This is a genomic window from Paenibacillus algorifonticola (genome assembly GCF_000971975.1).
Classification (GTDB): domain Bacteria; phylum Bacillota; class Bacilli; order Paenibacillales; family Paenibacillaceae; genus Pristimantibacillus; species Pristimantibacillus algorifonticola.
Genome location: NZ_LAQO01000043.1, coordinates 1 through 57671 on the forward strand (window position 1 = coordinate 1; position 57671 = coordinate 57671).

Below are 57671 nucleotides of genomic sequence, written 5' to 3' on the forward strand. Positions count from 1 at the left end.
TGGAAGCGCAGCAATGCGTGCAGCTGACGAATACTAATCGGTCGAGGGCTTATCCTAACAACACGCTAACGTTTCAAACCTTGCCTTTCGCATCCAGTTTTCAGGGTAGCAATACCTTGATGATGATTGTTGGATCTTTTCGAAGCTAATTCGGGAAGTCATTCAATGAAAAATCCAGTTTGGTGGCGATGGCGGAGGGGAACCACGCGTTCCCATCCCGAACACGACCGTTAAGCCCTCCAGCGCCGATGGTACTTGGACCGCAGGGTCCTGGGAGAGTAGGACGTCGCCAAGCACGAGAAGCCTGCCGCAGTTTGCGGCAGGTTTTTTTTTTGTTTTACAATTAAATAAACTATATTACGCCAAAAGCCCTCTAAACGAAAGAGCTTTTGGTGTTTTTATATTTCATTCTCATGTTATAGTTGATTCGACTAACGGCCACAGCTCTGCTGCCGGCTCTCGTTAAGTCCTTGGTTTACAATTACACCATGGATGCTAAATGGATTTCTAAGCTTTATACACGATGCTGGCTGCTTCTAGGCTTGCATAGATTTAATTGTTCTATTCTTTGAGGTGATTTCTGTATATGGCAAATAGCTATTTTAATTTTTTGAATGGCAGGTTATCTAACGATTATTAGGGTTGGTCTTTAAATAAGGATGTTATATGAGGGAGGAGCATCATGGTTTAGAGCTTTTTAACCTATAATTTATGGGGATTATTGCAGCACAAATAATAATATTCTCCGAAAAACAAAGGCTGTTTTATGCACCAAATGAGCGGTTTTAATGGAAATAAATTTTTAAATAATAATAATAATTATTTAGATATTTTAAGAACTAATTGGACATATGAATTTTTATTGAGTGTGATAACTTCATATTTATAGCAGCTATCGCGGAGTGTAATCCTTTTATAATGTCAAGCTAGAGCTGAGGCAATAAAACAGTTTTTAAAATCTAATTTATATAAATATGTTTGATTTTGTAAAAAAGTATTATAGTATGAATTTGTGGGCACATCTCAATAGAAACTATATTTTAATCTGTTTTACAAAGACAATGATACTAATATTGACATGCTCAGCGCTCTATAAATTCGGATAGCATAGCGGGAGGTTATGAAGATGGAGCAGTCCAATAAGACGGAGTTTGATCAAGTTATCCTTATCCATTCATCACCTGAGCCACGAGTCCAAGCAGGAGCTGTTTCATACCGTGTTTGAGCTTCTAGAGGAGGATGGCAGCTTTATTAATGCTGACCAAGCGGTGGAAGCTTGCCTTGCTTTGATCTCGCTTATAAGGGCAAATGGGAGCAGCAGATTGGCATAGGAGAATTGACTGAGCAGGCCATACAGTCTGCGATTAAGCGCAGAAAGCTGGATCAGAACGCGACGGTTAACGATCAGCTTCAATGGCTGCACAATAGTGGCTTCGCAGCTGCTGATTGTGTCTATAAGCATCATGAGTTTGCTGTTTTTGCAGCTTTTAAACAGGTTCCTAATCATCTATAAAATTTGCTGAAGAAAGGAGAATGTTTAATGATCTATTTTTCGGGGCAGACTCCAATTGATTCATCCATTCATCAACTGGTGGTTTGATCAGCAGTGACATTATGGAGCAAACGGAGCAATGTTTTGTGAATTTGTTTCAAGTGCTGGAGGAGACGGGCTAAGCAAAGAGCATATTGTCAAAGTAAAGGTGTCTCTAACGGATATGAATGATTTTAAAGCAATGATTGCCTGCAAACGCTTAGTTTAAAAAGGGTGCAGGGGCAAAACTTGTAACCTCTTTTATTACAGATTTTTCATCTCTTTAAAATACGAAGCTGCCACATGTAAGCGTAATGCTTATATTTAGTGAGAAAATTCAGACAAAAAGCTTATTGCAAAACGGAAAATGCCAGCCTTGTGCCAGCCTTGACAGCCCATGACCCCTCTGCTAATATTGCAATAATATACGTGAAGACGGCTCAATTTAAGGGAGGAACATATTCGTGTGGGAATCAAAATTTGCCAAGGAAGGCCTAACATTTGATGATGTGCTGCTCGTTCCAAGGAAATCAGAAGTACTGCCAAGAGAATCGGATATTTCGACAAAACTTTCTGCTAACATCAAGCTGAATATTCCATTGATAAGCGCAGGGATGGACACGGTTACGGAAGCAGCTCTTGCTATTGCAATAGCGCGTGAGGGCGGAATCGGCATTATTCACAAGAATATGTCCATTGCACAACAAGCGGAAGAAGTAGATCGTGTGAAACGTTCGGAAAGTGGCGTTATTACGAATCCATTCTCGCTTACACCGGATCATCATGTGTATGATGCAGAAGAATTAATGGGTAAATATCGCATTTCGGGCGTACCGATTGTAGATGCCGACAAGAAGCTTGTTGGTATTTTGACGAATCGTGATCTCCGTTTTGTACATGATTATTCCATTAAAATCCATGAAGTCATGACACGTGATAATGTAGTAACTGCTCCAGTCGGTACGACGCTTACTGAGGCTGAAGTATTGCTGCAAAAGCACAAGATTGAGAAATTGCCATTGGTAGACGAGTCGAATACGCTCAAAGGCCTGATTACAATCAAGGACATTGAGAAGGCGATTCAATTCCCTAATGCTGCAAAAGATACTCATGGCCGCTTGCTTTGTGGAGCAGCTGTTGGTATTTCTAAAGATACAATGGATCGTACAGAAGCACTTGTACAAGCAGGCATCGATGTTCTCGTTGTAGACTCTGCACACGGCCATCATATCAACATCATTGAGGCAGTTCGCAAAATCCGCAAGCAATACCCAGAATTGACGATTATTGCAGGTAATGTAGCTACAGGCGAAGCTACACGCGATTTGATTGAAGCAGGCGCATCCGTCGTTAAAGTCGGCATTGGTCCAGGCTCGATCTGTACAACGCGTGTAATCGCAGGTATTGGCGTTCCGCAGATTACAGCGATTTATGACTGTGCTTCCGTTGCCCGTGAATACAATGTACCGGTTATCGCTGATGGCGGTATCAAATATTCCGGTGATATTACAAAAGCTATTGCAGCAGGCGCAAGTGCAATTATGATCGGCAGCTTGTTTGCAGGTACATCTGAAAGCCCTGGCGAAACTGAGATTTTCCAAGGCAGAAGTTTTAAAGTATATCGCGGTATGGGTTCCCTTGGCGCTATGAAAGAAGGTAGCAAGGACCGTTACTTCCAAGAAAATGAGAACAAGCTAGTTCCAGAAGGCATTGAAGGCCGCGTGCCATTCAAAGGTCCTTTGTCGGATACGGTTCATCAGCTGCTTGGCGGCTTGCGTTCCGGTATGGGCTATTGCGGAACTTCAAACCTGGAGCAACTGAAGAACGATACACAGTTCATCCGCATTTCAGGTGCAGGACTTCGTGAAAGCCATCCGCATGATGTGCAAATTACGAAGGAAGCGCCTAATTACTCACTTTAATATCCCGACTAATGAGCCAGAGACAGACCACAAGAAAGCGGAACTTCGCTTTTGTCGGGTCTGTCTTTTTTCAATCGCAGGCATTGAGTTGAGCCCACTATTTTACATGGTAATTATTGCTCCAGAGCAGTTTTAAGCGGTTTAAATGGCTCAAACAGGCTTCCTATAAGGGCTTAGCTGGTGAAAGAGGGCAGACCGCAGTAGAGGTTTAATTCCCCTGCTTGCATGTGATACAATTAACAACGACAAACTTTCGGATGAAAAGGGGAGAAGACGTTGAAGGCAAAGGTAAAGCCGATTAGACTGACATCGGTTGTCGCCGCTTTTATGGCGATGTGGTTGGTTATTCTGTCATTAGGGTCTGGAGCAGCAGCGGCTGCGGGTAAGGAAGATTGGGTCAAAAACTCTTTAGGCATGGAATTATCATCAGCCATTCTAATAGACGCAGATTCAGGACAAGTCATCTATGAAGTCAATGCGGATACGCCGCGTCCTCCTGCCAGCATGACGAAGCTCATGACGGAGTATATTGTACTTGAGGAAATTACGAATAAAAGATTGACTTGGGATCAGGTCGTTACCGTTAGTGAAGAAGCAGCGAGTACCCCTGCGGATGGCTCGCAAATTTATTTGGCACAAGGCGATCAGCACACGGTCAAGGACTTATATATTGCTATGGCAGTAGGCTCGGCGAATGACGCAACGATTGCTCTTGCTTCGCAAATTAGCGGCAGTGAGCAGGGCTTTGTTGCAAAGATGAACGAAACAGCGAAAGAGCTGGGGCTGACGACGGCTCATTTTACAAGTGCAACAGGTTTATTGGATACAACGGTGATTTCGGCTCGCGATATGGCGAAGCTGGCACAAACAATTTTGAAAAAACATCCAGATTTTCTGGATTATTCGAAAATTCAGGAATACAAATTTCGTGAGCGCGATACAGCGACCATGAAAAACTATAACTGGATGCTGGAAACGAACAAAAGCAACACGTATTTACGTGCATATGCCTATGAGGGCGTAGACGGTATGAAAACGGGCTATATTTCGGCAGCTGGCTATACGTTTACGGGTACAGTTAAACGAGGCGATACGCGTTATATTAGCGTCGTAATGAATACAAAGTCAAAAGAAGCCCGTTTCTTTGAAACAGCGAAGATGTACGACTATGCGTTCAACAATTTTGAGAAGAAATCGGTGCTTCCTGCGAAATCTGTAGTAGAAACGCTGGAATCGGTTAAAATTAAGAAGGGTGTCGAAAAGACCGTCCCTGCTGTTACCGAGTCCGACATCACCTTTACGGTGAAAAAAGGCGCTGAACCTAAGATTGAGCTGAAGGAAAGCAATATTTTGAAAGAGGAAGAATTGGTTGCCCCAATTACAGCTGGTCAGAAGCTAGGAACAGTCACATACGAGTATACGGATGGTGAAGGCAATAAAGTGGACAGAACGGTTAATTTGATTGCTTCGGAGGATGTGGAAAAAGGCGGCTGGCTGCGTCTGATGTTCCGTGCTATCGGTCAATTTTTCGTCGGACTGTTCAATGATATTGTGAATCTGTTTTAATCACATAAATACAGGGAAAACAATAGTTGTCGATTAAGGAGCGTTCCTGTAAAATTAGTGCCTAGAGCAAGTATCGATATTATATTGGGAGCTAAGCGCAAACCTTTCAGGATGAAGGGCGCGGCGTAAAACCTTGAGGAGGATTTTTCGAAAATGGAAACAGGAACTTCGCGTGTAAAACGTGGTATGGCTGAAATGCAAAAAGGCGGCGTCATCATGGATGTTATGAACGCCGAGCAAGCAAAAGTAGCAGAAGCGGCAGGTGCAACAGCTGTTATGGCGCTGGAGCGCGTTCCTTCCGATATCCGTGCAGCAGGCGGCGTTGCCCGTATGGCTGACCCAACAATCGTAGAAGAGGTTATGAAAGTCGTTTCGATCCCTGTTATGGCGAAAGCGCGTATCGGCCACTATGTTGAGGCTAAAGTGCTTGAATCGATGGGTGTTGACTATATTGACGAGAGCGAAGTTTTGACTCCGGCAGATGAAGTGTTCCACATTAGCAAAAACGAATTTACGATTCCTTTCGTATGTGGCGCTAAAGACCTTGGCGAAGCGCTTCGTCGTATTCAAGAAGGAGCAGCAATGCTTCGTACGAAAGGTGAGCCGGGAACAGGAAACATTGTTGAGGCTGTTCGCCACCTTCGTCTGATCAATGGCCAAATCCGTAAAATTCAAGGTTTGTCGAAGGACGAGCTGTATAATGAAGCGAAGGTTCTGGGCGTTGCTTATGACCTGCTTCTAGGCGTACATGAGAGCGGCAAGCTGCCAGTCGTTAACTTTGCAGCAGGCGGCGTAGCAACACCTTCTGACGCAGCACTGATGATGCACCTGGGCGCTGACGGCGTGTTCGTAGGATCGGGTATTTTCAAATCCGACAGCCCGGAGAAATTTGCTCGTGCTATCGTAGAAGCTACAACTCACTACCAAGACTACAAATTGATCGCAGAAGTATCCAAAAACTTGGGAGCGCCAATGAAGGGCATTGAAATTTCCAAGCTGGACGCTTCGCAGCGTATGCAAGATCGCGGAATTTAAGCAGCAAGCTTGGATAAGAAAGGCGTGTAGGCGATGAAAATTGGTGTACTCGCGCTTCAAGGCGCAGTTGCAGAGCATATACGCAGTTTGGAGGCGGCGGGCGCGGAAGCGGTCGCCGTTAAACAGACCTCGCAGCTTGATGAGCTGCAAGGTCTTGTTATTCCAGGCGGCGAAAGCACGACGATAGGCAAGCTGATTCGCAAATACGGCTTCTTAGAAGCGATTCAAGCTTTTTCTGAGCAATCCAAGCCGATTTTCGGCACTTGTGCGGGAATGATTTTGCTTGCTGAACGTATTGAAGGACAAGAGGATGCGCATCTGAAGCTCATGGATATGACGGTGGAGCGCAATGCTTTTGGAAGACAGCGGGAAAGCTTCGAAACCGATCTCGACATTAAAGGCATTGATGAGCAGGTTCGTGCGGTATTCATTCGTGCTCCTCTGATCAAGGAAGTTGGATCGCAGGTTGATGTGCTTTCGGAATACAAAGGCGAAATTGTCGCGGCTCGGCAGGGACATTTGCTGGCAGCATCATTTCATCCTGAGTTAACCGATGATTACCGTTTGCATGCCTATTTTGTCGATATGATTAAACAATTGGCAGTGAGCCGGTAGCAGAGAGGAGTCCACCCAAGCGTGATAGATGTAAAATGGTTGCGTAATGAATACGCAAAAGTAGAGCAAGGGCTGACAAATCGCGGTAAATCACTTGATTTAATCGCAGATTTCCCCGTTTTAGATACAAAGCGCCGGGACCTGCTGCAGGAAACGGATCAGCTGAAAAATCGCCGCAACACCGTATCGCAGGAAGTGGCGAAGCTGAAAAAAACTGGCGGCGACGCTGATGCGCTGATTATCGAAATGCGTGAAGTAGGCGATCGGATTAAGCAATTGGACGAAGAAGTTCGCGCGGTAGAGGTGCAAGTGGACGAGCTTATGCTTTCGATTCCGAATTTGCCGCATGAAAGCGTGCCGGTAGGGGCTTCTGAGGATGATAATGTAGAGCTTCGCCGGATTGGCGAGCAGCCAGCCTTTGATTTCGAGCCGAGAGCGCATTGGGATCTTGCCCAAGAGCTTGGCATTCTTGATTTCGAGCGTGCGGCTAAAGTGACGGGCTCCCGCTTTACGTTTTATCGCGGCTTAGGTGCGCGTCTGGAGCGTGCGCTGATTAACTTTATGATGGATCTACATAGTGATAAGCACGGTTACGAGGAAGTGCTGCCGCCTTATTTGGTCAACCGCGACAGCTTGATTGGAACAGGACAGCTTCCGAAGTTCGAAGAGGATTTGTTCAAAATTTCCGATTCGGATTATTTCCTGATTCCAACGGCCGAGGTTCCGGTTACGAATCTGCACCGTGAAGAGATTTTGTCGATTGAAGAGCTGCCGAAGCATTTTGTAGCTTACAGCTCTTGCTTCCGCTCGGAGGCCGGTGCAGCAGGCCGAGATACACGCGGCTTAATTCGTCAGCATCAATTCAACAAAGTCGAGCTGATCAAGCTTGCGAAGCCGGAAGAGTCCTACGATGAGCTGGAGAAGATGACAGCGAATGCGGAGAAGGTGTTGGAGCTGCTGGGTTTGTCGTATCGCGTGCTCGCTCTGTGCACAGGCGATATGGGCTTCACCGCTGCGAAAACCTATGACCTGGAAGTATGGCTGCCAAGTGCAGGCACATACCGGGAAATCTCCTCATGCTCGAACGTAGAGGACTTCCAGGCGCGCCGTGCAGGCATCCGCTTCCGCAGAGATGCGAAGAGCAAGCCGGAATTCGTTCATACGCTTAACGGCTCAGGTCTTGCGGTAGGGCGTACCGTTGCCGCTATTCTTGAAAATTACCAACAGGCAGACGGTTCCATTGTCATTCCTGAAGTATTGCGTGCTTACATGGGCGGAATCAGCGTAATTGGACCTAAAGCCTAAAGTTTTTCCAAAATATAAGAATGTATAAGTTTCACCCTTATAATCGGCTTATATTTCACCCTTGAAACGGAAGCTTTGCCGCCAGAGGACGGCGACAGCCATTTACGCTTGAGCCTCGATATCCACAGGTTAAAATTGGGGTTGATATTCATTTTTAACCTGTGGTATAATAAGTTTTGTGATGATTTTATATGTGGAGAGGTACCGAAGCGGTCATAACGGGGCGGTCTTGAAAACCGTTAGAGTGCAAGCTCACGTGGGTTCGAATCCCACCCTCTCCGCCAAATTAATAAATGATAACGTCCAACCCTACGGTTTGGGCGTTTTTTTGTTGTATGTGGATAACGGTTATCCCTCAGTTATCACCATTATCCACCGAAGGGTTGTGGACAAAATGTATATAATGTGGATAACTAGCATGGATTGTGTATAAGTTTGTGGATAACGCTGTGATTATGCTGAATTTTGCCTGAATAATTGGCGGGCCCGCGCCGCATCTTATAAGATGTGGAGGTGTTGATAAAGATGGCTAAAAAAGATGAGCTGACCTACAGCCAGCCAGAGCTGGTGGATGCATGGAATCGAACACTGCCGGATATGATGAACAAGCCGGATAAATGCCACGTAGCAGCCGATGAGGCAGATCCAAAATCGCTGCGAATTACGATTCAGTCGGCAGGGCATCAGGCGTATGACATTGATTTTAAGGTGACCTATGTGGATAGCCGTGAAATTAAAGTGGAGCTCGTCGATGTGGAAAAGGATCATCAAGCTGTGGATGAACGCACAGATATTCTTCAACAACTGATTCATGATTATAAGCGTCATATCCATGAATGCGCCCAAGCGCTTGGGCAGCTTACGCACGCCTAAAAGGAGGACGATGATATGAGCAAGCCAGACAGCGTGCCTGTACCGGAGGCGCAGCGCCCGTCTCAGAACAAAAGAAGCCGCAATGATGATTCATCACAGCAGCAGCCTTTGTCCGGATCGAAAAAAACGAAGCAGAAAAATCATACTTCCCACCTAAATCCGGAAGGGTCTTAAATTCAAGATATTCATACAAAAGTCCCGTTTCTTCTCGAAGAAGCGGGACTTTTTGGATATTGCTTCTATATGCTGTCGTTTTGTTATAAAATAGGGGGGATGTCATTCAGAGATACAAATAGGGAGGATCAACTAGAATGAAAAACAGACTACATAAAGTGGCTATGCTATTTATCGCTGCTGCTTTAATTATTGTCGCAGGGTGCAGTGCGAGCGCGTCGCCTAAGGAATCTTTGGAGAAAGCTACTCAAAAAATGATGGAAGTCACATCATATGAGTCTACGATGTCTTTCGGGATAGATGAGCTTACGGTGCCAGATGAATTGCTGCAGGAGGACGGAGCTGGAGCGCAATACGTCATGAATCTGCTCAAAGGCGCTAAAGTAAATGTTAAAGCTGTATATCAAAAAGAGCCAATGCGCACAGATATGGAAATGGATGTTACGGCAGCCGGCCTTTCTGTGAAAATTCCGATGATTATGACAGACAAAAAGATGTATGTGAAAATTCCAGCGCTTCCAATGCTTATGCTGCCAGAGCAATACACGGATAAATTCGTGGAGATTGATCTGGAAGAGCTGTCAAAGCAAGCGGAAACAGGAGCCATGATGGATACTGCGGCCCAGCAGAAGCTTGGTCAAGAAGTGAGCGGCATCATTTTAAAACATTTTGATGAGAAAACGTATTTTGCCAAGCTGAAAAAAGAAGATGCGGCGCTTCCTGAAGGGGTAGAGGCTGATCAAGTCGTTCGCTTCCAAATTAATGAAGGCAACTATCAGCAGGCTGTAGAAACAATCGTTAATCAAGTGCTTCCAGAACTAATCGATACGTTGACGAAAAACGAAGATTTCATGAAAATGATTGAAAGCACAAATGAGGATGTAACGAAGCTGAAGGCAGATTTTGAAGCCAACAAGCAAGAAACGTTGGATCAACTGAAAACAAACTTGAAAATCAATGATTTCTCCATTGTAGGAGCCATTAAAGATGGTTACTTATCGCAGCAGACGGCTAAAATCAATGTAGATTTTACGGATGAAAGCGGCGGTATTGTGAAAATTGGCGGTTCATTAACAGCTGAATACCACAACATTAATAAAGCGCCTAAATTCCTGTATGAAATTCCGACGGACGCGGTTAAGATGGATGAGCTGATGTCTGGAATGGGATTGGGTATGTAAGCTTTACAGCTTAAAATAATTAAATCAAGATCGAGCTATCCTATCAGCAGGTCGAAACATTATAAAAAGGAGCCGCCCATTCTAAGCGAATGAGCGGCTTTTTTTTATAAAGCAGGAGTGAAAGCCTAAATGATCCTATTGCTTTAAAAAGTAAAGTATATTACTATACGTATATGAGCTTAAAGGAGGAATTGTAATGCAAATAGATGTATGGTCGGATTTCGCATGTCCGTTTTGTTATATTGGTAAAAAGAGACTGGAGGGCGCATTAGCAAAGTTCGAGCATGGCAAGCATGTGAAGGTTGTATTCCGCAGCTTCGAGCTGGACCCTGGAGCAGCAATCAGCTATGAGCATGATGTACATGAAATGCTGTCCCGCAAATACGGCATGCCACGCGAGAAAGCAATCGAGATGAACAGAGATATGGCGAAGCAGGCGGCATCCGTTGGTTTGACCTTTAACTTCGATACGCTGGTGCTGACGAATACGTTTGATGCGCACCGTCTGACGCATTTTGCTGCAAAATACGGCAAGCAAGATGAGATGTCGGATAGACTGTTCCGTGCGTATTTTACCGATTCCAAGCATTTGGGACAACGCGATACACTTGCTGATCTGGCTGCCGAGGTTGGACTGGATCGTCAGGAGGCACTTGCTGTGCTGGAAAGCGATGCTCATTCGCAGGACGTTCGTGGCGATGAGGAAGAGGCTTCGCGGTTAGGTGTGCGCGGTGTGCCATTCTTCGTCATTAATCGCAAATATGCGATATCGGGTGCTCAGCCGAATGAAGTGTTCCTGAATGCGATCAAGCAGGCCTGGGATGAAGCGTATCCGGCCTTGACCGTCATAAATGATTTGGCGGATGATGCTAACGATGCAGCTTGCTCGGACGGCTTTTGCGCACCTTCAGCGGCTAAGGATGCCAATCCAGACAAGGCGTAATTTTATATAAAGCTGAATTTATGGATATAGACAGATTTCAGTGGAGGCTGGGGTGGCGGGCAAGTGACGCTGCCTCAGCTTTTTTTTGAAATATAAGAAAGTATAGGTTTTGCCTTACTGTTCTTCTATTTCTCGGACTGAAACGCGCCGCGCCCCAAAAGACGGCGAAAGCCGTTTCACCTTGCAGGTGTGAAAATATAATTTATCCGAGGGTTGTCCTCCGGCCTTTATGATGAGAAAATGAGGAAAAAGAGCATCAGGAGGCTACGCCCGTTGAAAAGAAAGTCCCGTAAAAAGAAGTTTAAAATGAAAAATGCCCTTATTTCCTTGCTTATTATGCTGGCTTTGGCCGGAGCGTCTTATATGGGCTGGCTCGATGAGCTGGCAAAGGATTGGAACACGGCGGAAGGAACGGATTACACGTTATATTTTCCGACGGAGCGGTACCCGGAGACAGGCAAGCACATTAAAGATGCGATTGCAGCGGGAAAATCCCCTATTTGTACGATCGATCGGGAAGGCGCGGATCAGAATCGGAAGAAATCTTTGCAAGGTGTAAAGGTGAAAAAAGGCTATGATCGCGATGAATGGCCAATGGCCATGTGTGCGGAAGGCGGGAGCGGAGCCCATATTGCTTATATTGACCCATCGGATAATCGCGGGGCAGGGTCATGGGTCAGCAACCAGCTGGAGAAATACCCAAATGGATCGAGAATTGCTTTTGTCATCAAATAAGGGAGCACAGTTGTATGTAAAAGTCTAATTGTCTGCGTTGGTGCAGAGGATTAGGCTTTTTTATATTCAGGGACTTGATGAATACCGTGGTGCCAATCGGGCGTGGCATTGACCATTGTCCAATTAAGCAAACTCTCCAGTTGGGCACAAAGGCAAGAATGACTGAATAGGATGGGGCAATAGAATCAACTCGCAGGAGTGTGGTCTCAATGATCGCGATCAGTCTTTGCATGATTGTCAAAAATGAAGAAAAAACATTGGCGCGCTGCCTCTCCTCTATCGCCCCCGCCATGGATGAAATTATCATTGTCGATACAGGCTCGACCGATGCTACAAGGGAAATCGCCGCCGATTTCACCGAACGCGTCGAGTCTTTCACATGGGGGGAAGACTTCGCTGCCGCCCGCAATTTCGCATTCTCGCTGGCAACGAAGCCTTATGTGATGTGGCTGGATGCGGACGATGTACTGGAAGTTGCCGAGCTGCACAAGCTGAAGGCGCTCAAGCACCAGCTGGATGATACGGTAGACTCCGTCTCCATGGATTACCACCTGACATTTGACGAGTTCGGCAGTGTAGTTAACAAGCTGCGGCGCAACCGCATTGTGAAGCGCGAGCGGGGCTTTCAGTGGATTGGCGCGGTTCATGAATATTTGGAGGTTCACGGAAACATCGTCCATAGCGATGTGGTCGTTACACATAAAAGCCTCGGGCAAAACAGCGATCGAAACCTGAACATGTATGAAAATCGGCTCCGCAGAGGAGAAGTCTTCACCCCGCGCGACTTATTTTATTATGCCAACGAGCTGAAAGACAATGGCCGCTACGAATTGGCCATTCGTTATTATGACAATTTCCTTGCTACCGGAAAAGGGTGGATTGAGGATAATATTCTCGCTTGCGGACGGCTTGCGGACTGCTACAACGAGCTGAACGAGCCCCGCAATATGATGGATTCCGTGCTGCGATCCTTCTATTATGATAAGCCTCGGGCGGAATTTTGTTGCCGCCTCGGTCATTATTTTTTGCAGCGGGATGAGCTTCAGATGGCGGTGTTTTGGTATAAGCAGGCGCTGAATAAGGATCACACGAGCACAATAGGCTGGGGCTTCGAAAATATAGCATGCTCCACCTGGCTGCCGCAGCTTCAGCTATGTGTCTGCTACGACCGCCTGGGCGATTATGAAGCAGCCTATATGCATAATGAGCAGGCTGGCAGCTATCGGCCAAAGGATAAACGAATTATTTCCAACCGTGAATATTTGAGCCAGCGGATCGGCAAGCGGGATGAGGAAGTGTCGTGTTTGTCTGAGAAAAAAAAGCGTGTGCTGATTGCGAGTCCTGTCCAGCAGCAGCCGACGATTTTGGCACTGTTTCTCACTTCACTGAAACGCCTGCATGCGGATCAGCTCGATCTGAGCTATCTGTTTATTGACGATAATAACGAGGCAGCGAGCAGCGAGCTGCTGGAGCAGTTCGCCACCGCCTGTGAAGGTGCGACAATCATTCGCTCTGATGCCGCTGACAGTCAGGATGTGTATGTACGTACGGATACGACGCATTGCTGGAACGAGCAGCTGATTTGGAAGGTCGCAGATTTCAAAAATCGGATCATCGAGCTGGCTCTTGAGCAGCAATACGATTACCTGTTCCTGCTTGACTCCGATCTGCTGCTGGACGAGAGAACGTTGGAACAGCTGGTGTCGGACGACAAGGATATTGTGTCGGAAATTTTCTGGACCTGCTGGCAGCCGGACGCCCGTCCGCAGCCGCAGGTATGGCTGCATGACGAATACAGCCAGTGGGAGCAAGGCCGGGGGGAGAGACCGAGCGATACGGAAATTGCAGCGCGTCTGGAGCAGTTTTTTGCCCAAATAAGCGCGCCTGGCGTATATGAGGTTGGCGGGCTTGGCGCATGTACGCTGCTCAGCAGGCGGGCGCTGCAAGCGGGTGTGCATTTTGGCCCCATTAGCAATTTGACCTTCTGGGGCGAGGATCGGCATTTTTGCATTCGAGCGGCTGCGCTTGGCTTTCGTCTATTCGTGGATACTCATTATCCCGCGTATCATATTTACCGGAGCGCTGATTTGGACGGGGCGGAACGCTATCTCCAGAAGGCGACCGAAGCTGAAGTCAAGCCTCAGACAAGAGGGCGGCTCACGCTGTCGATGGTCGTACGGAATGAAAGCCGCCGTTATTTGCGCCAGGTGCTGGAGCAGCATCGCCAGTATATCGACGATGCGGTCATTATAGACGATGGCAGCACGGATGATACGGCAGAGATTTGCTTGCAGGCGCTGGAGGGCATTCCGGTTAAGCTGATTCGCAACGAGGTGTCACGGTTCAGCAATGAAATTACGCTGCGGAAGCAGCAGTGGGAAGAGACATTGAGCGTAAATCCGGAGTGGATACTCAATCTGGATGCGGATGAATGGTTCGAGCCGAGCTTCGTGCAGGAGCTGGATACACTGCTTCGCAGCAAGGATACGAATGTCTATTGCTTCCGGCTGTATGATTTCTGGAATCCTCATTCCTACAGAGCGGATGCTATTTGGCGGGCGCATGAAAGCTATCGACCTTTTTTGCTGCGCTATGATGCTGCATTTGATTACAAGTGGAAAAATATACCGCAGCATTGCGGACGTTTTCCCGCCAACATTTTGGAGCTGCCTCATCGACTGTCAAACATTCGGCTGAAGCATTACGGCTGGGCGAAGGAGGAGCATCGTCGGGAGAAGCTGCGCCGCTACCAGATTCTTGATCCGGAAGCTAAGTACGGCTGGAAGGAGCAATACTTGTCTATTTTAGATAAAAATCCACAGCTGGTGGAATGGCAGGAATAGCAGGCACAAGCCTGCAAAAAAGCATCTCTGCTCATCATGAACGATGGGCGGAGATGCTTTGAATTTTCTTATCGGGCGTACGTATAATAAATGGCCTAACGCAAAATTCGGCCAATAATGCCGCCGAGCCCGCCTTCATTATTGTTATTGCCTGGAGCCCCGCCGTTATTACCAACGTTTCCGGCATTTCCGCCGTTGCCGCCAAAGGTGTTCTGGAAGGCGCTGTTTTGCTCCTGCGGCTGGTAGCGGTTATCATCAATGCCGAATTTCACGCCGCTTTGGCGCTCGAACGGTTGAATAATAACGACTTGCCCAGGCTCGTTGAACTCATACATATACGACTCACCGGAGGTTTGTCCGATAAACGTTTTCCAGTTCACATCGAGCTTCACTTTAGGTGAAGGGCCTGTCCAGGCGACAATCGCATCGGGATCGACACGGCATGGGGCTTGCAGTACGAGCGGGTTACCGTTGGTTTTCACTGCGACTTGAGCGCCTTGGCCGTTGTAGGAGAGCTTGGAGGTGAAAAGTCCGCGCTGGGAAATGACACCGGAGCCGATGACCGTAACGCCGTAGTGGCAAGTTTCTGTAAACGCCAGCAGGTCTTCACTTTCAACGCTGACGTGTTGCCAAGGGCCGCCTTGCTCCAAATTAATGATTGTCACATGCGTGTTCTGGTCGGCAAGATATACGGAGCCTTGGCCTTCGACCTCCATAATTTCAAGGTTTTCGCCTGTAATGCGGCGCATACCGTGGTTCAATACTTGTCCAACAATGTTGCCGGAGTTTGTGCCGAGCAAGCGCTTGGAATATTTGAATTTGCCGTTGTAAGCCTGATCAGCGACCATGGAGCCTTTTTTGGCGAAAAACTTGCCTTGGCCTTCTGCTTTCAGAAACAGCTCGCGTTCCACTTGAAATTGAAATGGCATATGAGTTGACCTCCAGTAAGATGTGTAGTGAATTACATTGCGCCGTAATGTGCACAAATCCCAGCCAGATCAAGTGCAAGACCTGTACCTGCCGCATTGAATTTCCATTCGTTATTGTGGCGGTATACTTCTCCTGCAAGCAAGGAAATCGAGGTGGAATAATCCTCGGACAGATCGAAGCGGCAAATTTCAGCTCCGTTCGCCTGATTGACGATCCGAATGTAGGCGTTGCCGATTTGGCCGAAGTTTTGATTTTTGCGCAAAGCGTCATCAATGGTCACCGTAAATACGATTTTCTGAATGTCAGGGGACACGCGGGAGAGCTGGATTTCTGCCGACTCATCATCGCCGCTGCCTTGTCCTGTACGGTTGTCGCCGTTATAGCGAACCGCGCCATCCGGGCTGGTCAAATTGTTATAAAAGATAATATGACCGTTGGAAGGAAGCTTGTCCATTTGGTTTAAAAGGAAGATCTCAACATCGAGGTCGTAGCTTTGACCCTGCAAGCGATTTGTATCCCAACCGAGTCCAACCTTTAAATGGTCGAGTCCTGGGTTATTTTTCGTTAAGTCGAGCTTTTGTCCCTTGGACAGAACAAGTCCGCCGCCGAAGCCGCCAGCTTGAGGAGCAGGCGCTGCGCCAAAAGCGTTGGCGTTTCCAGCATTCTGGAAGCCGCCTTGCTGGCCGCTCTGGATACCGCCTTGTTGGATGCCACCCTGCTGAATGCCGCCCTGGATACCGCCTTGTTGGATGCCACCCTGCTGGATACCCCCTTGAATGCCACCTTGCTGAATGCCGCCCTGCTGGATACCACCTTGTCCACCAAAAGCGTTTCCTCCGTTTGAGTTCGATCCAATACCCATCATTTTTGCCTCCTCAATTATAAGAATAAGAGAACCATCTGCCTCGACAGTTGATCACCTTGAAGCGCTTAATAGGCCAGAATGGTGAAATTTGTCGATTTTTTGTAAGGATATGAAACTATTTGTAGTATAGCAGATTGTGATTGTAGTTGTTAATGGTTTTACAGCTCCTGCTGCAGCAGGGATGTCTGATTAGATACGGCGAAGCGGCAGCTTGGTTGCATTTTTTCAAACAAAGAAACATAACAAGATAGAAGACAAACGAGAACTATAAAAACAAATTCAATCTCCTATTTTTTTGAAGTAACTCCTTTATAATGATGTGAAGCGCTTTCAAAATACTAAAAATATAGGAGGACCGCATGAATAAAAAACGCAAATGGATCGCGGCCGTCATGGCCCCAGCTATGGTTGTTACGATGTTCTCTTCTGCTGCTTTCGCTCAATCAGGGGCGACTGCAGGTTCAAATGTTTCCGATATTCAAGGGCATTGGGCGAAAGCCGCAATAGAGAAATGGAGTGCTCAAAATATTGTAAGCGGTTACCCGAATGGCTCATTCCATCCTAATGGCAGCATGACACGAGCCGAGTTTGTCGCAGTCATTAATCGGGTGTTTGGTTTTGCCACTTTGTCCGCTTCAAGCTTTAGCGATGTGCCGAAAACGGCGTGGTATGTCGATGAGCTTCGCAAAGCGCAGGCTGCGGGCTATTACGATGGTTTTCCCAATAATGAGGCGAGAGCAGAGCAGCCGATAACGAGGCAGGATGCGGTGACGCTGCTGGCACGCGTGTTTGAGCTGAAGGCGGCGGATCATGCAACGTTTGCGGGTTCCTTTAAGGATAGCGGCCAAATTTCCAGCTATGCGCAGCAGGCCATTAACGCACTGCAAGGTATCATTAGCGGCTATGAAAATGGCGCTTTCCGGCCCGCGGGCAAAATTTCCCGCGCTGAGGTGATAACTTTAGTAGACAAGCTGGTGGCCGAATGGTATGCCAACGCTGGCAATTATACGGCGGCGCAAGCGATTTCGGGCCATGCCATCATCAATCATACCGGCATTACGCTCAAAGATGCCCAAATTGCCGGCAACCTTTATTTGACCGCAGGCATTGGGGATGGCGAAGCGGCAGTCAATCGAGCCAGCGTAAAAGGGACGACATTTATCGCGGGTGGCGGCGAGCATACCGTTATCTTTAATGATTCGAAGCTGGCGAATGTGGAAATAAACCGCAAGGATGGCAAGGTGCATGTGGAGGCAGACGGAGAAACAACCATCGACAGCATCATGTCTGACAGCCCGGCCATACTAGAGCTGGGTGACAACGCGGAGGTAGACAGCATCGTGCTGAATCAGCCTACGGAGCTGATCACTGGCCCGCGAACAACGATTGGTCAGCTGACGGTGCAAGCCGATTCCGTCATCATTAATGGCAAAGCGGCAGCGAGAGGCACTTATACGTTGAAAAATGGCACGCTGGCGCCGATTAGCACCAGTACGACGCCAGGAACAGGCACATCCTCCGGCGGCAGCGGCAGCAGCGGCGGAAACAACGGAGGCGATAATGGCGGCAGCACAGAGCAGGCGGTGAATTTTGTCGATCAGCATGCAACGGCTGAGACCAAATCATTGTTCGCCTATTTGAACGGCGTGCGCGGCCAGGAAATTTTGTTCGGCCATCAGCATGCAACGGACGAAGGCGTGACGTTGACCAGGGCGGATGGCTCGCAATCTGAGGTGAAAAATTCGGTCGGCGATTTCCCTGCTGTGTTCGGCTGGGATACGCTTAGCTTGGAAGGTAAAGAGAAGCCGGGTGTGCCGAACAATATTGAGCAAAGCCGGATTAATCTCACTGCTGCGGTAAAGAACGCCCACAATCTCGGCGGCATTGTGACGCTCAGCACCCATTTTCCGAACTTTGTGACTGGCGGCAGCTTTAACGATACATCAGGCAATGTAGTCGCTCATATTTTGCCGGGCGGCAACAAGCATGCGGAGTTTAATGCCTTTCTGGACACGATAGCGAATTTCGCCAACAATGTGAAGGATGATGACGGCAAGCTCATTCCGATCCTGTTCAGGCCGTTCCATGAGCAAAACGGCGGCTGGTTCTGGTGGGGCGCGAAAACGACGACCACAAGCGAATACAAGGAGATTTTCCGCTATACGGTTGAATACTTGCGCGATAAGAAGGACGTGCGAAACTTCCTGTATGTTTTCTCGCCGAATGGCTCGTTCGGCGGCGCAGAAAGCACGTATTTGACGACGTACCCGGGCGACGATTATGTCGATGTGCTGGGGATGGATCAATACGACAACAAGGAGAATGCGGGTTCGCAGGGCTTTTTGAACGGGCTTGTAACCGATCTCGGCATGATCTCAAGAATGGCGGACAGCAAGGGAAAAATCGCGACGTTCTCCGAATTCGGCTACAGCCCAGAAGGGATGAAGACGACCGGGAACAATAATACGACCTGGTTCACCGATTTGCTGAATGCGATCAAGTCCGATGAGGACGCTTCGCGCATTGCCTATATGCAGACATGGGCGAATTTCGGCCTTGGCAACAATTTGTATGTGCCTTATAAAAATGCGCCAAACGGGCTCGGCGATCATGAGCTTTTGCCTGATTTTATTAACTTCTATAATGATTCATTTACGACTTTCCGCAATGAGGTGCAGGGCGTATATGGCCATACGGTTGTGACAGCGCCGGAGCAGCCGTTCATGCATATTGCGACGCCAACGGATAACAGCATTGTGGGCGGCTCCGTCACGATTCGCGCGCGGGCGCTGGAAATCGCCCCGACGAAGGTCGTATATACGGTGCAGGGGTCGGATACGGAATATCCGATGGCGCTCGACAGCGGCGGATTCTTTTATACGGCTAATTGGTCTCCAGCAGCAGGCTTAAATGGCAAAACGGCGGTGCTGAACGTCAAAGTATATGTCGGCAATCAGGTTGTGCTGACGCAAACGACGACGGTATCGGTGCAGGCAAGCGAGATTTTGATGAAAACCTACAGCTTTGACCAAGATACAGAAGGCGTAGTCAAAAATGGCGATCCGGGCACTTACCCGGAAACGATGGCGCTGACCGTTCAGCATGATACTTTTGATGGCAACGGCGTATTGAAGCTGGATGCCCAGCATGCGGCAGCAGCGGATCTGTGGCAGGAATTCAAGCTTGCGCTTCCCGCGCTTGACGGTGGAAATGCACTGGCGGATGTGAAGCGCATTAAGCTGGACGCTTTTATTCCGCTGAATGCGGGAGTTGCGGATGCGACAATTAGCAGCATTGCGATGCTTGCGCCAGATTGGGATACGAAATACGGCATGTCGACAACGAAGATTAAGCTGTCCGAGCTTCCGCAAGTAACAGTGGGCGGCACGGTGTATGCGAAATTTACGCCAGTCATCGATTTGAATGATGCGGAGAAATCCACAGCGGCGACGGGGCTTGCGATTTCTTTTGTCGGCAGTGGATTAGCAGGTGACTTCCCGATCTACGTCGATCAACTGAGCCTGTACAGCACGTATGCCGAAGCGGAGAAAGATCCGGCTGTAGTGGATAACTTCGAGACGTACCAAGGCAGCGATGCCGCTCTGGCAGCGAAGTTCATTCATGCGGGCGGCGATGCGACGGCGGTAGCGCTGGACGGCGCGCATAAAAGCTCGGGCAACTATGCGATGAAGCTGGACTATACGCTGGGCACTTCCGGCTATGCGGGCATTACGAAGGTGTTGGGCGGAGTAGACTGGTCCACGCTCAACAACCTGAAATTTTGGATGGTGCCGGACGGCAGCAATCAGAAGCTCGTTATTCAGCTGCGTGTGGATGGCGTCTCCTATGAAGCGTATCCATCGCTCGCGGGTACAGCGGGACAATGGGTCAGCCTGCACTTTAATGAGTTTACCGTTGCTCCTTGGGACACAGGAAATACGGGCAAAAAAATCAACAAGGTCAGCTTGAAAAACGTACAGGAATTTTCCGTTTACGTGAATGCCGTCAATGGAGCAACGCTTAACAGCACGCTTTATTTTGACGATATTGAAGCGATCGACGATGGAACGGGCGGCGTGCCGAATGGCGGCTCCGGCTCGGGAAGCTCCCCGGCAGAATCGGGAACGCTGTATGGATTCGAGGCGGACACAGCAGGCTGGGTCGTAAGCTCGAATGAGGCGCAGGCCACGGATGCAGCGATTACAGCCGATGAAAAGACGGAGGGCGACTATTCGCTGACGTCTACCTTCTCGCTGGCAAGCCCAGCAGGCTTTGAGCTGACGAAGGTTGCAGCAGCGGACTTGTCCGCCGCTACAGCGCTCAGTGTCAAGGTAAAGCTGTCGCAGGGAACCGCAAATGCCCGCCTGTATATTAAGACCGGCAGCACATGGGATTGGCATGACAGCGGGACGGGCGTCGTCGATTCTAGCGGCTTTAAGACGCTGACACTTCCGCTCTCCAGCCTGACGGGACTCGACAGCGTCCAAGCGATCGGCGTGAAAATCGAGCCGGCGGCTGGGCAGACAGGTACAGCATCCGTTTATGTAGATGATGTGTATGTGGATGGTGGCGATTCAGGATCAGCTGGCGTAGGGTATGATTTTGAAGCGGCGGAAGAGGGCTGGGCAATTAATACCGATGGTGGCAATGCCTACAATACGGCGAACGCCCGCGATATGACGGTGTCGAGCGATGAAGCCTCAGCGGGAAGCAGCTCGCTGAAGGCGGCTTTTGACCTAAACGGCGGCGATTTCCAGCTTAGACGGGTAGGTGAACTGGACTTGGGTACAGCGAATACGCTGTCGGCCAAGTTTAAAGTGGTGGCGGATGGGAATGCAACGCTTGCGGGGGCCGTTTCCGTGAAGCTGTTCCTGCAAACGGGCGGCGGCTGGAGCTGGTTTGCATCGAATGAGACGGTTTCCTACAGCGGTGATGGATTCGTAACAGTAAGCTATGATTTGTCAGGCGTGGCGGACAAAAATAATGTCCAGGCGCTGGGCATTCAAGTGTTTGCACCGAGCGGCTCGACGGGCACAGCAACGATTTATTTGGATGAGGTTAAGGTGCAATAAACGAATGTAACGGCAAGAAAGGGAGGCCTCATGCGGGCCTCCCTTATTTATTGTACAGTCGAATCCCCCAACAAGGAGACATGCCAATTTTTAATAAATGGTATAGCTGTAGTTGTTGAACTCGTAAGATAGAGGGCAAGAACGAACAATGGGATGTGTACAAGCTGCATTTTGTTGAAAAGCTTAGCTTTTTTAATCTTTAAAAATAGATTTAGTCCGACAACCATTTGAGCTAAAACCAGACTCACAACGATATTAAGTAAAAACATATCATATACCATTTTGTGCGAGGCAAAGAAGGGAAAGGTCGTTGATAAATGAAAAGCAAATTTATCAATTAAAATATAAAACATAATCCAATACACAAAAAGATAAACCAAAGACAGAAGCGATAAGGCTTTTTCACGCACAGTATCCGCGGCCTACGGTCATTAATCTTCGGACTTGCGAAATGAATCCAGATAGTTGTGAATGTCTGTTTGAGGCGTCTCAAGCAAAGTCGCCAGCATCGATTGAATAGAGCGCAGAGATTCGACCTTTTCATCAATCTCGACTATTTTGCCCCGCACATACTCCTTTAAGGTTTCTGCGTCCATATCACGGCCTAGCAGATGCAGTACTTCCTGAATTTCCTTGAGGGAATAGCCGAGTGATTTGGTGTCCTTAATGAATTTGATTTTGACCAAATAATCGTCCGAGTACAGACGGTAGCCACCTTGGCTGCGGCGGGGGGCCGGAAGGATGCCGCTTTCCTCGTAGTAGCGAATCGTTGCCATGCTAAGCCCGGTTTTTTTGGCAAGCTCGCCGCGTGTCATTCCTTCCATGCGTGTTTCCCTCCTTGATACTGTCCATTTGTTTATTGGGCAGTTGCTTTTTTCGTATAGTTATGGTCGAAAATAACCTCGGGATAGTCCGGCGACGGCCCAGCCAGCAGCGGCTGCGATTCATTTTTCAAATATTGATTGAAAAAGGCGGTGACATAAGAGCGTGTAATATCTACCGTGTGGACGGGGTCGACGCCCTTGGCGAACAGCTTAGGCGACAGCAGCGCGATGTCGGTAAAGCTCTGATGGATAAAAGGCTCCACGGTCATATAATAGGTGTCATTGGTGCTTTTCGTCATGACCGAATCCAAATCGGAAGCGAACTCCTCGAAATAGACATAGGATTTCTCCATGGTCGCCGGGTCAAGGCTCTTGGCTGTGTCGCCCGTCATCAAATACATGAACGGCTGCTTCAAGCCGTTATGGGCGACATCGCCCCAAAATCCGCCCTCCAAGCTCATCCCTGCCTTAAACCGGCTATCCTGTGCCAGTGTTTCCGCGGTTGTCGCCCCGCCATAGGAGTGACCGAAAATGCCAACGCGGCTCAGATCCAGCTTGTCCTCAAGCTTGTGATCGGGGTCTTCCTGATTCCATGCCGTCAAGGTGTCGAGCTGTCGAGCACGAACCTCGCATCAGCTACACGGACAGCCACTTCTTTAATATTGTTGTCGTAAAGCTCCGCTGACGTCGGAAATTCGGGTTCTGCTTCGTATAAAATCGAACGGCCATCCGGAAAATCAACCTTCGCTGATGTAAAAGGATGATCCATGCCTACAACGATGTAGCCATTGCTTACTAGCTCCTCAATTGCCGTCATGCTCTGGAAGCGGGTCGAGCGAATGCCGGGAGAAAATAGGACAACCGGATAGCTCGCTTCAGCAGTGGACAGCTCGGCCCCTTCTAAGACATGCGTTGGAATGTTCATCACATGGCTGAAAATTTGCTTCGGTATGCCGAATACAAGGCTGACCGCTTCCCCAATTTCCGAAGGGTAATGCTCAGTCGAGGCGCCTTCGGTATTATTTTTATGTACCGGATACCATACATTGATCATCAGCTCGCGCTTGTCGTTCGGATCTTCACTGTGCGTTTCAGCGCGGGACTCATCGGTTAGATGCCGTGCGATGGTGCCAATGCCATAGCTGCCGTTAGGTTCTGGCATTGTGAAAACCGGCAGCAGCGTGCTCGCATATACGGAAAATCCGCTAAGTGCGATGACGATAAGGGAGAGTAGACCCTTTTTAATAATAGCCCTGGAACGTATGTAATCGTCGTTAGGCTTCAGCAGCCGGGGGGCCAATACAATAATCAAAATTAAAGCTACAGCGTAGGCAGCAACCATCTGGATGCGGAAATGATCGATTACACCATGCAGCAGCACAGCCAGTACAACAGTGCCAAGCATAACGGAATCGAGCCGCTTCGTTTTTCTTGCAAATAACAGGCATCCCGCTGTCGCTAAAATAATCAGAATGACAATGACTTCGAATACTTTCATTATACAGTACCTCCATTTATTTCTGTATTCTCCGTCCAAAGGGGCGGAAATCTTGTATAAACAGAGTATAAAGATTGAAGTATACTTCAAGGTCAAGGTATTATTTTTGAACAAATAAATGATTGTAATAAATAAACTAGGGCTAGTCTTGGCGGACACAGTAGCTGCTATTTCAACAGAATTAAGGGTTATGGCACAGGCTGCGGACACAGCAGCCGCTAATATGCTGCAAATGGCCATTTTGACGGGATAATGAGGGCAATAACGGATTTCCTGTCCGCTTACGGCCAGAAATCGGATCAAAAGCCAGAATAGCGGAACCTCAGTCCTCCAAACAAGGAGTGGGCGTCCCAAGCTGCGTGGTCTCAGCAACAATCGCATGCTTCGGTTCTCAAGCCTTGCATCGTCAGATGAGATTGCCCTTGAATAAGCTCTGAGCAAGGAGTGGCAGACCGACTCCGGTTTGCATACACATCCTAGTGGAGCATTTTTAGAGAAAAGTGAGCGGATCTAGCAAGCACTGTGCTACTATATTGGCAAATCACGCATGACGTCTGACAGAAAAGGGGACTAGCTGTGTTTTACTCATTAAAAAGCCGTCTGATTGCCGTATTTATTCTGCTGTTCGTCCTGTCGTTTGGTGCTATGTCTTATATTTTATTTAATGAATCACGCTCCATCATCCGCTCTTATATCGAATCCTCGGCACTGGAGAAAATGGAGGAGTACGGTGCCTACGTCGATATGGTCCAGATGCAGATTTACGATCTTGCCTCGCTCGTGTTCAATAGCGATACAACGAAAAACTGGGAAGGGGCCGTGTCGGACCCGAAGCTTGCGGCGGGCGAGAAAATGCTGGCCAATATTAAGCTCAGCAGCTTTCTCACGCAGGCGATGAACAGCTATACGAGCGTATCGCGGGTGACCTTTTACCGCTCAGACGGCACGTGGATCAGCAGCGACAATCAGGTCGTTTCTGACCCGAGCCTGCTTGCACAGCAGTGGTACAGCGATTTTAAAACATCGGGAACGCACTGGGTGGCGAGCCATCTCGACCCGGTCGAGGCGCGCTACAATAACACGCATCCGGTTGTCAGCATGCTAATGCCAATCGGAACCTTCGAGCCAAGCCGTGCCCGAACCGTGATGAAAATTAATGTGAGCAGCGACTATTTTCAGCGGCCGCTCAATCGAATTCACCTTGGTGAAAGCGGTACCATATATTTAATGGATCAGGGCGGCCAGCTGCTGCTCTCCCCGCCTGAAGCCGGGGCGCAGGCCGACATGCAGTCTGCCATGGGGAAAATTCGCGGAGATATGCGCAAACAGGGCGTTATTTACGTCCAATCGGATAAGGGAAAGACAGATATTGTCGTATTCAAAAAGCTGCAAAGAACCGGATGGATACTTGTCGGCCTCGTATCTGAACAAGACTTGTACGCGAAGCTGTTTCAACTACGCAGCAGCATTATTTTGTTTGCATCGATATTGCTGGTATTGTCGGTCTTTCTCGCGATCTGGCTGTCCCAGAGCATTTCCAATCCGCTATCCCGCCTTATATCCGCAATGCGCCATGTCCAGCGGGGCGATTTCAATCAGGCTGAGCTGCGGCTGCCGCCGGAAATCAGCATCCGCAATGAGGTAGGTTTTGCGACCGTGACCTTCCGCAATATGGTCCAGCAGCTTCGGCAGCATATCAAAAACGAATTTGAGCTGAAGCTGCTGCGCCAGCAAGCGGAATACAAGGCGCTGCTAATGCAGATTAATCCGCATTTTTTATTTAATACGCTGGAGCTGATGAGCAGCCTCGCCATGCAGAAGCGGACCGATGATACCGTGCAGGTCATTGAATCGCTTGGCAAAATGATGCGCTTCTCACTGCGAATGAGCGATGATGTGGTGCCGCTGCGCGAGGAGCTGAAATATGTGAAGGATTACGTGGAGATTTTGCAAATCCGCTTCGGGGGGCGGCTGAGCTTGACCTTGAGGGAGGAAGGCGAGCTTGCGCATTTGACGATTATTAAATTTATTTTACAGCCGTTGATCGAAAATGCCGTCAAATATAGCTTTCAGCATCAGCCGGAGGCCAGGGTGGAAATCGTAGTAAGCAGGAGCGGCGAGCGTATGGTACTTAGCGTTGCGGACAACGGGCCGGGTGTGCAAGGCGAGACGAAGCGCCAACTCGCGGAGCGATCAGCGGCAGCCCGGATGGATGCGTTGCTGAACAGCCGAGACAGCCAAATTGGTCTCAGCAACGTAATCGCACGGTGCAAGCTTTATTATGGGGAGCTGTTCGAGATTCAGATAAAGGAAAGCAGCTGGGGTGGTGCGCTCATTGTACTGACGCTGCCCATTCAGGAGGAGGGAAAGCATGTATAAGGTGCTGATCGTGGACGATGAGCCGGAAATCCGTTTAGGGCTGCGTCTCAAGGTAGACTGGGAGGAGCTGGGCCTGCGAATTGCGGGCGAGGCGGCGAATGGCACGGAGGCGCTGGAGCAGCTTGAGCGCGAAGTGTTCGATGTCGTCATAACGGATATGAATATGCCGGTGATGGACGGGCTTTCTTTTTTGGACAATTGTCGTAAGCTTTATCCTGAAATTAGGCTAATCATTCTGACAGGCTATGAGGATTTTAACTATGCGCATGCTGCTGTCCGCCATCAGGCTCGCCATTATTTGCTCAAGCCAGTTGCAAGGGACGAGTTGACGGAAGCGCTGCTGAAGGTACGGCAGGAGCTGGATAAAGAGCAGGAGAGCTACAGACAGTCAGCGGACATGAAATGGCGCCTGACGCAGTACTATCAAGAAATGAAGGAGCATTTTCTGCGGCACCTCATCCGGGGGGAGGCTGGACGCGAGGATACGCTGGTGGAGCGGGCGCGGCTGTTTCAGCTGGAGGAATGGGGGGAGCGCACGGTTAGATTTATGACGGCTGGACTGCAAGCACTCGGGCAGCAGCCTGTCCGACAGGAGGACACGCAGCCGGGCCAACAAACGCATCAAAGAACGGATCAAAAAACGGACCGACAGACGAGGCAGCCCGAGCAGTTCAGCCTGGCGTTCGAGCTCATTTGCCGTGAGCTGGCAGAGGGCTTTGCCGGTTCTTTGCAAGCGATACGAGACGAGCATTATTATGGTCTGATGCATGTGGTGCTGCTGGATGAGGAAGCGGAAAGCGTAGAGTTTGAACAAAAGCTGCGCGATATTGTGAGCGGACATCTTGGGTTCAAGCCTTCCATCGGCATAGGAAATGCCGTCAAAGGCTTTCAGCAGTGGAGAGAGGGCTGCATGTCCTCGCTCGTCGCCTGGAATATGGCGGAGGCGCAAATCCGGCAAGGCGAGCGAGCGACGGCAGAGCCGTTCCTGCTTCCCAAGGAGACGGCCGATTTGATCCGGCGGCTGCTGGAGCGGGGCGAAATGGAGCAGCTCGTCAAAATGCTGGAGCGCGAGCTGAAGGAGGCGCTTAGCGTGTCACGCATCCGATTCGTTAAGGCGATTTTTCAATTAAATCTGATTTTGGAGGCGCAGGCGCATGAAGCGCATGTACCGATTATAGGCGGCGAACAGCTCTGGGTACGCCCGGAGATGGCGCTCAACTTCAGCACAGCGGAGAAGGCCTGCCACTATTTGATGAAGCTCGCAGCGGCTATTCATGACAAGCTGCAAGGAGCAGAGGAGGACGCCGATTATTCGGTTATGGAGGCATCCAGGCAATATATCGAGGAAAACTATATGTACGATTTGAATCTGACGATGCTGTCCGAAAAGTTCAATTACAATTCGTCTTATTTCTCGGAGCTGTTCAAGGCGAAGTCTGGCAAAACCTTTATTCAGTATTTGACCGATGTCCGAATGGCGCATGCGATTCGTCTGCTGCGGGAAACGGGACTCAGCCTATGGGATATATCCGAGCTGACCGGTTTTTCCAATGCGAGCTATTTCAGTTCCAAATTTAAACGGATTTATGGCATGAACCCGTCGGAATTCCGCCAGCGTCACCCTGAAAAAAGTGATAATGAATTCCCGAAGAAATGATATGTTGCCGAATCCTATTCCTGCGTATGATTGGTGTACGAATGCAGCTTGCTTGCGTACATCAATCATTAGGAGGGATTTTTGCCATGGGCGTTTCCCGCAAAACACTTGCCCGCGAGCAGAACCAAACCGCTTATTTGTTTCTGCTGCCGTGGCTGATCGGCTTTTTCTGTCTGACGGCTGGGCCGATGCTCGGTTCGCTGTACCTGTCCATGACCAAGTACAATTTGCTGTCCCCGCCATCATGGATTGGCATGGACAACTATGTGCAAATTATTACGAATGACAGCACGTTTACCGGATCGTTATGGCTAACCTTCAAGTATGTATTCATTTCCGTGCCGCTCAGGCTGGCTTTTGCGCTGCTTGTAGCTATGGCGCTCAATAAGGGCATCCGGGCGCTGGGCATTTATCGGACGATTTATTATATCCCTTCCCTGCTTGGAGGCAGTGTTGCTATCGCTATCGTATGGCGGCAAATATTTGACGGTACGGGAGTGGTAAATAAGGCGCTCGCCTGGATTGGCATAAAAGGGCCGTCGTGGATCGCCCACCCGGATTACATTGTGTATACGATTGTTACGCTGTCGGTGTGGCAGTTCGGCTCGGCGATGGTCATTTTTCTGGCGGGGCTAAAGCAAATTCCCGCTGATCTCTACGAAGCGTCCCAAGTGGACGGCGCAAGGAAGTGGAACCAGTTCATCAGCATTACGCTGCCGATTCTGACGCCGGTTATTTTTTTCAATCTCATTATGAGCATTATTCATTCGTTTCAGGCGTTTACACCGGCTTTCGTCATCGGGGACGGCCGCGGCGGACCGCTTGATGCGACGATGTTTTATACGCTGTACTTGTATTTGAAAGGCTTCTCCTTCTTCGATATGGGCTATGCCTCGGCGCTCGCCTGGATTATGCTGCTCATTATCGGAGTGCTGACGGCGATTATATTCATCACCTCGAAATACTGGGTGTTTTATGGAGACAACAAGGACGGGAGGTAAGTGTAAAGGATGACACACCGTATAAAATATGGGCAAGTACTGAGGCATGTGCCGATTATCGTCATGGGACTGCTGATGATTTATCCCGTTTTATGGCTGATCAGCAGCTCCTTCAAGCCGAACCAGCTTATCTTTTCTGATCCGGGCATCTGGCCAAGCACATTTACGCTGGAAAATTACGTGAACGGCTGGCGCGGCTTCCAAGGCATCAGCTTCAGCCGTTTTTTCGCCAATTCCTTCGCGATTTCACTCTTGAGCGTGCTCGGTAATGCCATAACATGCTCGCTTGCTGCGTTTGCTTTTGCCCGATTGACGTTTAAGTTCAGCAAGCTGTGGTTTTCGCTGATGCTCGTTACGATTATGCTGCCTTATCATGTGACGCTGGTGCCGCAGTACGTTATATTCAATGAGCTGCAGTGGATCAATACGTATTATCCGCTGGTGCTGCCGAAATGGTTCGCGACGGACTCGTTTTTCATTTTGCTTATGGTCCAGTTTATACGGGGCATTCCGCGCGAGCTCGACGAAAGCGCGACGATTGACGGATGCAGCCAAAAGCAAATTTATTTTCGTATCATTCTCCCACTGCTTGTTCCAGCGCTGATTACGACGGCAATCTTTACGTTTATATGGACATGGGATGATTTTTTCAGCCAAATGATTTATTTGAGCGATATTCGGCTGTTCACTGTGCAGCTAGGCATTCGGGCGCTGTTCGATCCATCGGGCTCCTCGGATTGGGGTGCGCTGCTGGCTATGTCTGCGCTGTCGCTGCTGCCGATTACGGCGGTATTCCTGACATTCCAGCGTTATTTTCTGGAGGGGATTGCAACGACAGGCTTGAAATAGCGAATGAGGCTATGCAGCATCCGAAAAAATTGCAAGTCAACTGCCGAAATAATGAAAGGCCTGGCGGGCGGGGTTTACAGTAAGATGGCGTTGTAAGCGCATTACTTAATCTACATTATCGAAATTGGGGGAGATTGGCATGAAGCGGCGTATCCTATTTTCAATGCTGGCAGCATTAATGGTAATTGTGACGGCTTGCTCGGGAGGAACGGGAGCAGGAGGTGCAACATCTGGCACTAACGGAGAGGGCAAGACGGATGGCACGGGCAATGGCAGCGGCGGTACAGGACAGGAACAGGTAGAGCTGCGCATCATGTGGTGGGGCGACCAGGGGAGGGCTGACCGCACGAACCAGGTGCTGGAGCTATTTCAGAAAAAATATCCAAATATTAAGGTGCAGGGCGAGTTCGCGCCTTCATCCGGCTATTTTGACAAGCTGAATACCCAGCTCGCATCGGGTACGCCAGCGGATGTTTTTTTCCTCGGCGGCAACGTTGTCGATTATGCCAATAAAGGGGTTTTGCTGGAGCTTGACCCTTATGTAGGCAGCGAGCTGGATTTGACAGATATGGATGAATCGATGGTGGAGTACGGTACACTGGGCGGCAAGCTGCTTCATATATCTGCTGGGGCGAATGCGAGAGGCATCCTTATAAATACAAAGCTGTTTGAGCAAGCGGGAATTCCGGTGCCTCAGGACGGCTGGAGCTGGGATGATTATGCTGGCATCAGCAAGGATATATCGGAGAAGCTGGGTGATGGCGTATATGGAACGTACAATTTTACGGTAGATGGCATGGATATTGGGCTTAAGCAAAATGGAGCGCAGCTTTACAACATGACAGAAGGCAAACCAGGCTTTACAGAAGAGCAGGCGCTGAGCTGGTTTAAATACTGGGAAGCGACAACGGCGGGGGGCGGCGTCGTAACGCCGGAGCTTGCGGTATCGAATCCGCCGAGCGATCCTAGCAAATCGTTGATCATAACGGGAAAGGTTGCGATGAGCCTTATTCCCTCCAACCAATTCGCCGCCTATCAAGGGCTGACGGAGGACCCGCTGACGATGGTGCAGCTGCCGCGAGGTCCGAAAGGAACGGGCGTCGTATTCGAGTCCAGCCAAGGGCTGTCGGGCTATGCGAAAACGGAGCACCCGAAGGAAGTGGCGATGCTGATCAACTTCTTTATTAATGATCCAGAGGCAGCCAAGGTGCTCGGCAATGATCGCGGCGTTCCGGTAACGTCCAAAAATAGAGAGGCGCTGCAGGCCGAAGCAAGCGACGCGGACCGCATCGTTTACGACTATACGAGCCGCGTTTCGGAAGCGACAAAAACGGAGCCCTTCGCAGTCAGCTACAATCCTCCTGGCTTCGCTGAGTTTTCCAAGCTGGCGGAGACGACGGTACAGGAAATCGGTTTCGGCCGCAAAAAGGTGGAGCAGGCGGTTGCCGATTTCTACAACGGCACGCTGCAAATTTTTGCGAAAAATCAATAAGCAATTAAGCATATAAGTGATTAATTTTATAAGTAATTAATCTTATAAGTAATTAACCCAATTAGAAAATTATTCTATATGCTATTGAACCGTTTAGCGCATAGGCGAAGGCCTAGCTAGCCTTCTAAATATGGTTAGTCGAATATGTTGCATGCAGGCTGCCGTCAGGCAGCCTGCTGCTGTCAGGCCAGAGAAGAGCGGAGAAGGGGCTAAGATGGGCATGTGAGTGTGTTCATTCATGCAATCAAACATGTGAACTGCAAATTGATAAGCGTTAATTAGTGAAAGCGGGGCGAAATTTATGGGTGAACAGCTGCTGGAGCGGCTCAGAAGCAAGTCTGTGCAGCATATATTTGGGCAGCAGGGCAAGGCCTCCGATCAACCGTTAATGAGCGAGTGGGAGGCAGGAGGCGTGAAATTTGCTGCAGCTGAAGGAAGGCTGGAGGGCGTACATGAGGAGGCTATGCGCCGCTTGCTGGATTGCATCGTGCCGACGGGCAGCAATTCGGAGCCGATTTTGCATGAGGGCGGCGTCTACTTAGGCTGCTGGCTGGAAAGCACAGGTACGATTAACGCGGAGCTGCTGTCCCGGTTTATTCCTTCTGTATCGGAGACGACTTATCTAGCCTTTGCGGCGCATCAGCGGGAGGATGGCCTATTTCCATACAAAATAACGGGAAATGGTCCGTCTTATCGGCAAATTCAATTGGTGACGCCGCTCGCCCGCAGCGTTTGGAATCATTATGCGCTGCATGGGCGGGACAAGGCATTTTTGAAAACGATGTATGACGCTATGTCCCGTTATGACGACTGGTTGGCGGCTCACCGCAATACGAGAGGGACGGGCTGTGTAGAGGCGTTCAGCACCTTCGATACGGGCCATGATTTGTCGCCCCGCTTCTGGCATGTGCCAGATACGCCGCATTTGGGGGATGCCGCGCTTTGTCAGCCGGATTCTCCAATTTTGCCATTTTTGGCTCCTGATTTGACGGCTAACGTATACTGCCAGCGGCAGTATTTGGCTGTAATAGCGAAGGAATTGGGACTTTCCTCCGAACAATGGCAGCGGAAGGCGGAGGCCTCGCTTGCAAGCCTGTTCGAATATTGCTTTGATGAAGCGGACCATTTCTTCTATGATCGCGACCGCCAGAATGAGCTGGTAAGGGTGCAGTCGGATGTGCTGCTGCGGGTTATGGCCTGCGAGGTGGGCGACCGCCGTTTTTTTGATACGATGCTAAGGCGCTACCTGCTCAATACGAAAAAGTTTTTTGCCAAATTTCCGTTTACGTCGATGGCGATGGATGATCCGCGCTTTGATCCGTTTTCCAGCTATAACAGCTGGGGCGGGCCATCCAACTTTCTGAGCATCATTCGCGCTCCCCATGCGTTTGAGAAGCATCAGCGTTATGTAGAGCTGACGTGGGTCATGTATCCGCTCGTGTCGGCGATGTCTAATATGACGCGGTTTGCACAAGCGCTTAGCCCATGGACCGGGGTGGAGGGCTATACGGAAACGTATTCGCCGGCGATTTTGAGCGTGCTGGATTATGTGGAGCGGTTATGCGGTATTTTGCCTACGCCGAATGAAACATTATGGTTCACGGGGCTGCTGCCTTATGCAATGGATCACGGCGAGGAGCCCGCAGGCGGCGGGACGGCTTACAGCAGAAAAGTGGGCGGCTTGTCGTTTGAGCTGCTCAATACGCGTGAGGAATGCGTCATTTATTTAAATGGGCAGGAGCATATGCGTTTCCCGTTTGGCATTCGCATCGTTACGGATCGGGCAGGCAGGCTGAGCCGCATTATCGGCATGAGCGTTAGGACGATTAAAGGAGTTGTCCACTACGACGGAGCGGAGCTCGTTTTGGAAATTAAGGGGAATGAGCAGCTTCGTTATACAGAGGGACGCTTAGAAAAGGAGCTTGATATTGGAATTGTTTATCCGGCTTATGGGTGAAGCAAGCGTGCAGGACTTAGTCGGCCCTTACTTAGCCTTATAAGCTATTACATAAAGCTCTTATTCATACTGAAGGCTGCTGCTTCGGCGGCAGCTCTGCAATGAAAACCGGATTTTTAATCAAAAAAGACGGTTTTTTTGCTATTATTTCACAAAAAACAACGTTAGTATCAAATTGAAAGCGTATTCAATAAAAATGTTATAACCATTAAATATAGAAGCAGGGAGGGATGAAGGCCTCATTACGAACAGACAGCTTAGGATCGTACAGCAGGATGCAGTATTTTGTAAACGCTTACTTTAAATTGAGGCTAAAAAACGGATACGCAGTTAACCCGAAAGTCGAACCTTGGTGTGAAACGGTCAAACATTTCATTGGAGAAAATGGGGGGATATTTTTATATGTTAAGAAGTAAAAAAAGGCTGATGTTCCTGCTGCTCGCCGCAGCTGTTTTATGGACCACTATCCTGCAGGGGCTGCCGCTTGGCGTGCAAACGGCATACGCAAACGAAGCAGAGCAGCTTGTAAAGAAGTTCGACTTCGGTACAGCCTCAAGTCCTGTTAAGGAAGGCTTTATCGGTGTAAGCGAATCGCAGCTTTATACGGCTGAGGCTGGCTATGGGCTGAGCATCGCACTGGCATCGCGCAACCGCTCTGGCGGCGATGAGCTGACGAATGATTTTGTCCTCGGAAACTCCTTTTCATTTTATGCGGATTTGCCTAATGGCGAATATGATGTCACGGTTTATTCGGGCGATTTGCTGACCGGGACAAGCACGACCAAGACGAATGTCGCCTTGGAGGGCGTCTCGGCAGGTACGCTGTCTACGCGCCAGGCTGTCATTCAGGGCACTTACCGGACAACGGTAAATGACGGGCAGCTCACAGTCGATATATCGGCGACGACGGGCTACGCCTATTTGAACGGCATCGTCATTGAGCAGGTAGTGACTGCTGCGCCTGAGGCGCCGGGCGGACTTGCTGTGACGCGTGTGACGCCGCAGGATGTGACGCTTACGTGGAATCAAGTGGCGGATACGGTTAACTATAGGCTCTATCGTGCGGAGGGCGGGTCCGCTCCTGTCCTAGCAGGGGAAACAGCAGCGACCTCCTATGTGGATACGGCTGTCGTAGAAGGGGGCAGCTACAGCTACTTCGTCGCTGCCGTCAGCGCTGTCGGTCTGGAGTCGTCCTTAAGCGCACCGACCGCGGCGGTAACGATACCGGCGCTTACGGTGCCAGCCGCACCGAGCCATCTCAGCATCAGCGCCGTACAATCTTCGGCAGTCGTGCTGGCCTGGACGGTTGTCGAGGGAGCGGAAGGCTACAAGGTGCTGCGTTCCGATACGGCAGCAGGTCCTTTTGTAGAAATTGGCCAAACGACGGTGCCTGCCTATACGGATACTGGCGTGGACACGTCTGTACCGCAATTTTATACCGTGAAAGCTTTTAACGTGCGCGGGGAGTCGGAAGCCTCTGCTATTGCAGAGAGCACTGCTTATGTGCCGCCTACTACGCTGCCGGAAGGCGATACTATTCGCTTCGATTTCGGCTCGGGCGAGCTTGCTGACGGCTATGTCCGTGTGACAGCCGAGACCGCTTATACATCTGCGCTGAAATACGGCTTTACCGACATTTCAAATGTCGGCACAGGCAACCGTGGAACAGCTGATCCGCTGCGTTCGGATTTTGTCACGCCTACGAATGGAACCTTTAACGTCGATCTGCCTAATGGGGACTATACCATTTCGCTTATTGCAGGTGATGCGTCAGAAGCATCCGAAATCGCAATCAAGGCCGAGACGATGCAGAAGGTGCAGCTGACCAGCAAGGCAGCGGGCCAATATCTGGAGATGGACTTCCAATTGGCGCTTGTGGATGGGCAGCTCAATCTTGAATTTACGGGGTCCGCGCCCAAGCTGAACGCACTTGTTATCAAGAAGCAGCAGGAGCGTCAGGCTGGGGAGCTTCCGACCGTATATATCGCGGGAGATTCTACCGTTCAAACCTATGATCCTTACTGGGAGCCTGAGGCTGGCTGGGGCCAAATGCTGCCGCGTTTTTTCAGTAATGATGTTATTTTCAAAAATCATGCCATTGGCGGCCGCAGCTCCAAATCCTTTATTGTGGAAGGACGTCTTGATGAAGTATTACGGACGATTCACCCGGGCGATTACTTCCTTGTCCAGTTCGGCCATAATGATGCGACTATTAGCGTTCCAGAGCGCTATGCTTCCCCAGCCGACTTCAAAAACTATTTGAAAACCTACGTTAACGGCGCCAGACAACGCGGTGCGACACCGATTTTGGTAACGCCAATGGGCCGCCGCGATTTCAATGCGGATACGGGTATTTTCAATGTGAGCTTCCCTGAATATGTACAGGCGATGAAGGACGTGGCCACCGAGCTGAATGTAGAGCTGGTTGATCTGAGTGCGCTCAGCATTGCCTACTACAACTCCATCGGACCTCAGGCTTCTTTGTCGGTGTTCCTCCATGTTGAGCCGGGCATTTATGGCGCGTTCCCGAACGGCTCTGCGGACAATACGCATTTCCAAGAATATGGGGCAATTCAAATAGCCCGTCTGCTGGCAGGCGGCATTGAACAGCTTTCGGTACCGCTGGCAGACTTTGCCCGCGAAATTGAACAGCCTGATGCTGTGCCTGACGCACCAGCTAATCTGGTTGCGGGCAGCGTCAGCAATGCCGGTGCTGTGCTGAAGTGGAGCGCTTCGGACAACACCGATATTTATAAAGTTTACCGCAAGCTGGCCTCCGAGCCTGAATCGGCTTACGCCATGATTGGCACGGCAACGGTACCGACCCTTACAATTGGCGGTATGCTGGAGGGCCAATCTTATACGGTACGGGTAACGGCTGTTAACGGCCGCGGCGAATCGCTGCCTTCCAGCGAAGTGTCCATCACGACCAAATCGGCACAGTACCGTTTCGATTTCGGGCCAGTAGGAGCGCCAGTTGCAGCAGGCTATACCGAAATTACGCGCGATGTGCTGTATACGCCTGAGCTTGGCTATGGGCTGACGAACAGCACAGGCATGATTGACCGCGATCGCGGTACAGGAACCGACGATCTGCGCCGCGATTTTGTCGCTTATTTTAACGCGAGCTATGAATTTAAGGTCGATTTGCCGAACGGTTCTTATTCGGTCAAAACGTATACGGGCGACTGGATCGGCTCAACACGAACCAATGTTAATATCGAAGGTGCGGACTACGGCACGATCACTTCCGGCCGGGCTTCCATTGCGGAGCGGGTATTCAATCAGATTGCGGTGAAAGACGGCCAAATGAACCTCGTATTCAGCGGCCAAACGGCCCATTTGAATGGCTTGGAAATTACACCGCTGCTGCTTGCGCCAACGGGCCTTGCCTTAACGGGGCTTGAGCTGGAGAACGAGCCTGTAACGGCAACTCTTGCATGGAACGCTGTGGAAGGCGCATCGGCCTACCGTGTCTACCGTCAGGCTGCTGTAGCCACTAGTGCAGAGCTTTTGACTGAGACGGCGGCACTTAGCTTTGCTGATACCACAGCCGATGTCGGTCTGGATTATGTGTATACGGTGACAGCCATTGACCATACGGGGCTTGAGTCGGTTGCTTCCAATGCGCTTGCCGTGTCGATGGTTGATCCGAATGTGCCGAAGGCGGCCATTCCGGCAAACTTGACGCTTGTGGAAACGAACAAAAACGATCTGACATTTAACTGGGATGCGGTTGGTAATGCGAAAGTGTTCTATGTTTATCGCGCAGTCAAAGCGGATGGCGACTATACGCTGATTGGAAAATCGGCGGAAGCTGTCTATACCGACACTACGGTGCTGACGACGATTCCTTATTACTACAAGGTTGCATCGGTGAATGCAGGCGGCATTTCCGATCTGTCACAAAGCCTGGAGACGCCTGCGGTGACGATTTTGTACCGTGATATGGAAAATTTAGACCGCGCTCCGGTTGCGGTGAAGCAGTCCGAGGGCAATTACATCGGCTGGCGAATGCTGGGCCTTGATCCTTCGTCGATCGCATTCAATGTATATCGGGACGGGGTTCAGGTAAATGCGGAGCCGATTACAGGCAGCACAAACCTGCTTGACCCAGCGGGAACGGACAACTCCGTCTACTGGGTAACGACTCTGCTGAATGGTGTAGAACAGCAGGCGACCGCAGATTTCGGCGTTTGGACACAATCTTATTTGTCCATTCCGCTGCAAAAGCCTGCCGATGATTATACAAAGGATGGACAGCCGTATACGTACAATACGGGTGATGCTAGTGTCGGCGATCTTGACGGCGACGGCGAGCTGGAAATTGTATTGATGTGGACACCGTCCAACAGCAAGGATAATTCGCAAGCCGGCTATACGGGCATCGTCTATTTGGACGCCTACAAAATGGACGGCACACGGCTGTGGCGCATCAATATGGGGCCGAATATCCGCTCTGGCGCGCATTATACACAGTTTATGGTTTATGATCTCGACGGAGATGGACGCGCTGAGGTAACGATGAAAACAGCCGATGGAACGATTGACGGTCTCGGTCGTGTTATTGGAGATCCGAGTGCCGATCATCGCAATAGCAGCGGCTACGTGCTGCTGGGGCAAGAATTTTTGACCGTATTTAATGGTTTGAACGGCGGCGCGCTGGATACCGTTGCCTATGATCCGCCGCGCGGTGATGTCAGCGCCTGGGGCGATGCATACGGCAATCGGGTAGACCGTTTCCTTGCGGGCGTCGCTTATTTGGACGGTGAGCATCCGAGCGTTATTTTCAGCCGTGGTTATTATACAAGAACAGTTCTGGCTGCCTATCATTTCCGTGACGGAAAGCTGACGCAGCAATGGAAATTTGATTCGAATACGGAGGGCTATGGATCGTTTGCCGGTCAGGGCAACCACAACTTGTCGATTGGCGATGTGGACAACGATGGCAAGGACGAAATTACGTTTGGCGCAATGGCGATTGACGATGACGGCAAGCCGCTTTACAATACAGGACTTGGTCATGGCGATGCTTTGCATTTTGGCGATCTGGACCCTACGCGTCCGGGGCTTGAAGTGTTTGGTGTACACGAGCATACGGATTCCAAGTACGGTATGGAGATGCGCGATGCAGCGACGGGAGAAATCCTTTGGGGCGTCTTCACCGGTATAGATACCGGACGAGGACTGTCAGCGGATATTGATCCAAACCATATCGGTGAGGAAATGTGGTCGGCTACAATTACGAATGCGCAGCATATTCCGATTACGGGACTATACAATGCACGCGGTGAGCTGATTACAACGAATATCCCTTCCTCGACTAACTTCGGCGTATGGTGGGATGGCGATTTGCTGCGTGAGCTGCAGGATGGCAATCGGATCGACAAGTGGGATTACACGAATGAAACAACGGTCAATCTGCTTACGGCGACTGGCGCTTCCTCGAACAATTCAACAAAGGCTAATCCAAGCCTGCAGGCGGATCTGTTCGGCGACTGGCGCGAGGAAGTCATGTGGCGTTCTACGGACAGCTCAGAGCTGCGCATTTATACGACGACCGATGTAACGGAGCACCGCATTAGAACGCTGATGCATGATCCGGTATACCGCCTTGGCATTGCATGGCAAAATGTAGCTTATAATCAGCCGCCGCACACTAGCTTCTATTTGGGAGCAGGCATGGAGGAGCCGCCGATGCCGCGCATTCAGTATGTGGGTGCGCCGCAGCAGATGACCGAGGCGGACAACTGGACGGTGGCGGTGACGGCGGAGGACCCTGAATCGGGCATTCGAAGCTTGGAGCTTTCCTTTGATGGCAATCCAGTAGCAAACGGCGAGGTGCTGTCTATGGCTGGACTTGCCGGAACGCATACATTTACAGCAACAGCGGTCAATGAGGCAGGGCTGCAAGCCACACAAACCGTGGTCATAACCGTGACGGGGGCAGAGAAAGCGACCGGCATTCCGGGTACGCCTGTTCTTTCCGACAATAACGGGCATGACAACGGTTTGCTGGACGGCAGCTATAAAATTACGATGAACCTGTGGTATGGGCAAAATGGAACGGTATATAAGCTGTACGAGAACGGCGAGCTAATTGAGACGAAAATATTGAGCGACAACTCGCCGTCCGCACAGTCAGCTTCTTTCGACATAACGGGCAAAGCAAACGGTACGTATACGTACACTTGCGAGCTAATCAATTCTTTCGGTACGACAAGCTGCAGCCCTCATACTGTAACGGTTAAGGACGCTTTTCCAGGCCAGCCTGTGCTGTCCAATGATAACTGGGATGGGGATGGCAGCTACAAGGTAACGATGAACCTGTGGTGGGGAACGAACGCCACGGAATACCGTTTGTATGAAAATGGAACGCTTATTGATACGCAGACGCTGACGGTGAATACGCCTGGTGCGCAAAGCGCATCTACGACAATAACGGGCCGCACTGTAGGCACCTATGTTTACCGCGTCGAGCTATCCAATGATAGCGGCATCACGGAAAGCAGCCAGATGGAGGTTAACGTAACCAAATAGGAAGAGCAGCAGTAGCCTGCCTTGGGCGAATTAATCCGCGCCCGAGGCAGGCTGTTGGCATTGATCAAGGCATGCGATAGCCAGGACAAGAAGTTGGCTTTTCAAGTATGGCGGGGATTAAAACGGCAGAAGTGCTTCTTTTTTCATAGGAAGGTGTAGGTCCCTATTCCCTTTGAAATGTGGTGATGAAGCTTTAAGCTTAATAGACCAGATATAAGATAGGAACAGGAGAACCCATCATGCGCATAGCCCTGCAAATACTAGCCATCGTTGTCATGATTATTTTTACGATTTCGCTGATTTATCCGAGATATATGTCGATGTACAAGCGTTGGCAGAAGGTAAGTCTGCTTGTTATTGGTGGATTTTTATTCGTACTGACGTTATTGGTGGCGGAGGATTTTAATGTATTTTCACAATCGAAGACATGGGAGCTGATTGAAAGCTTGTTCGGAAAAGGTAATCCGTGATATCCGCTTATTTTAAATCATTTTATCATTGCTTTTGTTGTTCTCTTTTGATTTTTGAAACTTAATGTTGTTGTAATCATAAACTCAGTATAAGAACGTTTAGCAGACCAAACCCACCAAATACAATTAAAAATATTATACGCATAATTATCCGATCTGACGTTCATCGTTAGCAGAATGGCCTGTTGTTATTAGACGATGGTGCGGTTGAGCTTATCGAGTCTATCGGCATATTATCACCGGGCTGCCTATATGGCAGCTTTTCTATTTATGTTGACGGCAATATATTTAAATGTTATCTTGTGTTTAATAAAATATGTTGACGACCACACAATTGAAAAGAGGGATGAAACTATTAAAGAAAAACATCAATAACGAAGCCAGTGAAAATGAAATCAGTTCGGTAACGCATTTTCCCGTAAGCTTCTCTATATTCAGTATGGCTCGTTCACATCATAGAAATGCAGGACAGCTGCTTCGCGAAGCAGGCCTATACCCAGGGCAGGAGCTCGTACTGATGCAGTTGAGGCATCGAGACAGCCAATCACAGAATAGTCTTTCAAGGTCGCTGCGTCTTAATCATTCGACAATAGCCAAATCCGTTCGTCGTTTGGAAGATGAGGGGCTGGTCACCTGCAGCCGCTCCCATGAAGATAAACGCGTAACCATCGTATCACTCACTCACTCAAACAGGGCGTGAAGTTGAACCCAGAGTGATTCAGGCTTGGAGCAAGCTGGAAGAGATCACAACGAAAGCTCTCAATGACGAAGAAAAAATGCAGTTTGTAGCTCTGGCAAAAAAAATAGCTGCCTCTTTAGAAACTTAGCTGAAAATTTTAATAAATGATGAGTAATAAAGGAGAGATAAGCATGTCAAATAAGTCAATGCAAGCCGTTCTGGTCAATGAATATGGTGGTCCAAATGTCTTGAAGGTAGAAACGGTTGAACGTCCCCAACCGCAAACGGATGAAGTGCTCGTTCGCATCGTATATGCTACGATTATTCCGCTAGACTATAAAATCCGTAACGGTTGGCTTCAAGAGGTTTTTCCTGTAACATTCCCCTACATTCCGGGATTTTACGCTTCCGGAGTTGTCGAAGAGGTAGGGCAAGGTGTAACGGATTACAAGCCTGGTGATCGTATTTTTGGCAGTATTAGAGGAGCCTACTCAGAATATGGCATTGCGAAAGTCCAGGAACTAGTTAAGATGCCGGATATACTCACCTTTGAAGATGCAGCAACGATTAAAGCTGGAGCGGAAACGGCTTGGAAAGCGTTGTTCACTGAAGGTGAACTCCAGCCTGGACAAACCGTTCTTATTCATGCTGCAGCAGGCGGCGTTGGACAGTTTGCCGTTCAGCTGGCCAAATGGAAGGGAGCTAACGTGATCGCTACGGCTTCAACCTCTAATGTGGACTTCGTCAAGTCTTTGGGGGCAGATCAAGTTATCGATTATACGATGACGGCTTTCGAAGACGTTGTACAAGAAGTGGATCTGATCGTCGATTCCATTGGAGGCGAGACCGAGAATCGATCATGGGCTGTTCTGAAGAAGGGGGGAATTCTCGTCTCTTTGACGCAGGCTCCATCTCAGGAGAACGCTCAAAAGCATGGCGTTACAGCTAAATTTAATACCAAATTCCCAACATACGCGAATGTGCAGACCTTAACGGAATTAATTGCCGACGGTACGATTAAAGCAGCGATTGATTCCATATTTCCGCTAAACCAAGCTAATAAAGCACTGGAGAAAAGCGAAGCAAGACATGGACGCGGAAGAATTTTGCTGCACATAAACTCTATCTAACAACAGCATGTATGAGATAGAAGTTAGGATGATATTAAAATAAACAACACGAGTGCATTTCACACTTAGTGTTGTTTTCTTCATTCACATCAAGCTATTCTGGCTAATTGTATTGTTAGGTCACTTCCCCTAAATAAAGTTTTCGTCTTCACTTATGGTAAGGTTCAGCGTATCATCTCTAAGGCGAAATCATTTGTTGTTTTTTCTACGTATTTTCGATAGCGCGAAATCAAGAGGCACCCTGTTTGGGTGCCCTTATTGTCCTTCTAAGTTTTGCTTGCTAAGCGAATCTATTCAGCATCAACGCGGCGGCGTCGTCCGTCGAAGCGACGAAGTACTCGGAGATCAGACCCATGAGCCTGATCATGCCCCCTTGCCCACCCTCAACACGCTGACCACACCGAACGCCGCCCGCACGGCTCACGACCGCCGCGCCTTTAGGAGACACGTCCTAGCCCTACCGGGTAGCGGTGCCCAATCATTCACCTCGAAGACGGTGACCGCGTCTCATTCCACCCTCCGGTCAAGCCGGAGGGCAGGCTCAACCTTGAAACGCTCTTGGGACTAGGTGGCATCCTGCTGTTCCAGCCATCTCAAAATCGCTTGGTTTGTTTCTTCCGGCTTTTCTTGCTGAATCCAATGACCGCAATCCAGATTGACCACTTCCACATTGGGCACGAAATTTGTTAATATTTCAGACTTCGGAACCGCATCCCGGTCACCATAGATCATGAGGGTCGGCTGTTGGATGATTGGGTTCACTTCCGCCAATAAGCGCCAGTTGCGGTCAAGGTTCCTGTACCAATTTATGCTGCCCGTGAACCCTGATGTTTCAAAGGCGGAGACGAAAACAGCCAGTTCGCTGTCGCTCATCAAGGGCTCACCCAGTGGTGTTTCTGCGTTGGCAAGATTGATCATCACCATTCCCGGCTCTGGCTCTCCAAGTGGCTCGTTTTTTCGGTACATGTTGCGAAGGAACCGGAACGTATTGTCTTCCAATACGGCGTCCGCGACGCCTGGCTGTCGATTAAAGTGGACAAAATAGTAGTCGCCGCCAAGTATTTCTTCCATGAACTCGATCCAGGGTTTTTCTCCGCGCTCTTGGTAAGGCAAGCTCAGATTTATCACTTTGTTTACACGGTTTGGATGCAATAAGGTCAGTCCCCAAACGACCATTGCACCCCAATCATGACCGACAAAGGTGGCATCTTCGTATCCGTAGTGATCGAGAAGTGCGATGAGATCACCCGACAAGTGTTCAATGTCATAGTCTGTTACTTCGGTCGGACGGGATGAGTTGCCGTAACCCCGCTGGTTTGGGACGATGACATGGTAGCCCGCTGCGGCAAGGGCGGCCATCTGATGGCGCCAAGAAAAGGCATGCTCTGGCCAGCCGTGACAGAGGACAATGGGTTCTCCGGCATTTTGTCGGCCTGCTTCAAAGACTTCGAGTTCCACACCGTTGACTGAAATAAGGGTGGGCTTGGGAAAATCGGTTGGATTAAACATTGCATTTCCTCCTTAGCTTTTAGAAAAACGGGCACATCATGATCCTCTGTAATCATTTTCTGTAATTCGCTCGGCACCTTTGGGGCGGAAATCAAAACCTCCTTCTTGTGATACATGTAGTATAATGGACAAAAGGTGACATGTTAGTGTCACCGTTCTGAAATCATGTAGAAAAAAGAGGGCAATTATGGACAAAGTGGAGAGACTCATTTCGATTATCATGATATTGCTGAAAAAAGAGGTTGTTTCTACAAAGGAATTCACACAACTATTCAATGTTTCCAAAAGAACGATCCTTCGCGATATGGAAACATTGAGCTTATCGAACATCCCGATCTACTCTGTCAATGGGGTCAAAGGCGGCTACGGCATAATGGATGAATACAAGGTTGATAAACGCCTTTTAAGCAGCTCTGATTTACAGAATATATTAACTGCGCTCGGCGGATTGGAACAAATCCTCCGTACTGAAGAAGTTGAAAGAACGATAAAAAAAATAGAGGCAATGGTTAGTCCATTGTCTCTGAATCGTTCCATTCAACTGTCGTTTTATGATTGGGAAGGTCGGTCCGAGATTCTTGAAACCTTAAAGACATGTCAAGAAGCCATTTTAAAGAAAAGGCTGGTTTCGTTTGATTATACAGATAAAGACGGGGCTGTAACGAATAGAATGGTCGAGCCCTATGAGCTGCATTTTAGCGAATCGAGTTGGTACTTGAAAGGATTCTGTTTACATCGACAGGGATATCGAACATTCAAGTTATCTCGGATCGATCATATTACGATGGATGAACGCGCGTGTCATCCTAGAGACGATTGGTCAGAGCAAGGACACGAAGCAAGTTATCTACCGCAACTCGTCACGATTAAGGCATGGATATCGCCTAGCATAAAAGATCAAATCATCGAAAGGTATGGTCGAAGAAATATTGAAGACCATAGTTCTGGATTTTTATTAGCAACCATTTATGTCCCTCAAAATCGTATGGGATTTCAATTTTTAGCAAGCTTCGGCACTCATCTAAAAGTTGTAGAGCCCAAAACCTATGTTGAAGACTTTCGAAATTATTTATATCAAATGATGGAGAACTATTCCTGATAAAGGTCTCGTCTCGGCATATATGACGGATTCCACATGAGTTGGGTCTTTACGCGCTTCTTCATAGATTTAGCATCGAAGCTTCAACCTTCAACTCAACTTGCCGCTTTACCACTATTTGTGATACGGTTCAGCTTAACAGGTCTATCGGCGAAAAATCCAGTGCGACGAAACACTCTGTCGACATCTTAGCCGCATACAAAATAGCATATACCGTTTGACCAGTACCTGCCGAATTCAAGCGACTCTATTCTTATATTCTAAATCTAGCAAATGATCAAGACTGGCATTCAGCATGCGTAATATCATGAGTAACGATTCAGATCTAGTCGCATTAGCGTTCGGTTTGAATAAACTGTCCGGAGTACCCTTTACGATCCCATGTCGGATAAAATATCATTCTAATTACACACCTGTGCGCGAAATCTCTTTAGGTGTTATTTTTCAAAAATGTTTCTCTGGTCAAGCTCAAAAAGGCTTCGATTGCAGGCGAGATCCACTTCTCTTCATGCCAAAACATTTGGGTTGCAAACGATGTGGCGGTCAAATCCCACGGCAACGGAACCAGTTCTCTCCGATTCACTTCTCCTATCACGGCCATTTCAGGCAATATGGCAATGCCCATTCCTATTTTCGCACATTGTTTAATAGCCTCAGCACTGTTAAACTCCAATTCGGTAATTCCCCCCATGCCCCTCTGTGAAAGACTTCGATCAAAAAAAGTGCGATAGGAACATCCCTTCTCCGTCAACAAAAAGGTCTCGCCATGAAAATCTTCAATGGCCAATGCAGTATGTGCAGCCAAAGGATGATCTGGTGATACCAATAGATAAAAGGGCTCATCCAGCATTTTTTCACCGCAAAATCCTGTCTCGCCCTTGTCCTCATCCAGCATGAAAATAATGTCAGCGTCCCCTTCACGCAAGCTCTGTTTGAGGTTCGAATTAGCCAGCGGTCGAAACATTAACCGAATCCCTGGATAGCACAAACGAAACTGGCGCAATACAGCCGGCAGCCGGTACGTACACAACGTTTCATCGGCACTTATGATTACCGTACCCGTCAATTCCCCCGATTGCTTGACGGCATGCTGTGCTTCTTCAACCACACTCAATATGTTATCTGCATAGCGCAGGAACGTTCTCCCTGCATCGGTCAAAGTCACATTTTTACCCAATCTGTCCACCAACTTGACACCCAATTCTTCCTCTAAGGCCTTCATTTGCATCGTAACCGTTGAAGGGACATATTTCTGCACTTCTGCAGCTCGGGTAAAGTTGAGTGTGGACGCAAGCGTATAAAAGGTTTTTAATTGGCGCAATTCCATCGAGTTCCCGCTCCTTAATTCAAAAAAAATGAACGTTCTATTCATAAACGTTTCTTTGACTTAACAATAGCAGTATCGTAGAGTGATGACAAGTAAGACAGCCCATACTTTAGCTATGAAAAGGAGTTTTTTTATATGAGAGATTATGAAATTTATGAACTAGGAGATGTTCTGCTGCAATCCGGTGACACTCTGCCAAATGCCATTCTCGCCTACAAAACATACGGCATGCTAAATGCAGCCAAAAATAATGTGATTGTATATCCCACCTGGTTTGCCGGCTTGCATACTGATAACGAATGGTTAATCGGACCTGGCAAGGCACTGGATCCAGAAAAATATTTTATCATCGTCCCTAATATGTTGGGCAATGGACTCTCCTCCTCGCCAAGCAATACGCCATCGCCCTATCATCAAGCAAATTTTCCACTGATTTCGATTTATGATAATGTGCGACTGCAGCATCAACTGGTGAATCAAAAGTTTGGTATTGCAGAAATCGCCCTCGTTGTAGGTTGGTCACTAGGCGCTGTGCAGACCTTTCAGTGGGGGGCAAGCTATCCCGATATGGTAAAACGAATCGCTCCATTCGGCGGGACTGCCATGACCCGGCCACATGCAAAGGTTGTATTTGAAGGAATGATCGCTGCCCTTCAGGCTGATTCTGCTTGGAAAAATGGCTTTTACACGCAGAAACCCAAAACGGGATTGGCAGCCATGGGTCGAGTCTACGCGGCTTGGGGGTTCTCTCAGGCTTATTATCTAGAGCAGCTCTATCAGCAAGAGGGCTACCACACACTGGAGGAATATCTCGTCGATTACTGGGATCAAGTATTTTTGACCTTTGACGCTAATGACCTGATCACCATGTTACGTACCGGAATTACAGGTGACATTAGCGCTAATCCGACGTATAACGGCGATTTTGACCTTGCATTAAGCAGGATAACAGCACGGGCCCTGGTTATGCCGGGAAGTACAGACCTTTTCTTCCCTCCCCAGGATAACAAATATGAAGCACGACATATACCAAATGCATTCTTCCTCCCGATTGAATCCAAGTGGGGGCATTGCGCAGGCATTGGACAGCATGAACCAGATTCCGTATTTATAGATAAAAGTCTAAAAAGTTTCTTGCTTGAATGAAACTGAGGAGGAGCGGATTAAATTGAAAAATAAATTGATTATATATGTCCTAGCACTTGCTGTTTTTCTAATTGGAACCATTGAATACATTATTACAGGAGTCATTGAAATGATCGCCATGGACTTGAGAGTATCTACTTCCGAAGCTGGTTTACTGGTGACTGTATTTGCTCTCGCAGCGGCCATTGTTGCTCCGATTCTGATTGCATTAACAATAAATATGGATCGCAAGAAGCTACTGATGGCTGCCCTCAGTGTGTTTATTACCAGCAACGGACTTATGCTTGCAAACCTTTCTTACGAAACATTACTATGGGTACGAATTATTCAAGGGGCTAGCGGAGGAATCGCTACCGTAGTAGCCATGGCAGTAGCGACACGACTCGTCGAAAAAGAAAGAAGGGGCAATGCCATCGGTATTATTTTGATGGGGCTCAGTAGTTCGTTAGTTCTGGGTGTTCCAGCTGGCACATTTTTTAGCGAGCTGTTTGGATGGAGAGTTTTGTTTATTTTGATCGGTATAATAAGCGTTCTTCCATTGTTTATCATCTATAAAAAGGTTCCTACAATCAGAGAAGAAGAAGCTGTTACCCTCAGGATGCAGCTCTCTATTTTAAAAGATTCAAAAATTGTAACTGCCTTGGCTATTACTTTATTTTATATTGGTGGTTACTCTACGCTCTTTACTTATATTACACCTTTCTTGCAAGCCGTATCCTCTCTTTCCATAACCGAAATTAGCGGTGTTTTATTCCTAGCGGGAATTTGCAGCTTCATCGGATCCAAAGTGGGTGGACAATTGGCAGATACAAAGGGATCGAAATTCACAATTTGTATTGGACTCCTGTTACAGGGAGCAATGCTCCTTTTATTCACTCTAGCTGGTGTCAATATCATTGTATTAATCTTAGTTTTAATGATCTTTATGTTAGCAACCTGGAGCATTTCCCCTGCTCAGCAGCTATTTTTGGTCACTCTGGTACCTCGAAATCCAGACATTGCCCTGAGCGTAAATACTTCCTTCATCCAATTTGGTTTTGCGCTAGGATCTGGATTAGGCGGCCTTGTCATCAGTCGTACCTCTGTTCTGAATTTGAATTGGGTAGGTTTGGCTGCTGTAAGCGTTGCATTACTTCTTGCCATCTTGCTATTCAAAAAAATGAGCAGTGGGATTGGAACGTCTACTGTTACTAAAGAAGAATATTAAATAGCTCCCTCTTTCTACAATCCCAGCATTCAAATCCAAGGCATTTTTTAACACACCGGGCACGCCATTCCCATATTCCGATGTACATAAAAGTACATCATTTGCCTCCCTAAGCTGTGTCCGTAGTTCTCTTACCGAAGCAGGTCCTTCATCGAAATCGAGATCAGGGTTGAAATGCGGAAGATCGCCCAATCCTTTCCTTGGAAAAAATTCCGCCCTACTTGTGATACGGTTCACCGGAGTTAATCTTCAACTAAACTGCCCGTTAATTTAATGAAGTCTAGTCAAACATTTCATTATAAAAAAACACCCCTTAAAGCATCATCGGTTCCCATAAGGGTTTTCCAATGTCTACTCTAAGGGGTACTTCACTCAGATACCATGCTGCTTTCCGTGGCTCCTACTCCGCCTATCCTTCCTCACACCAGCTTCTTGCGCACATAGCCGGAGATCAGGTCAATGACGGTAATCATTACCACGATTCCGAGCAAAATAATGCCGACTCGCGGCCAGCTTCGGGTACTCAGTGCGAAGATAAGCGGCGTGCCGATACCGCCAGCGCCAATGACGCCCAGTATCGTAGCCGAGCGGACGTTGATTTCAAAGCGATACAGCGTGTAGTTCAGAAAGCCCGGCAGCACTTGAGGCAGCACAGCGAACCAAAGCTGCTGCATACGCGTTGCTCCAGAGGCAAGCAGCGCCTCAGAAGGACCAAAATCAATATTTTCAATATCGTCCGCAAATAGCTTACCGAGCATACCAATTGAATGCAGCCCGAGGGCAAGAACACCGGCGAAAGAGCCCGGGCCGACCGCTTTAATAAACAGAATCGCCATAATAATTTCCGGAAACGTCCGGATGAAGCTGAGCATGATTTTGCCCGAGCCGGAAATCGGCCGATATTTGCTCATATTGCGTGCGGACCAGAAGGCGAACGGAATGCACAGCACAGCCGAGATAACCGTGCCGAGTATCGAAATAGCCAGCGTGTCCAGCAGCCCCCGCAGCAAATCCTCGCCTTCCGGCAAGTATACATAACCCCAATCGGGAGAAAAAATGCCCGCCATAATCGACTTCATGATCTGACCTGCCGTCTCTTTAAAGCCGGTAAACGGGACGCCAGAGAACGCCCAAATATAAACAAGCGCTAGTGCAATAATAATCGGCCACCGAAGCGGATTTTTCCGCGGTTTTTGGATGAGATGATCCCCATTTTTCGTCGTCATAATAGTTTCTCCCGCAGCTTCGTGCTTGCAAAATCAATAAAAAGAACAATGGCCAGCGTGAATAAAATAATAACAGCGGTTTTGTCATATTCGAGAAAGCCAAGGGTCGCTTCGTAGAACAAGCCGATGCCCCCAGCCCCAACAAGGCCGAGAATGGCTGCTGCCCGTACATTAATTTCAAAGGTATACAGTACGTACGACATAAAGGCAGCCGAAATTTGTGGAACTACGCCAAATACGATGCGCTGAATAGCGTTTGCCCCAACCGCCGTCATCGCTTCAAGCGGCCCCTGGTCTATCGTTTCCAGTGTTTCATAAGTCAGCTTGGCGATTAAACCGACCGAAAACACGGCAAGCGCGAGAATGCCCGGCACTGGCCCAAGTCCGAAAACCGCGACGAACAGGGCGGCGAGCAGCAGATCGGGCAGCGTCCGCACCAAATTGAGCAGAAACCTTGCCGGATAATATACCCAGCGATGCGGCATTAAATTGCCCGCGCACAGCAGCGCCACGGGTATGGCGATAATCGCTCCAATCGTTGTGCCGACCAGTGCCATGCGAATCGTTTCCAGCATGCCATCCACGATATTATCAAAGTAGGTCCAGCGGGGAGGAAACATTTCGCGCAGCAGATCGAGCATGTTCGGAAAGCCTTCAATCAGCTCCTTAAAGCTCACTTCTGTCTGCACGGCACTGCCCCAAAGCAGCAGCAAAATAAGCAGCGCAGTCAGCACATGCTTCGTGCGCGTTGGCGGCAGGGGACGGGCGGTCTGCCTCGTACCAGATTCAAGCGGGTTTTTCATGCCGATACCTCTCCCAGCAGCTCGCCTTCAAGAAGAGGCCTGCCATAAATTTCGGCAAACCGCTCGTCCGTAGCTTCAGCTACGGGGCCGTCAAATACGACCTCGCCTGCACGCAGCCCGACAATTCGCGTCGCATATTGCCTCGCTAAATCGACAAAATGAAGATTTACGATCGTCGTAATACCCAGCTCCTGATTAATTCGTTTCAAGTCATCCATGACTTGCTTCGTAGTAAGCGGATCTAGGGAAGCGACAGGCTCGTCCGCCAAAATGATTTTCGCCTCCTGTGCCAGCACGCGCGCAATCGCGACACGCTGCTGCTGTCCGCCAGAGAGCTGGTCGGCGCGGGAGTAAGCTTTTTCCAAAATATTAACCCGCTCCAGCGCTTCAAACGCCAAATCCACATCCTCCTTGGGGAAACGGCCGAATATGGTGCGGAGAGTAGAGTGGTAGCCGACGCGGCCTGCCAGCACATTGCGCAGCACGGTGGAACGCTTGACGAGATTAAAGCTTTGAAAAATCATGCCAATGTCGCGGCGAATCATCCGCAGCTCATGGCCTTCGGCACTCGTAATCGAGTTGCCGTTAATGAGGATATCGCCCTCGCTAATGTCATGCAGCCGATTAATCGAGCGCAGCAGCGTAGATTTGCCTGCGCCAGATAATCCGACAACCGCAACAAACTCGCCTTGTTCGAAGGTGAGATTAATATTGTTCAGACCCTTGGTCTGATTGGGATAAACTTTAGATACTTGACGAAGCTCAATCATGACGTCATTCCTTTCGGTTCAAGTTCGGTTTGAGCATAGCGGGCAGCAATGCAACAAGCCAGCACAGCGCACGCTTGCGCTGAACTGGCTTGTCCTGTCCTGTGCCGCACTGTGCAGGACGAAAAATCGTACTACTCGGTTTTTACTTTTTCATTGTATTGGCGAACGATATCGAACTTGCTGTCATCGGATTTCACATAGCCTTCATGGGAATAAATTTCTTTAATGATGGCGTGTCCTTCTGTATCTTTGCCGATATCAATAAAAGCTTGTGTAATTTTAGCGGCCCAGTCCGCGTTAATGTCGGAACGGACAGAAATCGTATCGTTAGGAATCGCTTCTGTAAACGAAAGCACACGTGTATCTTCGAACACTTTAGGATAATCCTTCATGACGGTATTGCGGGCATCCTGGAAAATCGCCGCAGCATCAACATCGCCGTTGAGCACTGCGATAACCCCTTGGTCATGGCCTTTAACCGTTACAGGCTGTACATCGCTAAGCGGGTTCAGGCCCTTGTCCATCAGGAGAGCAGCAGGCCATACAAAGCCAGCGGAGGACGTAACGTTCTGGTAGGCGATTTTTTTACCTTTAAGCTCTTCAACCGATTGAATCGGCGAGTCTTTTTTTACAACAATCAAGGATTTGTAGAAGTCGACGAGCTGATCGGTAGGAGCGCCAGTCTCATCATTTACGCCAAAGCGCTGTGCCTGCAAAATAACTTCAGCTGCGCCTTTTTCTTTAGCCAGCACATAAGCAGTTGGAGGCAGGAAGCCTACATCTACTTTTTTGGATGCCATGGCTTCAATAATCGTGTTGTAGTCAGTCGATACGCTAACCTTTACCGGAATGCCAAGCTTGTCTCCCAGGAGCTTCTCAAGCGGTTTTGCTTTCGCCTCAAGCGTGTCTGCATTTTGTGAAGGGACGAATTGGACAGTCAATGTTGTAGGCACATAGCCGGTGTCTGCACTTGTTGTTGGTGCTGGCTCAGTTGAGGCAGCTGCGGATGGGCTTGAACTTGGACTAGCGGATTCGCTGCCAGCAGAACCAGTTGTATTGTTCGTTCCGCAAGCTCCAAGCAAGAGCGTAGTCAGTAACAGTGGCAACATAAAGGCATACATCTTTTTCAATCAAAAACCCTCCAAGAGATTGTATTTTTTGGCACTTGCTTACTATATTCAATCTATATTTGCGGAGTATCAACGATAAATGAATTATTTGTAAAATAACCTTCTGCACTGCTCAGTTGAAAATGATTTTGCTAGAATAGTTACATAGGCAGAATCGATGCTGCAATGAGGGAGAGGCTTATTTATGACGCAAACGAACAAGTACACTTGCGATATTATACTGACTAGTGATCTGCACGGAGCGATCCGTCCGATCCATTACCCGACCAATGCCTACAGCCATAACGGATTGGCTTTATTGGCAGCACGAATCAAGCGGGAACGCGAACGGGCACCTGAGCTGCTGCTGGTGGACAATGGGGATTTGCTGCAGGGCTCGCCGCTGGCCTCCTACGCTGCTGCATTTCAAGACAGTTATGACACGCATCCTTTTATAGAGGTGTTGAATGAGCTTGGCTATGATGCTGCTGTCATGGGCAATCATGAATTTAATTATGGCCTGGATATGCTGAACCGTGCTGTTCAGGCTTCAAAGTTTCCATGGCTGTCGGCTAATATCGTCGATGCACAGAGTGGAGAGCCTGCTTTCGGCCCTCCGTACATCATCAAGCAAATGGCTTCTGGCGTAAAAGTCGCCCTGCTGGGGGCAACCACCCACTACATTCCCAACTGGGAGCAGCCTCAAAATATAAAAGGGCTGCGTTTTCTGGATGCGTTAGAGACGATTCGGACTTGGGTCCAGCACATACGCGAGAAAGAACGGCCGGATATCGTTATTGTCAGCTATCACGGGGGCTTCGAAAATGATCTTGCAACGGGGCAGCTAGCCGAACCGCTGACGGGTGAAAATCAAGCCTATGCCATTTGCCGTGACGTGGAAGGCATAGATGTATTGCTCACCGGGCATCAGCACCGTTCATTTGCGGAGGAGCTGCATGGCGTCACGATTGTGCAGACGGGCTATAACGGGTCATCTGCTGCTCATGTCGCGGTGCAGTTGGAGCGGCAGCCCGAAGGGCGCTGGGAAATGACGAGCAAGCGAGCCGAGCTGCTTTATCCAGAGGAGTCTGCCTTGCCTGACGCCGCTGTCCTAGCGCTAACCGATGAGCTGGAGCGACGTACGCAAGCTTGGCTGGATCAGCCGATTGGCGAAATCATTGGCGATCTGTCGATTCAGAATGCAGCCGAGCTGAGGCGGGCTGCCCATCCGTTTCTTGCTTTTGTCCATCAGGTTCAGATGGAGGCTACGGGAGCGCAGCTATCTAACGCTGCTTTGCTAAGCGAGGAGTCGCGCGGTTTTGGAAACAAAGTGACGATGCGGGATGTATTATCGAATTTCATTTATCCCAACACGCTGACGGTATTGGAGCTAAGCGGGCAGGACATTCGGGATGCGTTGGAGCAGGCCGCGTGTTATTTTTCACTGGACGAGCAAGGGGATATTATTGTAAATCCGTATTACATGGAGCCGAAGGCGCAGCATTATAACTACGATATGTGGGCAGGCATTGACTATGAGCTGGATATTTCGCGGGCGGAAGGAAGCCGGGTGGTCAAGCTTATTCGCGCCGGAGAGCCTTTGCAGATGGATGCCCCATATTCGGTTGTAATGAACAGCTATCGTGCGGCTGGCGGCGGCAATTATGCGATGTACGCAGGCAAACCGATCCTTTTTGCTGGTGATACAGATATGGCGATGCTCGCTGAAAATTATATTCGCAGGCATCAGCCGCTGGACGCGCCTCGCGCGGATAATTGGAAGGTTACAGCAGGATAGACGCTTGTACCAATTATGATGCTGCATATAACGCTAAAATAAAGCTCTCGCGTCTCCGAAAAGGGAGGCACGAGAGCAAACAATGGTTAGCCTAGCTCGTTATAGTTGTTTTCTGAACCGTAACGTGAACAGTGATTATTTCACTCGTTGTCGCCCCTGCTGCATTAACAAGCTCGGCACGATATTCGTAAGCTCCAGGCTGTCGGTCAGATAGTGCTGTTATGGCACTTTGAGCGGCAGGAGCAGCTGCTTTCAGAGACTGGGTGTCGATGAGCTCGTTATTTTCGTACAAACGATATTCCGTCGCGTTCGTTCCCCACCACATGTTCATCGTAATGTTGTATTGGCCGTCACCGTCCCAGTTGTTTTGAGAAAGGACGGGTTTGCCCGGAGACGCATCGGTAACGCGTACCGTTAGGACCTCGCTGCGGGTTGTCCCCTTGGCATTGGTAAGCTCAGCGGTGTAGGTGTACGTTCCATTGGCCTTGCCGCTTACATGAGTTTGCGCAAACTGGGCAGAGGGGGAGACATCAGGCAGCGTCTGGCTATCGATGAGCTCGCCATTTTCATACAGCTTATAGCTCGTCCCGTTGTTGCCCCACCACATATTCAGGGATATCGTATAATCGCCGTCCTGCAAGCCTGTATCATAGCCATTGTTGCTCGAAAGCACGGGCTTCCCCGGAGCGCCTGTCGCAAGCGGCTGGCCGGTAATGCTGAAAGAAGCTTGATGAGATGCTTCATTGCCGGCAAAATCCTTTACGGAGTAGGCAATGGTATGAGCGCCCAGACCAAGTTCAGAGCCAGTAATGGAATAAGGGCTGTTAACAGGCTGGCCGTCCAGCAGCAGTTGCTCGCTAGCTACACCAGACAAGGCATCCGAGCTGCTCAGCGCAAAAATAAGCGTATCTGTCTCGGAAGCATCCGCTATCGCGCCCCCAGACTGTGTCAATATAACATTTGGTGCAGATTTATCGAGCTTGACCGTTAACGATTGAACGGCTTCTTTATTGCCAGCTGCATCCGTTGAGAAAAAGGAAATCATAGAGCTGCCTTCCTCACTAATAGGGAATGGAGCTTCATAGGCTTGGTAGACGCTCCCGTTGACAGCGTACTCTGTACGCAGAGGGGAGGAACTGCCTGTGTCATCGGTTGCTGTCAAGGTGACCGAAACGTCTTGGTTCAGCCATCCCGCCTCATTAGGCGAAGCGGAAAGGGAGGCCGTTGTCTCCGGAGCCGCCGTATCGCCTTGCAGGGTGAAATCGCTGAGCCCGCGGGGCTTTAATTGATAGACATCTCTGAAAATAGCGGCAACGCCCGTAATGCTAATCTGCTGGCCCTCGGTATAAGGGAATGAAGCCAGCGATAGGCCTGTGCGTGTGTCTACGCGGATATGGTTGCTGACTCCAGCAGCATCGACGGCATCAAACTCGAAAGAACCGGCAGGCGTTGCACTTGCCAAGTTTTGAATCGTTACATTTGAAAGCTGAACAAGCTGCCCTTGGTTATTAGCCGAGATGCGGTCTGTGGCAACGGGAACTGGCAGCGGCGCTGTGCCGGTTTTTTCGATGGCGACGATATCGGTCAATTCAAGCTCCGAATTGTATAGAGCAGTAGCAGCGGTCACTTTAATGCGGTCGCCTTGATGGAAGCCGCTTGTACTTTGAAACACATAAAGGCCGCCTGAGTCATCCTGCAAATAAAAAGCTTGTCCGCCAAATGAGCCCGGCTCGGTCGTCACGATGCCTTCAACCGTTACGGTCGAGCCGACCGATTGATTGCGAGCCTCTGCAATGGGGATCAGAGCGGGAATCGGGCCTTCCTCTTCGGGAAGCGGCTCTGCTGGCACATTGCCCACAGTTACTGCGTTCGTAAGCAGATTGCTTCCGTTCAAGCGCAGGCGCAAATTGGCTGCACCGGACGTTCCGGATTTAATACGGACGGTCAAATCTTTAAAGGCATGTCCTTTGCTATCCGATGTGACACTAAAAGTTGAGCTGTAGCCGTAGGCAGTCGGCCATGTGCCGTTTTCATTTTGCACCATGGCGACCTGCGTGCCTCCACTCAAATAAATGCCGGCGCTAAAGCCCGATACGGTCGTATTGGCAGGCAAATTGTCGGCGACAACGCGGATTTGAAAATCCTGCGCATTCGGAAGCGTTGCCTGCTTGACGAAGCTGTAAGCGGCATTGGCACTCGTTGTTGGGCCGCCGTACGAGCCAGGCTTAAACGTAGAGCGGTCATACCATTTGTAGCCTGCGCTCGGCGCGGACCATGGTTCTGGTTGCGGCTCCGTCGAAGCAGCGGGGTTTTCGAAAGGCAGCAATACCGTGGCATTGTCTAATTGCAGCCCGTTAACTTCGGTCAGATTGGTGTAGCTTTCCTGCTCGGCGAGCCAATTAACCAAATTAACGAGCAATACACCGTCGTCCTGCTCTTTAAAGCCGTCATAGGTTGTTTTCCGCGCTCCGGTTTCCTCGCGCAAATATTTTGGGGAAGCATCTTCAACTGGGGAAGAGTCTCCGATAAAAGCGGCCTTGCCTGCTCCCAGCTTGGAAACGGCGACGTAAGGCCCTTCGGCGATACCGCCTCCGTTGTAAACGCCCTGATCTACGGCGCTGCCCCAAGCCTGATTCGTTTGCGGCAAGTATACGATTCCTTTAGCTTTGGTTGGGTCGGTAATCGCAAGCGTGGAGCTCGCATGCATCGCAACAGTGGATACGCCAGCAGTGATGCCAAAGGCTTGTTCTTGCGGCACAATTTGATTGGCTGTTATATCGCCAAGTGCGTTGTAGCGGAAGCGAACGCCAAAATGGTCGGACAGCCAGTCTGAGCTGGTTACGCCTTGCATGGCCTCCGAGCTGCGCTCATCAGCGCTCATGCCTTGAGCTGGATCTGTCCACGCGCCGCGGCGGTAGCCGTTGATTGCTTCAGAGCCGTCCCAGCGATTTTTGTTGCGATCGGCATTATAGTGGTCGCCAACGAAGAAAATGCTGCCGCCGCTCTCTACATACTGCGTCATAGCAGCTTGTTCTGTTGCTTTAAAAGGAATGTTGGGTTCCGCGATGACGAACACGCTGTAATCTTTCAGATCATTGTAGGTAAACGGGGTTGTTTTGCGAAGCTCTTGAACATAATAGCCATCATTGGCGAGTGCGTCACCGAAATCAGAGAAGCCGCCGTCAATGACCCAATCTGCTGCTCCAGCCGTCTGGGCATGGGTATTGTCGAACAAAATCTTTTTGCCAGCGTTTTCGTTCACGACTTTAGGCTGGATAAAGGGTGCCGGATCTGCAGGGCCTTCAGCATGAACCGCAGAAGTGCTGCCCCATAAACCAGCTTGCAGCGGAATAGCTACCGATAGAGCGATAAGCGACTTGATCCATTTGTGTGTCACTGATGACTTTCGTTGTGTGAGCTTCATCAATTCAATTCCTCCCATGAATCATTAATCTTAGCGTTCGTCCATATTCTAGCATGCGAGCTTAGGTTGTAGTGATAGGAAATTGTAAAAAATAGTGAAATATTCCTATATAGGGCGTGAATTGGGGAGGATGAACTAGACGTTTAAGAAGAGTGTATACATCTTGCATTCGTGCCCTACTTTATAT

The 57671-nt window shown here is 49.2% G+C and carries 42 protein-coding genes, 1 tRNA gene and 1 rRNA gene; 29 read left to right on the top strand and 15 right to left on the bottom strand.

The annotated features are described in order from the left end of the window. Positions 1–178: 178 nt before the first annotated feature. The 14 genes from rrf (at position 179) to WH37_RS37275 (ending at position 14723) form a co-directional block, all read left to right on the top strand. Positions 179–295 (top strand): 5S ribosomal RNA (gene rrf, locus WH37_RS28995). A gap of 981 nt (positions 296–1276) precedes the next feature. Beyond that, positions 1277–1513, top strand: coding sequence for a hypothetical protein (locus tag WH37_RS29000; RefSeq protein ID WP_052737287.1), 237 nt, complete (start codon positions 1277–1279; stop codon positions 1511–1513). 482 nt (positions 1514–1995) lie between these two features. Next, entirely contained in the window at positions 1996–3453 is a 1458-nt protein-coding gene (guaB, locus tag WH37_RS29005; protein ID WP_046234143.1) for an IMP dehydrogenase, read from the top strand. A gap of 276 nt (positions 3454–3729) precedes the next feature. Beyond that, a complete protein-coding gene (locus tag WH37_RS29010) occupies positions 3730–5019 on the top strand; it encodes a D-alanyl-D-alanine carboxypeptidase family protein (RefSeq protein ID WP_231594416.1) in 1290 nt (429 codons plus the stop codon). A 153-nt stretch (positions 5020–5172) separates the two neighbouring features. Then, positions 5173–6054: a pyridoxal 5'-phosphate synthase lyase subunit PdxS gene (pdxS, locus tag WH37_RS29015; RefSeq protein WP_046234144.1), complete on the top strand. Its 882-nt coding sequence runs from the start codon at positions 5173–5175 to the stop codon at positions 6052–6054. A 33-nt stretch (positions 6055–6087) separates the two neighbouring features. Further along, entirely contained in the window at positions 6088–6669 is a 582-nt protein-coding gene (gene pdxT / locus WH37_RS29020) for a pyridoxal 5'-phosphate synthase glutaminase subunit PdxT (protein WP_046234145.1), read from the top strand. 21 nt (positions 6670–6690) lie between these two features. Next, entirely contained in the window at positions 6691–7974 is a 1284-nt protein-coding gene (serS, locus tag WH37_RS29025; protein WP_046234146.1) for a serine--tRNA ligase, read from the top strand. A gap of 195 nt (positions 7975–8169) precedes the next feature. Next, positions 8170–8258 (top strand) — tRNA-Ser (locus WH37_RS29030). 241 nt (positions 8259–8499) lie between these two features. Then, positions 8500–8847, top strand: coding sequence for a hypothetical protein (locus tag WH37_RS29035; RefSeq protein WP_046234147.1), 348 nt, complete (start codon positions 8500–8502; stop codon positions 8845–8847). A 15-nt stretch (positions 8848–8862) separates the two neighbouring features. Next, positions 8863–9021: a small acid-soluble spore protein P gene (locus tag WH37_RS29040; RefSeq protein ID WP_046234148.1), complete on the top strand. Its 159-nt coding sequence runs from the start codon at positions 8863–8865 to the stop codon at positions 9019–9021. A gap of 137 nt (positions 9022–9158) precedes the next feature. Continuing rightward, entirely contained in the window at positions 9159–10202 is a 1044-nt protein-coding gene (locus WH37_RS29045) for a hypothetical protein (RefSeq protein WP_046234149.1), read from the top strand. A gap of 196 nt (positions 10203–10398) precedes the next feature. Beyond that, positions 10399–11145: a DsbA family oxidoreductase gene (locus WH37_RS29050; protein ID WP_046234150.1), complete on the top strand. Its 747-nt coding sequence runs from the start codon at positions 10399–10401 to the stop codon at positions 11143–11145. A gap of 306 nt (positions 11146–11451) precedes the next feature. Beyond that, positions 11452–11880, top strand: coding sequence for a NucA/NucB deoxyribonuclease domain-containing protein (locus WH37_RS29055; protein ID WP_046234184.1), 429 nt, complete (start codon positions 11452–11454; stop codon positions 11878–11880). Between the two features lie 209 nt (positions 11881–12089). Further along, entirely contained in the window at positions 12090–14723 is a 2634-nt protein-coding gene (locus WH37_RS37275) for a glycosyltransferase family 2 protein (RefSeq protein ID WP_082111058.1), read from the top strand. A gap of 95 nt (positions 14724–14818) precedes the next feature. Here WH37_RS37275 and WH37_RS29065 read toward each other — a convergent pair whose 3' ends face one another. Together WH37_RS29065 and WH37_RS29070 are read right to left on the bottom strand one after the other, a co-directional pair. Further along, on the bottom strand, positions 14819–15652 hold the full coding sequence (locus WH37_RS29065) for an AIM24 family protein (protein ID WP_046234151.1): 834 nt from the start codon (positions 15650–15652) through the stop codon (positions 14819–14821). 32 nt (positions 15653–15684) lie between these two features. Then, positions 15685–16245, bottom strand: coding sequence for a TerD family protein (locus WH37_RS29070; protein ID WP_046234186.1), 561 nt, complete (start codon positions 16243–16245; stop codon positions 15685–15687). A gap of 632 nt (positions 16246–16877) precedes the next feature. Between WH37_RS29070 and WH37_RS29075 the strand changes: the two genes are divergently transcribed. Further along, positions 16878–21590: a glycosyl hydrolase gene (locus tag WH37_RS29075; RefSeq protein WP_046234152.1), complete on the top strand. Its 4713-nt coding sequence runs from the start codon at positions 16878–16880 to the stop codon at positions 21588–21590. Positions 21591–21637: 47 nt separating this feature from the next. Here WH37_RS29075 and WH37_RS29080 read toward each other — a convergent pair whose 3' ends face one another. Genes WH37_RS29080 through WH37_RS36755 form a run of 4 tightly spaced genes read right to left on the bottom strand, consistent with a single transcriptional unit; the run spans position 21638 to position 23912 of the window. Then, positions 21638–22000 (bottom strand): hypothetical protein, encoded by a 363-nt coding sequence (locus WH37_RS29080; protein WP_046234153.1) that lies wholly within the window; start codon positions 21998–22000, stop codon positions 21638–21640. A gap of 21 nt (positions 22001–22021) precedes the next feature. Continuing rightward, the gene (locus WH37_RS29085) at positions 22022–22414 is read right to left on the bottom strand and encodes a MerR family transcriptional regulator (RefSeq protein WP_046234154.1); all 393 of its coding nucleotides are present in this window, start codon (positions 22412–22414) and stop codon (positions 22022–22024) included. Positions 22415–22446: 32 nt separating this feature from the next. Next, a complete protein-coding gene (locus WH37_RS36750) occupies positions 22447–23016 on the bottom strand; it encodes an alpha/beta hydrolase (RefSeq protein ID WP_231594417.1) in 570 nt (189 codons plus the stop codon). Next, the gene (locus WH37_RS36755; RefSeq protein ID WP_231594418.1) at positions 23013–23912 is read right to left on the bottom strand and encodes an alpha/beta hydrolase; all 900 of its coding nucleotides are present in this window, start codon (positions 23910–23912) and stop codon (positions 23013–23015) included. Before WH37_RS36755 ends, WH37_RS36750 begins: the two co-directional genes overlap by 4 nt. 576 nt (positions 23913–24488) lie before the next feature. Between WH37_RS36755 and WH37_RS29095 the strand changes: the two genes are divergently transcribed. The 10 genes from WH37_RS29095 to WH37_RS29140 all read left to right on the top strand — a co-directional run bounded on the left by WH37_RS29095 (position 24489) and on the right by WH37_RS29140 (position 42066). Then, entirely contained in the window at positions 24489–26291 is a 1803-nt protein-coding gene (locus tag WH37_RS29095) for a sensor histidine kinase (RefSeq protein ID WP_046234155.1), read from the top strand. After that, positions 26284–27948 carry a response regulator transcription factor gene (locus tag WH37_RS29100; RefSeq protein WP_046234156.1) on the top strand — a complete coding sequence of 555 codons (1665 nt, stop codon included), beginning with the start codon at positions 26284–26286 and terminating at the stop codon, positions 27946–27948. Before WH37_RS29095 ends, WH37_RS29100 begins: the two co-directional genes overlap by 8 nt. Positions 27949–28034: 86 nt before the next feature. Beyond that, positions 28035–28949, top strand: a complete 915-nt coding sequence (locus WH37_RS29105) for a carbohydrate ABC transporter permease (protein ID WP_046234157.1) — start codon at positions 28035–28037, stop codon at positions 28947–28949. Between the two features lie 9 nt (positions 28950–28958). After that, the gene (locus WH37_RS29110; protein ID WP_046234158.1) at positions 28959–29798 is read left to right on the top strand and encodes a carbohydrate ABC transporter permease; all 840 of its coding nucleotides are present in this window, start codon (positions 28959–28961) and stop codon (positions 29796–29798) included. Between the two features lie 139 nt (positions 29799–29937). After that, positions 29938–31290, top strand: coding sequence for an ABC transporter substrate-binding protein (locus WH37_RS29115; RefSeq protein ID WP_046234159.1), 1353 nt, complete (start codon positions 29938–29940; stop codon positions 31288–31290). Positions 31291–31591: 301 nt separating this feature from the next. Beyond that, positions 31592–33247: an MGH1-like glycoside hydrolase domain-containing protein gene (locus WH37_RS29120; RefSeq protein ID WP_046234160.1), complete on the top strand. Its 1656-nt coding sequence runs from the start codon at positions 31592–31594 to the stop codon at positions 33245–33247. 402 nt (positions 33248–33649) lie between these two features. After that, on the top strand, positions 33650–39787 hold the full coding sequence (locus WH37_RS37175; RefSeq protein ID WP_046234162.1) for a rhamnogalacturonan lyase family protein: 6138 nt from the start codon (positions 33650–33652) through the stop codon (positions 39785–39787). Between the two features lie 239 nt (positions 39788–40026). Beyond that, on the top strand, positions 40027–40257 hold the full coding sequence (locus tag WH37_RS29135) for a hypothetical protein (RefSeq protein WP_046234163.1): 231 nt from the start codon (positions 40027–40029) through the stop codon (positions 40255–40257). A gap of 517 nt (positions 40258–40774) precedes the next feature. Further along, complete coding sequence (locus WH37_RS37580; protein WP_414812545.1) at positions 40775–40957, top strand: MarR family transcriptional regulator; 183 nt, start codon at positions 40775–40777, stop codon at positions 40955–40957. A 170-nt stretch (positions 40958–41127) separates the two neighbouring features. Beyond that, positions 41128–42066, top strand: coding sequence for an NADP-dependent oxidoreductase (locus tag WH37_RS29140; protein ID WP_052737289.1), 939 nt, complete (start codon positions 41128–41130; stop codon positions 42064–42066). 564 nt (positions 42067–42630) lie between these two features. On the opposite strand, the gene WH37_RS29145 is transcribed toward WH37_RS29140, so the two are convergent. Beyond that, on the bottom strand, positions 42631–43575 hold the full coding sequence (locus tag WH37_RS29145) for an alpha/beta fold hydrolase (protein WP_046234164.1): 945 nt from the start codon (positions 43573–43575) through the stop codon (positions 42631–42633). 187 nt (positions 43576–43762) lie between these two features. Here WH37_RS29145 and WH37_RS29150 point away from each other — a divergent pair, with 187 nt between their 5' ends. Next, positions 43763–44674, top strand: coding sequence for a helix-turn-helix transcriptional regulator (locus tag WH37_RS29150; RefSeq protein WP_046234165.1), 912 nt, complete (start codon positions 43763–43765; stop codon positions 44672–44674). A 237-nt stretch (positions 44675–44911) separates the two neighbouring features. Here WH37_RS29150 and WH37_RS37585 read toward each other — a convergent pair whose 3' ends face one another. Further along, the gene (locus WH37_RS37585; RefSeq protein WP_082111062.1) at positions 44912–45064 is read right to left on the bottom strand and encodes an S-layer homology domain-containing protein; all 153 of its coding nucleotides are present in this window, start codon (positions 45062–45064) and stop codon (positions 44912–44914) included. A gap of 40 nt (positions 45065–45104) precedes the next feature. Continuing rightward, complete coding sequence (locus WH37_RS29155; protein WP_046234166.1) at positions 45105–46001, bottom strand: LysR family transcriptional regulator; 897 nt, start codon at positions 45999–46001, stop codon at positions 45105–45107. Positions 46002–46136: 135 nt separating this feature from the next. Here WH37_RS29155 and WH37_RS29160 point away from each other — a divergent pair, with 135 nt between their 5' ends. After that, positions 46137–47147 (top strand): alpha/beta fold hydrolase, encoded by a 1011-nt coding sequence (locus tag WH37_RS29160; protein WP_046234167.1) that lies wholly within the window; start codon positions 46137–46139, stop codon positions 47145–47147. Positions 47148–47169: 22 nt separating this feature from the next. Then, positions 47170–48354, top strand: coding sequence for an MFS transporter (locus WH37_RS29165; RefSeq protein WP_046234168.1), 1185 nt, complete (start codon positions 47170–47172; stop codon positions 48352–48354). On the opposite strand, the gene WH37_RS35070 is transcribed toward WH37_RS29165, so the two are convergent. The 5 genes from WH37_RS35070 to WH37_RS29185 all read right to left on the bottom strand — a co-directional run bounded on the left by WH37_RS35070 (position 48295) and on the right by WH37_RS29185 (position 52262). Then, a complete protein-coding gene (locus WH37_RS35070) occupies positions 48295–48591 on the bottom strand; it encodes an NADPH-dependent FMN reductase (RefSeq protein WP_082111060.1) in 297 nt (98 codons plus the stop codon). The two genes, WH37_RS29165 and WH37_RS35070, sit on opposite strands and share 60 nt — an antisense overlap. Positions 48592–48773: 182 nt before the next feature. Continuing rightward, positions 48774–49580: a phosphonate ABC transporter, permease protein PhnE gene (gene phnE / locus WH37_RS29170; protein ID WP_046234169.1), complete on the bottom strand. Its 807-nt coding sequence runs from the start codon at positions 49578–49580 to the stop codon at positions 48774–48776. Next, the gene (gene phnE, locus WH37_RS29175; protein WP_046234170.1) at positions 49577–50383 is read right to left on the bottom strand and encodes a phosphonate ABC transporter, permease protein PhnE; all 807 of its coding nucleotides are present in this window, start codon (positions 50381–50383) and stop codon (positions 49577–49579) included. The genes phnE (WH37_RS29170) and phnE (WH37_RS29175) overlap by 4 nt, the downstream gene beginning before the upstream one ends. Then, positions 50380–51153, bottom strand: coding sequence for a phosphonate ABC transporter ATP-binding protein (phnC, locus tag WH37_RS29180; RefSeq protein WP_046234171.1), 774 nt, complete (start codon positions 51151–51153; stop codon positions 50380–50382). The genes phnE (WH37_RS29175) and phnC overlap by 4 nt, the downstream gene beginning before the upstream one ends. A 131-nt stretch (positions 51154–51284) precedes the next feature. Continuing rightward, positions 51285–52262 carry a phosphate/phosphite/phosphonate ABC transporter substrate-binding protein gene (locus WH37_RS29185; RefSeq protein ID WP_177218082.1) on the bottom strand — a complete coding sequence of 326 codons (978 nt, stop codon included), beginning with the start codon at positions 52260–52262 and terminating at the stop codon, positions 51285–51287. Between the two features lie 205 nt (positions 52263–52467). Between WH37_RS29185 and WH37_RS29190 the strand changes: the two genes are divergently transcribed. Continuing rightward, positions 52468–54060: a bifunctional metallophosphatase/5'-nucleotidase gene (locus WH37_RS29190; protein WP_046234173.1), complete on the top strand. Its 1593-nt coding sequence runs from the start codon at positions 52468–52470 to the stop codon at positions 54058–54060. 91 nt (positions 54061–54151) lie between these two features. On the opposite strand, the gene WH37_RS29195 is transcribed toward WH37_RS29190, so the two are convergent. Then, entirely contained in the window at positions 54152–57484 is a 3333-nt protein-coding gene (locus tag WH37_RS29195) for an OmpL47-type beta-barrel domain-containing protein (protein WP_046234174.1), read from the bottom strand. Between the last annotated feature and the right edge of the window lie 187 nt (positions 57485–57671).

What these genes read in the sequence shown, in the direction of transcription:
- WH37_RS29140 (WP_052737289.1), top strand. Translation starts at nt 41,128, where the DNA reads ATGTCAAATAAGTCAATGCAAGCCGTTCTGGTCAATGAATATGGTGGT.
- WH37_RS29105 (WP_046234157.1), top strand. Translation starts at nt 28,035, where the DNA reads ATGGGCGTTTCCCGCAAAACACTTGCCCGCGAGCAGAACCAAACCGCT.
- WH37_RS29150 (WP_046234165.1), top strand. Translation starts at nt 43,763, where the DNA reads ATGGACAAAGTGGAGAGACTCATTTCGATTATCATGATATTGCTGAAA.
- WH37_RS29160 (WP_046234167.1), top strand. Translation starts at nt 46,137, where the DNA reads ATGAGAGATTATGAAATTTATGAACTAGGAGATGTTCTGCTGCAATCC.
- WH37_RS29110 (WP_046234158.1), top strand. Translation starts at nt 28,959, where the DNA reads ATGACACACCGTATAAAATATGGGCAAGTACTGAGGCATGTGCCGATT.
- WH37_RS29040 (WP_046234148.1), top strand. Translation starts at nt 8,863, where the DNA reads ATGAGCAAGCCAGACAGCGTGCCTGTACCGGAGGCGCAGCGCCCGTCT.
- WH37_RS29155 (WP_046234166.1), bottom strand. Translation starts at nt 46,001, where the DNA reads ATGGAATTGCGCCAATTAAAAACCTTTTATACGCTTGCGTCCACACTC.
- WH37_RS36755 (WP_231594418.1), bottom strand. Translation starts at nt 23,912, where the DNA reads ATGAAAGTATTCGAAGTCATTGTCATTCTGATTATTTTAGCGACAGCG.
- WH37_RS29085 (WP_046234154.1), bottom strand. Translation starts at nt 22,414, where the DNA reads ATGGAAGGAATGACACGCGGCGAGCTTGCCAAAAAAACCGGGCTTAGC.
- WH37_RS29185 (WP_177218082.1), bottom strand. Translation starts at nt 52,262, where the DNA reads ATGTTGCCACTGTTACTGACTACGCTCTTGCTTGGAGCTTGCGGAACG.
- WH37_RS29100 (WP_046234156.1), top strand. Translation starts at nt 26,284, where the DNA reads ATGTATAAGGTGCTGATCGTGGACGATGAGCCGGAAATCCGTTTAGGG.
- WH37_RS37275 (WP_082111058.1), top strand. Translation starts at nt 12,090, where the DNA reads ATGATCGCGATCAGTCTTTGCATGATTGTCAAAAATGAAGAAAAAACA.
- WH37_RS29035 (WP_046234147.1), top strand. Translation starts at nt 8,500, where the DNA reads ATGGCTAAAAAAGATGAGCTGACCTACAGCCAGCCAGAGCTGGTGGAT.
- WH37_RS29145 (WP_046234164.1), bottom strand. Translation starts at nt 43,575, where the DNA reads ATGTTTAATCCAACCGATTTTCCCAAGCCCACCCTTATTTCAGTCAAC.
- WH37_RS37580 (WP_414812545.1), top strand. Translation starts at nt 40,775, where the DNA reads ATGCAGTTGAGGCATCGAGACAGCCAATCACAGAATAGTCTTTCAAGG.
- WH37_RS37175 (WP_046234162.1), top strand. Translation starts at nt 33,650, where the DNA reads ATGTTAAGAAGTAAAAAAAGGCTGATGTTCCTGCTGCTCGCCGCAGCT.
- WH37_RS29075 (WP_046234152.1), top strand. Translation starts at nt 16,878, where the DNA reads ATGAATAAAAAACGCAAATGGATCGCGGCCGTCATGGCCCCAGCTATG.
- WH37_RS29065 (WP_046234151.1), bottom strand. Translation starts at nt 15,652, where the DNA reads ATGCCATTTCAATTTCAAGTGGAACGCGAGCTGTTTCTGAAAGCAGAA.
- WH37_RS29055 (WP_046234184.1), top strand. Translation starts at nt 11,452, where the DNA reads ATGAAAAATGCCCTTATTTCCTTGCTTATTATGCTGGCTTTGGCCGGA.
- WH37_RS29135 (WP_046234163.1), top strand. Translation starts at nt 40,027, where the DNA reads ATGCGCATAGCCCTGCAAATACTAGCCATCGTTGTCATGATTATTTTT.
- WH37_RS29045 (WP_046234149.1), top strand. Translation starts at nt 9,159, where the DNA reads ATGAAAAACAGACTACATAAAGTGGCTATGCTATTTATCGCTGCTGCT.
- WH37_RS29050 (WP_046234150.1), top strand. Translation starts at nt 10,399, where the DNA reads ATGCAAATAGATGTATGGTCGGATTTCGCATGTCCGTTTTGTTATATT.
- pdxS (WP_046234144.1), top strand. Translation starts at nt 5,173, where the DNA reads ATGGAAACAGGAACTTCGCGTGTAAAACGTGGTATGGCTGAAATGCAA.
- WH37_RS29120 (WP_046234160.1), top strand. Translation starts at nt 31,592, where the DNA reads ATGGGTGAACAGCTGCTGGAGCGGCTCAGAAGCAAGTCTGTGCAGCAT.
- WH37_RS29190 (WP_046234173.1), top strand. Translation starts at nt 52,468, where the DNA reads ATGACGCAAACGAACAAGTACACTTGCGATATTATACTGACTAGTGAT.
- pdxT (WP_046234145.1), top strand. Translation starts at nt 6,088, where the DNA reads ATGAAAATTGGTGTACTCGCGCTTCAAGGCGCAGTTGCAGAGCATATA.
- phnE (WP_046234169.1), bottom strand. Translation starts at nt 49,580, where the DNA reads ATGACGACGAAAAATGGGGATCATCTCATCCAAAAACCGCGGAAAAAT.
- phnE (WP_046234170.1), bottom strand. Translation starts at nt 50,383, where the DNA reads ATGAAAAACCCGCTTGAATCTGGTACGAGGCAGACCGCCCGTCCCCTG.
- WH37_RS29115 (WP_046234159.1), top strand. Translation starts at nt 29,938, where the DNA reads ATGAAGCGGCGTATCCTATTTTCAATGCTGGCAGCATTAATGGTAATT.
- WH37_RS29195 (WP_046234174.1), bottom strand. Translation starts at nt 57,484, where the DNA reads ATGAAGCTCACACAACGAAAGTCATCAGTGACACACAAATGGATCAAG.
- phnC (WP_046234171.1), bottom strand. Translation starts at nt 51,153, where the DNA reads ATGATTGAGCTTCGTCAAGTATCTAAAGTTTATCCCAATCAGACCAAG.